General features: G+C 62.8%; 56 protein-coding genes and 1 tRNA gene (2 of these 57 cut by a window edge). 39 read left to right on the top strand and 18 right to left on the bottom strand.

The annotated features are described in order from the left end of the window. The 6 genes from phnL to phnG all read right to left on the bottom strand — a co-directional run. Positions 1-82, bottom strand: the start of a protein-coding gene (phnL, locus tag HHL25_RS14360) for a phosphonate C-P lyase system protein PhnL (RefSeq protein ID WP_169592219.1). Its footprint begins 626 nt before the window's first position; 82 of the gene's 708 nt are visible here — the first part of the coding sequence; the start codon lies at positions 80-82; its stop codon lies off the left edge, out of view. Positions 83-103: 21 nt separating this feature from the next. Beyond that, positions 104-880 (bottom strand): phosphonate C-P lyase system protein PhnK, encoded by a 777-nt coding sequence (phnK, locus tag HHL25_RS14355; RefSeq protein WP_169592216.1) that lies wholly within the window; start codon positions 878-880, stop codon positions 104-106. Continuing rightward, positions 877-1776 (bottom strand): alpha-D-ribose 1-methylphosphonate 5-phosphate C-P-lyase PhnJ, encoded by a 900-nt coding sequence (locus tag HHL25_RS14350; protein ID WP_169592213.1) that lies wholly within the window; start codon positions 1774-1776, stop codon positions 877-879. The genes phnK and HHL25_RS14350 overlap by 4 nt, the downstream gene beginning before the upstream one ends. A 142-nt stretch (positions 1777-1918) precedes the next feature. Beyond that, positions 1919-3028, bottom strand: a complete 1110-nt coding sequence (locus HHL25_RS14345; protein WP_169592210.1) for a carbon-phosphorus lyase complex subunit PhnI — start codon at positions 3026-3028, stop codon at positions 1919-1921. Between the two features lie 3 nt (positions 3029-3031). Continuing rightward, entirely contained in the window at positions 3032-3640 is a 609-nt protein-coding gene (gene phnH, locus HHL25_RS14340; RefSeq protein ID WP_169592207.1) for a phosphonate C-P lyase system protein PhnH, read from the bottom strand. Next, entirely contained in the window at positions 3640-4110 is a 471-nt protein-coding gene (gene phnG / locus HHL25_RS14335) for a phosphonate C-P lyase system protein PhnG (RefSeq protein WP_169592205.1), read from the bottom strand. Before phnG ends, phnH begins: the two co-directional genes overlap by 1 nt. Before the next feature lie 83 nt (positions 4111-4193). Here phnG and phnF point away from each other — a divergent pair, with 83 nt between their 5' ends. Continuing rightward, positions 4194-4931, top strand: coding sequence for a phosphonate metabolism transcriptional regulator PhnF (gene phnF, locus HHL25_RS14330; RefSeq protein WP_169592201.1), 738 nt, complete (start codon positions 4194-4196; stop codon positions 4929-4931). A gap of 15 nt (positions 4932-4946) precedes the next feature. Here the strand turns inward: phnF and HHL25_RS14325 are convergent, their stop codons facing one another. The 6 genes from HHL25_RS14325 to mepA form a co-directional block, all read right to left on the bottom strand. Further along, the gene (locus tag HHL25_RS14325; protein WP_169592198.1) at positions 4947-5582 is read right to left on the bottom strand and encodes a 2,3-bisphosphoglycerate-dependent phosphoglycerate mutase; all 636 of its coding nucleotides are present in this window, start codon (positions 5580-5582) and stop codon (positions 4947-4949) included. A gap of 22 nt (positions 5583-5604) precedes the next feature. Further along, entirely contained in the window at positions 5605-6429 is an 825-nt protein-coding gene (dapB, locus tag HHL25_RS14320; RefSeq protein WP_169592195.1) for a 4-hydroxy-tetrahydrodipicolinate reductase, read from the bottom strand. Positions 6430-6437: 8 nt separating this feature from the next. Further along, positions 6438-8231, bottom strand: a complete 1794-nt coding sequence (locus HHL25_RS14315) for an ABC transporter ATP-binding protein (protein WP_169592192.1) — start codon at positions 8229-8231, stop codon at positions 6438-6440. Positions 8232-8348: 117 nt separating this feature from the next. Next, a complete protein-coding gene (locus tag HHL25_RS14310; protein ID WP_169592189.1) occupies positions 8349-9371 on the bottom strand; it encodes a glucokinase in 1023 nt (340 codons plus the stop codon). A 39-nt stretch (positions 9372-9410) separates the two neighbouring features. Next, positions 9411-9791, bottom strand: coding sequence for a methylglyoxal synthase (locus HHL25_RS14305; RefSeq protein ID WP_169592186.1), 381 nt, complete (start codon positions 9789-9791; stop codon positions 9411-9413). Between the two features lie 85 nt (positions 9792-9876). Continuing rightward, positions 9877-10950, bottom strand: a complete 1074-nt coding sequence (mepA, locus tag HHL25_RS14300) for a penicillin-insensitive murein endopeptidase (protein WP_169592183.1) — start codon at positions 10948-10950, stop codon at positions 9877-9879. 187 nt (positions 10951-11137) lie between these two features. On the opposite strand from mepA, the gene HHL25_RS14295 reads away from it, so the two are divergent. From HHL25_RS14295 to HHL25_RS14255, 9 genes are all read left to right on the top strand, one after another. Then, the gene (locus HHL25_RS14295; RefSeq protein WP_169592180.1) at positions 11138-12979 is read left to right on the top strand and encodes an extracellular solute-binding protein; all 1842 of its coding nucleotides are present in this window, start codon (positions 11138-11140) and stop codon (positions 12977-12979) included. 143 nt (positions 12980-13122) lie between these two features. Then, positions 13123-14217, top strand: a complete 1095-nt coding sequence (locus tag HHL25_RS14290) for a microcin C ABC transporter permease YejB (RefSeq protein ID WP_169592177.1) — start codon at positions 13123-13125, stop codon at positions 14215-14217. A 1-nt stretch (position 14218) separates the two neighbouring features. Continuing rightward, on the top strand, positions 14219-15361 hold the full coding sequence (locus HHL25_RS14285; protein ID WP_169592174.1) for an ABC transporter permease: 1143 nt from the start codon (positions 14219-14221) through the stop codon (positions 15359-15361). Continuing rightward, positions 15358-16986, top strand: a complete 1629-nt coding sequence (locus tag HHL25_RS14280; protein ID WP_169592170.1) for an ABC transporter ATP-binding protein — start codon at positions 15358-15360, stop codon at positions 16984-16986. The genes HHL25_RS14285 and HHL25_RS14280 overlap by 4 nt, the downstream gene beginning before the upstream one ends. Positions 16987-16999: 13 nt before the next feature. After that, the gene (locus HHL25_RS14275) at positions 17000-17962 is read left to right on the top strand and encodes a 2-hydroxyacid dehydrogenase (RefSeq protein ID WP_169592167.1); all 963 of its coding nucleotides are present in this window, start codon (positions 17000-17002) and stop codon (positions 17960-17962) included. A gap of 97 nt (positions 17963-18059) precedes the next feature. Then, positions 18060-18323 carry a hypothetical protein gene (locus HHL25_RS14270; RefSeq protein ID WP_169592164.1) on the top strand — a complete coding sequence of 88 codons (264 nt, stop codon included), beginning with the start codon at positions 18060-18062 and terminating at the stop codon, positions 18321-18323. A gap of 138 nt (positions 18324-18461) precedes the next feature. Next, a complete protein-coding gene (pncB, locus tag HHL25_RS14265; RefSeq protein WP_169592161.1) occupies positions 18462-19766 on the top strand; it encodes a nicotinate phosphoribosyltransferase in 1305 nt (434 codons plus the stop codon). A gap of 128 nt (positions 19767-19894) precedes the next feature. Then, positions 19895-20365, top strand: a complete 471-nt coding sequence (locus HHL25_RS14260; protein WP_169592158.1) for an SRPBCC family protein — start codon at positions 19895-19897, stop codon at positions 20363-20365. Between the two features lie 114 nt (positions 20366-20479). Then, on the top strand, positions 20480-20638 hold the full coding sequence (locus HHL25_RS14255) for a hypothetical protein (protein WP_169592155.1): 159 nt from the start codon (positions 20480-20482) through the stop codon (positions 20636-20638). A gap of 24 nt (positions 20639-20662) precedes the next feature. On the opposite strand, the gene HHL25_RS14250 is transcribed toward HHL25_RS14255, so the two are convergent. Beyond that, positions 20663-21253, bottom strand: a complete 591-nt coding sequence (locus HHL25_RS14250) for an IMPACT family protein (protein WP_169592152.1) — start codon at positions 21251-21253, stop codon at positions 20663-20665. Positions 21254-21466: 213 nt separating this feature from the next. On the opposite strand from HHL25_RS14250, the gene hglS reads away from it, so the two are divergent. The 3 genes from hglS (at position 21467) to HHL25_RS14235 (ending at position 25649) form a co-directional block, all read left to right on the top strand. Continuing rightward, positions 21467-22867, top strand: a complete 1401-nt coding sequence (gene hglS / locus HHL25_RS14245; protein ID WP_169592149.1) for a 2-oxoadipate dioxygenase/decarboxylase HglS — start codon at positions 21467-21469, stop codon at positions 22865-22867. 10 nt (positions 22868-22877) lie between these two features. Beyond that, on the top strand, positions 22878-24299 hold the full coding sequence (locus HHL25_RS14240) for an FAD-binding oxidoreductase (RefSeq protein ID WP_169592146.1): 1422 nt from the start codon (positions 22878-22880) through the stop codon (positions 24297-24299). A gap of 117 nt (positions 24300-24416) precedes the next feature. Continuing rightward, positions 24417-25649, top strand: coding sequence for a pyridoxal phosphate-dependent aminotransferase (locus HHL25_RS14235; RefSeq protein ID WP_169592143.1), 1233 nt, complete (start codon positions 24417-24419; stop codon positions 25647-25649). Between the two features lie 102 nt (positions 25650-25751). Here HHL25_RS14235 and HHL25_RS14230 read toward each other — a convergent pair whose 3' ends face one another. Continuing rightward, positions 25752-26177, bottom strand: coding sequence for a hypothetical protein (locus HHL25_RS14230; protein ID WP_169592140.1), 426 nt, complete (start codon positions 26175-26177; stop codon positions 25752-25754). Positions 26178-26542: 365 nt separating this feature from the next. Between HHL25_RS14230 and HHL25_RS14225 the strand changes: the two genes are divergently transcribed. Together HHL25_RS14225 and HHL25_RS14220 are read left to right on the top strand one after the other, a co-directional pair. Continuing rightward, on the top strand, positions 26543-26731 hold the full coding sequence (locus HHL25_RS14225; protein ID WP_169592137.1) for a hypothetical protein: 189 nt from the start codon (positions 26543-26545) through the stop codon (positions 26729-26731). Next, positions 26700-28496 carry a RyR domain-containing protein gene (locus HHL25_RS14220; protein ID WP_169592134.1) on the top strand — a complete coding sequence of 599 codons (1797 nt, stop codon included), beginning with the start codon at positions 26700-26702 and terminating at the stop codon, positions 28494-28496. Before HHL25_RS14225 ends, HHL25_RS14220 begins: the two co-directional genes overlap by 32 nt. Positions 28497-28499: 3 nt before the next feature. Here HHL25_RS14220 and HHL25_RS14215 read toward each other — a convergent pair whose 3' ends face one another. Beyond that, positions 28500-33176: an nSTAND1 domain-containing NTPase gene (locus tag HHL25_RS14215; RefSeq protein ID WP_169592131.1), complete on the bottom strand. Its 4677-nt coding sequence runs from the start codon at positions 33174-33176 to the stop codon at positions 28500-28502. Between the two features lie 174 nt (positions 33177-33350). Here HHL25_RS14215 and HHL25_RS14210 point away from each other — a divergent pair, with 174 nt between their 5' ends. The 7 genes from HHL25_RS14210 (at position 33351) to HHL25_RS14180 (ending at position 40525) form a co-directional block, all read left to right on the top strand. Continuing rightward, positions 33351-35252: a serine/threonine-protein kinase gene (locus HHL25_RS14210; RefSeq protein ID WP_169592128.1), complete on the top strand. Its 1902-nt coding sequence runs from the start codon at positions 33351-33353 to the stop codon at positions 35250-35252. After that, a complete protein-coding gene (locus tag HHL25_RS14205; protein WP_169592124.1) occupies positions 35249-37027 on the top strand; it encodes a trypsin-like peptidase domain-containing protein in 1779 nt (592 codons plus the stop codon). The genes HHL25_RS14210 and HHL25_RS14205 overlap by 4 nt, the downstream gene beginning before the upstream one ends. 292 nt (positions 37028-37319) lie before the next feature. Beyond that, on the top strand, positions 37320-38660 hold the full coding sequence (locus HHL25_RS14200) for a hypothetical protein (protein ID WP_169592121.1): 1341 nt from the start codon (positions 37320-37322) through the stop codon (positions 38658-38660). 50 nt (positions 38661-38710) lie between these two features. Further along, positions 38711-39325 (top strand): winged helix-turn-helix domain-containing protein, encoded by a 615-nt coding sequence (locus HHL25_RS14195; RefSeq protein WP_169592118.1) that lies wholly within the window; start codon positions 38711-38713, stop codon positions 39323-39325. Positions 39326-39446: 121 nt separating this feature from the next. Then, positions 39447-39671 (top strand): hypothetical protein, encoded by a 225-nt coding sequence (locus HHL25_RS14190; RefSeq protein ID WP_169592115.1) that lies wholly within the window; start codon positions 39447-39449, stop codon positions 39669-39671. Between the two features lie 247 nt (positions 39672-39918). Beyond that, the gene (locus tag HHL25_RS14185; RefSeq protein ID WP_169592113.1) at positions 39919-40125 is read left to right on the top strand and encodes a hypothetical protein; all 207 of its coding nucleotides are present in this window, start codon (positions 39919-39921) and stop codon (positions 40123-40125) included. Continuing rightward, positions 40091-40525 carry a hypothetical protein gene (locus tag HHL25_RS14180; protein ID WP_169592111.1) on the top strand — a complete coding sequence of 145 codons (435 nt, stop codon included), beginning with the start codon at positions 40091-40093 and terminating at the stop codon, positions 40523-40525. Before HHL25_RS14185 ends, HHL25_RS14180 begins: the two co-directional genes overlap by 35 nt. 132 nt (positions 40526-40657) lie before the next feature. Here HHL25_RS14180 and HHL25_RS14175 read toward each other — a convergent pair whose 3' ends face one another. Both HHL25_RS14175 and HHL25_RS14170 read right to left on the bottom strand, forming a co-directional pair. Then, a complete protein-coding gene (locus HHL25_RS14175; RefSeq protein WP_169592108.1) occupies positions 40658-41092 on the bottom strand; it encodes a hypothetical protein in 435 nt (144 codons plus the stop codon). Continuing rightward, on the bottom strand, positions 41092-41448 hold the full coding sequence (locus HHL25_RS14170) for an Arc family DNA-binding protein (RefSeq protein WP_169592106.1): 357 nt from the start codon (positions 41446-41448) through the stop codon (positions 41092-41094). Before HHL25_RS14170 ends, HHL25_RS14175 begins: the two co-directional genes overlap by 1 nt. Before the next feature lie 88 nt (positions 41449-41536). Here HHL25_RS14170 and HHL25_RS14165 point away from each other — a divergent pair, with 88 nt between their 5' ends. From HHL25_RS14165 to HHL25_RS14135, 7 genes are all read left to right on the top strand, one after another. After that, positions 41537-41701, top strand: coding sequence for an Arc family DNA-binding protein (locus HHL25_RS14165; protein ID WP_169592103.1), 165 nt, complete (start codon positions 41537-41539; stop codon positions 41699-41701). Positions 41702-41827: 126 nt separating this feature from the next. Then, positions 41828-42688 (top strand): hypothetical protein, encoded by an 861-nt coding sequence (locus HHL25_RS14160; RefSeq protein WP_169592100.1) that lies wholly within the window; start codon positions 41828-41830, stop codon positions 42686-42688. 138 nt (positions 42689-42826) lie between these two features. Continuing rightward, positions 42827-43240: a hypothetical protein gene (locus tag HHL25_RS14155; protein ID WP_169592097.1), complete on the top strand. Its 414-nt coding sequence runs from the start codon at positions 42827-42829 to the stop codon at positions 43238-43240. A 42-nt stretch (positions 43241-43282) separates the two neighbouring features. Then, entirely contained in the window at positions 43283-43825 is a 543-nt protein-coding gene (locus tag HHL25_RS14150; RefSeq protein WP_169592094.1) for a hypothetical protein, read from the top strand. A 10-nt stretch (positions 43826-43835) separates the two neighbouring features. After that, the gene (locus HHL25_RS14145) at positions 43836-45827 is read left to right on the top strand and encodes a head maturation protease, ClpP-related (RefSeq protein WP_169592090.1); all 1992 of its coding nucleotides are present in this window, start codon (positions 43836-43838) and stop codon (positions 45825-45827) included. Positions 45828-45950: 123 nt separating this feature from the next. Then, positions 45951-46136 carry a hypothetical protein gene (locus HHL25_RS14140; protein WP_169592086.1) on the top strand — a complete coding sequence of 62 codons (186 nt, stop codon included), beginning with the start codon at positions 45951-45953 and terminating at the stop codon, positions 46134-46136. After that, positions 46133-47227, top strand: coding sequence for a tyrosine-type recombinase/integrase (locus HHL25_RS14135; RefSeq protein ID WP_169592082.1), 1095 nt, complete (start codon positions 46133-46135; stop codon positions 47225-47227). The genes HHL25_RS14140 and HHL25_RS14135 overlap by 4 nt, the downstream gene beginning before the upstream one ends. 30 nt (positions 47228-47257) lie before the next feature. Here HHL25_RS14135 and HHL25_RS14130 read toward each other — a convergent pair. Further along, positions 47258-47347, bottom strand: a tRNA-Ser gene (locus HHL25_RS14130). Positions 47348-47535: 188 nt separating this feature from the next. Here HHL25_RS14130 and HHL25_RS14125 point away from each other — a divergent pair. From HHL25_RS14125 to deoA, 10 genes are all read left to right on the top strand, one after another. Beyond that, complete coding sequence (locus HHL25_RS14125; protein ID WP_169592928.1) at positions 47536-47853, top strand: hypothetical protein; 318 nt, start codon at positions 47536-47538, stop codon at positions 47851-47853. Positions 47854-47905: 52 nt separating this feature from the next. Further along, positions 47906-48565, top strand: a complete 660-nt coding sequence (gene msrA / locus HHL25_RS14120; protein ID WP_169592078.1) for a peptide-methionine (S)-S-oxide reductase MsrA — start codon at positions 47906-47908, stop codon at positions 48563-48565. Between the two features lie 247 nt (positions 48566-48812). After that, positions 48813-49805 carry a BMP family lipoprotein gene (locus HHL25_RS14115; protein WP_169592074.1) on the top strand — a complete coding sequence of 331 codons (993 nt, stop codon included), beginning with the start codon at positions 48813-48815 and terminating at the stop codon, positions 49803-49805. A 65-nt stretch (positions 49806-49870) separates the two neighbouring features. After that, on the top strand, positions 49871-51391 hold the full coding sequence (locus HHL25_RS14110) for an ABC transporter ATP-binding protein (RefSeq protein WP_169592070.1): 1521 nt from the start codon (positions 49871-49873) through the stop codon (positions 51389-51391). A 7-nt stretch (positions 51392-51398) separates the two neighbouring features. Continuing rightward, a complete protein-coding gene (locus HHL25_RS14105; protein WP_169592067.1) occupies positions 51399-52502 on the top strand; it encodes an ABC transporter permease in 1104 nt (367 codons plus the stop codon). 11 nt (positions 52503-52513) lie between these two features. Then, positions 52514-53485 carry an ABC transporter permease gene (locus tag HHL25_RS14100; protein ID WP_169592062.1) on the top strand — a complete coding sequence of 324 codons (972 nt, stop codon included), beginning with the start codon at positions 52514-52516 and terminating at the stop codon, positions 53483-53485. 3 nt (positions 53486-53488) lie between these two features. After that, entirely contained in the window at positions 53489-53881 is a 393-nt protein-coding gene (locus HHL25_RS14095; RefSeq protein ID WP_169592059.1) for a cytidine deaminase, read from the top strand. Then, positions 53878-54687, top strand: a complete 810-nt coding sequence (locus HHL25_RS14090) for a purine-nucleoside phosphorylase (protein WP_169592054.1) — start codon at positions 53878-53880, stop codon at positions 54685-54687. The genes HHL25_RS14095 and HHL25_RS14090 overlap by 4 nt, the downstream gene beginning before the upstream one ends. Continuing rightward, positions 54680-55453 (top strand): deoxyribose-phosphate aldolase, encoded by a 774-nt coding sequence (gene deoC, locus HHL25_RS14085; RefSeq protein WP_169592050.1) that lies wholly within the window; start codon positions 54680-54682, stop codon positions 55451-55453. Before HHL25_RS14090 ends, deoC begins: the two co-directional genes overlap by 8 nt. Positions 55454-55457: 4 nt before the next feature. Then, on the top strand, positions 55458-55777 hold the beginning of the coding sequence (gene deoA, locus HHL25_RS14080) for a thymidine phosphorylase (protein WP_169592045.1). It continues 994 nt past the right edge of the window; the window shows 320 of its 1314 coding nt (coding positions 1-320); its start codon is at positions 55458-55460; the stop codon falls past the right edge of the window.

Below are 55777 nucleotides of genomic sequence, written 5' to 3'. Positions count from 1 at the left end.
ACACCACCGGGAGGCGGAGGCCGTCGCGCAGGTGCATGGTGAAGCTCTTGGAGACTTCCGAGACGACGAGGGGCGTTGCCATGGGTAATTCCTCTCCAGGCTGTCAGACTTGCAGGATCGAAGAGACGAGGAGCTGGGTGTAAGGCTCGCGCGGATCGTCGAGCACGCGATCGGTCAGCCCCTGCTCGATGACGTGGCCATCCTTCATGACCATCATCCGGTGCGACAGCAGGCGCGCCACCGCGAGGTCGTGCGTGACGACGATGGCGGAAAGCCCGAGGTCGTTGACCAGGCCGCGGACCAGGTCGAGCAGGCGCGCTTGCACCGAGACGTCGAGACCGCCGGTCGGCTCGTCCATGAAGACAAGGCGCGGGCCGGTCACCAGATTGCGGGCGATCTGCAGGCGCTGGCGCATGCCGCCGGAAAAGGCGCGCGGCTGATCGTCGATGCGGTCGGTGCTGATCTCCACCCGTTCCAGCCAGTCGCTGGCCGTGCTGCGGATATTGCCGTAGTGCCGGTTGCCGATGGCCATCAGCCGCTCGCCGACATTGGCGCCGGCCGAAACCGTCATGCGCAGGCCGTCGGCCGGGTTCTGGTGGACGAAGCCCCAGTCGGTGCGCATCAGGAACCGGCGCTCGGCCTCGCTCATGTGGTAGAGGTCGCGATAGGCTCCGTCCCGCATGTGGTATTCGACGGTCCCGGTCGTCGGCATGAGCCGGGTCGACAGGCAGTTGAGAAGCGTCGTCTTGCCCGATCCGGATTCGCCGACGATCGCCAGCACCTCGCCCGGCCAGAGCTCGAATGCGACATTGGAGCAGCCGATGCGCTTGCCGTAGAATTTGGAAAGGTCGCGGACCTTGAGAAGCGGCATATCGGTCATTCGGCGGCCTCCTTCGCGACACCCAGATGACCCACATGGCCATGCTCGCGCCGTTCTTCGCAGTGATCGGTGTCGGAGCAGACGAACATCCGTCCGCCCTTGTCGTCGAGGACGACCTCGTCGAGATAGACCTGCTCGGCACCGCAGAGTGCGCAGGGCTTGTCGAATTTCTGGATCTCGAACGGATGGTCCTCGAAATCGAGGCTGACTACTTCCGTGAAGGGCGGCACCGCATAGATGCGTTTCTCGCGACCAGCGCCGAAGAGCTGGAGCGCCTCCGACATGTGCATCTTCGGATTGTCGAACTTCGGCGTCGGCGACGGATCCATGACATAGCGTCCGGCGACCTTCACCGGATAGGCATAGGTTGTGGCAATGCGACCGTTCTTGGCGATGTCCTCGTAGAGCTTGACATGCATGAGGCCGTATTCCTCGAGCGCATGCATCTTGCGGGTTTCGGTCTCGCGGGGCTCGAGGAAGCGCAAGGGTTCCGGAATCGGCACCTGGTAGACGAGCACCTGGTTTTCCTGGAGCTTTTCCTCGGGGATGCGGTGACGTGTCTGGATGATCGTCGCCTCCCGGGTATGGGTGGTGACGGCGACATTCGCCACCTTCTGGAAGAAAGCGCGGATCGAGACGGCATTGGTGGTGTCGTCTGCCCCCTGGTCGATCACCTTCAGCACGTCGTCGGCACCGATGATCGAGGCGGTAACCTGCACGCCGCCCGTGCCCCAGCCGTAAGGCATCGGCATCTCACGGCTGGCAAACGGTACCTGATAGCCGGGAATGGCGATCGCTTTGAGGATCGCCCGGCGGATCATCCGTTTGGTCTGTTCGTCCAGATAGGCGAAATTATAGCTCGCCAGACCTGAATACTGCGAAACTTCCTGCGTCATCGGGCGTTATCCTGGATCAGAAGGGAGTGCTGGAAATGGAAATCAGTGTCATTCTCACGATCATCATCGCGGTCATGATCGCCACCACCGTCGGCAGTGCTTACTGGTTCAACGAGCAGAACCACGATTGACGGGTGCCGGGTCATTCGGCCGCCTCGGCAAGATCGCCCTGCTGGCGCTTCCGTGTCGCTTCGAACTCACCGCGCATGCGGCGAACCAGATCGAGTTCGGCCTGGAAGTCGACATAATGCGGCAGCTTGAGATGCTCGACGAAGCCTGTCGCCTGGACATTGTCCGAATGCGAGATGACGAATTCCTCGTCCTGCGCGGGCGCGACGATGTCCTCGCCGAATTCCGTGGCGCGCAGCGCCCGGTCGACCAGTGACATGGCCATCGCCTTGCGTTCGCTCTGGCCGAACACCAGTCCGTATCCCCGCGTGAACTGCGGCGGCGCCTTGGCCGATCCCTTGAACTGGTTGACCATCTGGCATTCGGTCACGCGAATGGTGCCGAGCGATACGGCAAAGCCGAGTTCAGCCACCTCTATCTCCACCTCGACCTCGCCGATCCGGATCTCGCCGACGAACGGATGCGTGCGGCCATAGCCGCGCTGGGTGGAATAGGCGAGTGCTAGCAGGAAGCCTTCGTCGCCGCGCGCCAGCGCCTGCAGTCGCGTGTCGCGCTCCATCGGAAACTCGATGGGTTCCCTCGTAATGTCGCCGGCGACGTGGTCCTCGGGCATGTCGCCGTCGGATTCGATCAGGCCCTCGCCGTCGAGGATGTCGGAGACCCGCATCACGGCTTCGCCCAGCGGTTCCTTGTGTACGGGTTCATTCACCTCGCCGTCGTCGAGCAAAGAGGTGTCGAGCAGGCGATGGGTGTAGTCGAAGGTCGGCCCGAGCAGCTGCCCGCCGGGCAGGTCCTTGTAGGTGGCCGAAACGCGGCGTTCGACCTGCATGCGGCCGGTCTCGATCGGGACCGAATAGCCGAACCGCGGCAGCGTGGTGCGATAGGCGCGCAGCAGGAAGATCGCCTCGATCATGTCGCCCCTCGCCTGCTTGACGGCAAGGGCTGCGAGCGCTCGGTCATGCAGCGAGGCTTCGGCCATCACCCGGTCGACGGCAAGCCCCAGCTGCTCGACGATCTGCTCGATCGAAAGGGCCGGCAGGGAGCGGTCCCCGCGACGCTTGTGGGCAAGCAGCCTGTGTGCATTGTCGATGGCGGCTTCCCCGCCCTTCACGGCAACATACATGGTTCAGACCTCCCTGGACGTGATCTTGCAGGTGCGCGGCAAGCCGAGCATGTGGCGTCCGGCGGTTAGGATGACGTCGACGCCGCGCGGAAAGAGGGCCCGGTTGTCGGACCATTGCCTGAGGAACATCTCGGGCAATCCCTGCGGTGCGATGCTCGCGGTGTCGCGGATGCCCGGACCTGTCAGAAGCAGCGGCGCTCCGCGATCGAGATTTGCGACTTCGAGAATGATCGTGGTCGACCTGTCCGGATATTCCTGCGTACCGGCGGCAAAGCAGCCGAAGGACGAAATCACGCTGCCGGCCTCGGCAAAGGCAAAGCGGGCCTCCGATTTCTCGCGCGTCAGCGGAGCGCCGGTGTGGAAGCCGATCCAGTCCGCGACCGTCGACTTGGCGAGCGTCGGCGTCAGCCAGACGGGCGTATCATGGTCGCAGAGCGTCAGCGCGATCGCGCCTGCAGCGGCCCCCATCGGCGCCGGTGGTTCGATCTCGGGAAGAATGGACTGGATCGTGCCCGGGCGGGCCAGGCAATCCATCATCATGCGGAAGACGCTTTGCGCCTGATGTACCGGCTCGGCGAAGCCGCCGGTGAGTGCCTCGATCTTCGGGTTCATCAGTCCTCTCCTCGTACCATGGTGAAGAAATCGACGCGGGTCGCGGCCGTTTCCTGTGCCTTGCGGCGGGCCTCGGCGGTTCGGCGGGCATCGGCCGGTTCGAGCAATTCGCGCTCGACCAGCGCGCGATGCGCCGGATCCTGCCACAGCGCAGCGAAGATCGCGGCGAGGCGGGCACGCTTGAGGTCGGCGCCCAACACATGGCCATGGCCGACGAGACCGCTGTCGAGCCGGACGGTTGCACGCGAGACGGTCGCCTCTCCGAGGTTGAACGGCGCACCGCCGCCGCCGATCCGGCCGCGCACCATCACGAGGCCGATCTCCGGCCCGCGCAGCATCTGCACCTCCGGCACGGTGTCGAGACTGTTCCAGACGCGGGTCAGATCCTCGGTCGTGGCGCGGGCCAGCAGGTCCACCACGCGTTTGCGCTCCGGTGCCGGGCTCGCGGCGATTTCTTCTCTTGCTTCCATTGTCAGGCCTCTAAATGTCTAGTAATATAGACAACCATACAAGTGACTTTATGGCTAGCAATCGGGCATGACAAGCGTGTGACATGATGGAGTTGAAATCAGTCGAAAGGCTCAAGGGCGTGGCGGTCTGGCGTCAGATCGCCGACCGGATCCGGGCGTCGATCGCCCGTGGAGACTACGATGCCAGTGGCATGGTGCCTCCCGAAACACAGCTGGCCGCGGAGTTCGGTGTCAATCGCCATACGGTTCGCAGCGCCCTGGCGGCCCTTGCCCAGGAGGGGATCGTGCGTGCCGTGCAGGGGCGCGGAACGATGATCGACCGCAAGGAAAAGTTCTCCTTTCCGATCGCAAGACGCACCCGTTTCACCGAGGGCATCGGTGATCAGGCCAAGGATCTCGAAGGGGTGCTGCTGGCCTCCGGCGTCGAGAACGCCGGTCGCGAGGTTGGCCGGTGGCTTGGAATTGCGCCGGAGGTGAAGGTCGTGCGGCTCGAAGTGGTCCGCAAGGCCGATGGGCGGCCGCTGTCGCGCTCGACGATCTGGTTTCCCGCTCTGCGTTTCGCCGGCATCGATGAGGCGTTCCGGCGTTCGGGCTCGATCACCCGGGCGCTCGGCGAGTTCGGGGTCGGCGATTACCTGCGCGCGACGACCGAGATCTCGGCCACCCATGCCGAACCCGACGATGTGGCGGAACTGGCTTTGACACCGGGCGCGATCGTTCTCGTGACGCGGGCGCTGAACACCGACATGGACGGTGTACCGATGCAATACGCGGTCACACGGTTTCCCGCTGACCGCGTCGAATTCACCATCAACAACTGACGGAGAAGGGGGGCGTCAGTGCGCGCCCGACATGTCGCCCAGGACTTCCTTCGACTTGACCGTCGAGTCCGGGTTGAGCTTGTAGACCATCGGCACGCCGGTCGCGAGGTTGAGCTTCAGGATCTCTTCCTTGGACAGGCGGTCGAGCACCATCACCAGCGCACGCAGCGAATTGCCGTGGGCGGCGACCAGCACGGCCTCGCCCCGCAGCACGCGCGGCAGGATCTCGGTCATGAAGTAGGGCCAGACGCGGGCGCCGGTATCGCGCAGGCTTTCGCCGCCGGGCGGCGGGACGTCGTAGGAACGACGCCAGACATGCACCTGCTCTTCGCCCCACTTGGCGCGGGCATCATCCTTGTTGAGACCCGAGAGGTCGCCATAGTCACGCTCGTTGAGCGCTTCGTCGCGAATGGTTTCGAGATCGGGCTGGCCGACATTGTCGAGAACGATCTGGCAGGTCCTCTGGGCACGCGAGAGTGCCGATGTGAACGCGATGTCGAACTTGATGCCGTAGTCGGCGAGCGCCTTGCCGCCGGCATTGGCTTCCTGCACGCCGAGCTCGGTCAGGCCCGGGTCCTTCCAGCCGGTGAACAGGTTCTTGAGATTCCATTCGCTCTGGCCGTGGCGCACGAGCACGAGGGTACCACTCATCGGAAAATCCTCCGCATTGATGTCAGATGGATGAAGACAACCCGAGCACGTCGAGCATCGAATAGAAACCGGGCTTCTTGTCGCGGGCCCAGAGTGCAGCCTTGACCGCGCCACGCGCGAAGATCGAGCGGTCGCCGGCGCTGTGGCTGAGCGTCACGAGTTCGCCTTCGCCGGCCAAGATCACCGAATGCTCGCCGATCACCGAACCGCCGCGCAGCGTGGCAAAACCGATCGAACCCGCCTCGCGGGCGCCGGTATGTCCGTCGCGCACCCGCACCGAGTTTTCCGCAAGGTCGATGCCGCGGCCACGGGCTGCCGCCTCGCCGAGCAGGAGTGCCGTACCGGAGGGCGCGTCGACCTTGTGCTTGTGATGCATCTCCAGGACTTCGATGTCCCATCCCGCGGCGTCGAGCGCGCGCGCCGCCTGCTGGACGAGGACCGAAAGCAGGTTGACGCCGAGGCTCATATTGCCGGACTTGACGATCCGGGCGTGTCTTGCCGCCGCCTCGATCGCCGCATCGTGTTCGGGAAGGCACCCGGTGGTGCCGATCACGTGCACGATACGCGCCTGCGCGGCAAGTCCCGCGTAGTCGGTGGAGGCCTGCGGCGAGGTGAAGTCGATCACGCCGTCGGCGTGGAGAAAGGCGGAGAGCGGATCGTCGCCGATGAGGATGCCGTTCTGTCCGAGCCCGGCGACCTCTCCCGCATCCCGGCCGATCAGGGGCGAACCCGGACGCTCCACGGCGGCATGCAGCGTCGCGCCGTCGGTGGCATCGATAATGCGGATGAGCGTCTGGCCCATGCGGCCACCGGCACCCACGACGACGAGTTTCATTGCATCCTGCATGGCGTTTCCTAGATGAAGTCGTCCGCAGCGGCTTTCGGCTGCAGTTGGTTCAGTCGAGCGTAGATGCCGTCCTGACGCTGCGCAAGGCTGTCATGCGTGCCTTCCTCGGCAATCGTGCCCGCCTGCATCACGATGATCTTGTTGGCCTTCATGATGGTCGACAGGCGATGCGCGATGACCACGACGGTGCGTCCGGTCATGGCCTTGTCGAGTGCCTTCTGTACCGCAGCCTCCGATTCCGTATCGAGGGCGGATGTCGCCTCGTCAAGCAGCAGGATCGGCGCGTTTCGGACCAGTGCGCGGGCGATCGACAGGCGCTGCCGCTGCCCGCCCGAAAGTGTCACGCCGTTCTCGCCGACCGGTGTGTCGTAGCCGAGAGGCTGGGCCTTGATGAAATCGTGTGCATAGGCAAGCCTTGCTGCCTCTTCGATCTCGGCATCGGTCGCTTCCGGCCGGCCGTAGCGGATGTTGTCGCGGATCGTGCCTTCGAAGAGGTAAGGCTGTTGCGAGACATAGGCGATGTGCTTGCGCAGCGAGGACTTTGTGACGTCCGCGATGTTCTGCCCGTCGATCAGGATTCCGCCGGCGCTGGGATCGTAGAAACGCGGGATGAGCGTGATGACCGTCGACTTGCCGGCACCGGACGGCCCGACCAGCGCGGTCGTCTTGCCGCCCTCCGCGACGAAGTCGATGCCCTTGAGCACGGCCTCATTGTTGCCATAGGCGAAGGAAACGCCGCGGAACTCGATCCTTGCCTCGCTGACGACGAGATCGGTCGCTCCGGGCTTTTCGCGCTGATGCGGCTGCATGTCGAGGATTTCGTAGATCATCCGCGCGTTGACGACGGCGCGTTCCATCTGCACCTGCAGCTTCGCAAGCCGTTTGGCCGGTTCATAGGCCATCAGCAGCGCAGTGACGAAAGAGAAGAATGCGCCCGGCAGCATGTTGCCATAGATCGACCGGAACGCGGCATAGGCAAGCACGCTGGAGATCGCGACGCCGGCAAAGGTCTCGGTGATCGGGGACGTCCGCTCGCTGAGCCTGGCAATCCGGTTCGAACGCTTCTCGGCCGCGTCGATCGTCGTGCCGATCTTGCTCTCGAGCGCGTTTTCCATCGTGAAGGCCTTGACGATCGCGATACCCTGAACCGTCTCCTGCATCGCCCCCAGCACATGGCTGTTGAAGATGATGGATTCCTTCGTCGCGCTGCGCAGCCGCTTGGAGATGTAGCGCAATGCATAAAGCAACGGCGGTGCTGCTACGAAGACGATCAGCGTCAGCATCGGGTCCTTGAAGATCATCACCCCGATCAGGGCGACGAGGCTCAGGAGGTCGCGCGCGGTCGAGGTGACGGTCAGGTTGAGGACGTCGCGGATGCCGTTGATGTTCTGACTGATCTGTGCCGCGAGGTGGGCCGAGCGCGACTCCGTGAAGTAGCCGAGCGACAGGGTCATCAGATGCGAGAAGAGGCGGCGCTGATATCGGGCGACGATGTTGTTGCCGATGTAGGAAAGCGTCACAGCCTGTCCGTACCCGGCAAAGCCGCGCAGCACGAAGGCGCCGAGGATCGATCCGCAGATCAGCCAGACGAGGTCGGCCCGCTTGTTGGCGAAGGCCTCGTTGACGACCGATTCCATGATCCATGCCGTGAAGGCGGTCGTCAGTGCCACTGTTGCAAGGCAGATGATGGCAAAGATGTAGCCCCGCACATGTTCGCGGCCGTTTTCCGCGATGATGCGCTTGAGGATCGCTGTCACGCTTGTGGAGCTGACCGGTTCGTGGTGTGTCCTGCTGGCGTTCAAATAAGGGCGTTCCCCGTGGAAATGGGCCGCGGCAGGTCCCTTTGGGCCGCGCTGGCCGCTCTATAGCCAGTCGGAACCCTTTTGGCCATAGTCATTCCGTTGCAGTCGAATCGCCAACTAGCCCCGCCAGCGCCGCCCCTCGACCGCCAAGCCGAAATTGCTCGGCGTCCGGGCGAAGGCGGCAAGGCCCGAAAGGGCGGCAAGCGGATGCGTCACGACGAAGGTCGGGATCGACCGCATCAGGGCGGAATGCGGCGCCTTGTCTTCGAAGGCGAGCCGGAATTCCGGACGCTTCAGCGCGGGGATGATCTTCTGCGAGATGCCGCCCGACAGGAAGACCCCGCCACGCGCCATGAAGATCAGGGCAAGGTCACCGGCGAGGCGTCCCAGATAGGTGACGAACAGGTTGATGGTTTCCGCCGCCTGGGGGTCGACACCCGAAAGGGCCGTGGCGGTGATGTCCGCCGGATTGGTGAATTTCGGCTCGACGCCGTCGGCGATGCAGACGGCCGTGTAGATGTTGACGATGCCGCGGCCGCAGAGCAGCTGCTCTGCCGAAATCCGTCCCTCGATCGGCGTCAGATGCGGGAAGATCGCGAAATCGCGGGCGCTGCGCGGGCCCATGTCGACATGGCCGCCTTCGCCGGGAACCGGGAACCAGGTGTGCTGGGCATGGACGAGACCGGCGACGCCGAGGCCGGTACCCGGGCCGAGCACCACGCGGGAGGCGATCGGGCTCATCGGATTGTCGCCGATTGTCTCCCGGTTTTCCTCCGAAAGCGAAGCCACCGCCAGCGCCTGGGCCTCGAAGTCGTTGACCACCATGACCTCGCTGAAGCCGAGGTCGGAGATCATCGCCTTCGGCCGAACCACCCAGTCGCAATTGGTGAGAGGGATCTCGTCGCCCTTGATCGGTCCGGCGATCGCGAGGATGGCCGAACGCGGCTGGACGGAGGTCTTGTCCAGCACTGTAGTCTGGATCGCCTCGTCGATCGTGGCGAAATCCGCCGTGTGCACGATCGGAAACTGCTTCGGCTCGGCATAGGCGTCGATCAGGATGGAAAAGCGCGCATTCGTTCCCCCGATGTCACCGATCAGGATGGGAAACGTCAGCTGGTCGTTGTCGATGGGCTTGGGCATGTCCGGTTCCGTTTCGGGCTGCGACTGTCGGAGGGCCTGTCAGTGCGCGTGCATGGTCATCAGGATTTCGGCCGTGGCGCGGTTGAGCGCCATCGGAATGTCGTAGACGGTCGCGAGCCGCATCAACGCCTTTACATCGACATCATGGGGCATGGATGTCAAAGGATCGACGAGGAAGATCAGCATGTCTACTTCGCCGGTGGCAATCAATGCCCCGATCTGCTGGTCACCGCCGAGGGGGCCGCTTTTGAGCCGCGTCACCTCGAGCTCCGGGCATGCGGCCTTGATCCTTCCGCCCGTCGTGCCCGTCGCGACGATGCGCCAGTTGGCAAGGGTCGACTGATGGCGGGCGGCGAAATCCGCCATGTCGTCCTTCTTCTGGTCATGGGCAATCAGGGCGATGCAGCGGGACGATGTCATGGGTGCCTGCCGGTTTAAATCGATTTGATTGCCTTCTAGCTCAGGACGGTCCGCTTGAAAAGCCCGCGATCGGCGCCGGCTCGGGTCAGTAGCCGGCGGGACGCGGAAGCGGTATCGGCACGATGTCCGGCAATTCCGGCGGCATCTGCGCCGAAATCGCGGGAACCGCGTCGTTCTGGGTCGCCGGTGCGGCGGCAAGCGCCGACACGAGGCCCTGATCTCCGCCGTAGGTGGCGGCCAATTCGCTGTCGGCGGCCGGTCCCTTCAGTACGGCCGTGCAGGCCTTCGGAAGGTCCGTGAGTTGCATCGGCCGTGGGGGCTTTGGCGGCGGCGCGTTCGGATCCTTCTTCGGCTTCGCCCATGGTTCGTCGGTGAACCACCATGCCAGCGACTTGTCGCAACCGTCTCCCGCAGGAACTGCAGCCTGAGGTTGGCACCCCTTGGCGCCCTGGGGACACTTGATGCGGATATGGAAATGGGCGTCGTGCCCGTAGATGGGCCTGACCTTTCCGAGTGCCGAGCGGTCGCCCGTCCAGGTGTCGCAGAGCTTCTTCTTGATCGCGGGATTGACGAAGATGCGCTCGACCTGCGGATAGCTCGCCGCCAGCATGATCAGCCTGGCATGGGCCGGCGTCCAGACCCGGTCGTCGACGGTGAGGAACTTGTTTTCCTTGAGCATGCTCGTGAAGGGCAGGTCTTCGCGCTGCTTGGCAGACAAGCGCTGGTTGGGCATCGGTGTGAGCCAGATGTCCGCGTCGAGCCCGATCTGGTGCGAGGCGTGGCCGGATAGCATCGGCCCGCCGCGCGGTTGCGACACGTCACCGATCAGGATGCCCGGCCATCCGACGCTCGGCGCATCCCGGGAAAACCGCTCGATCAGGGAGATCATCTGAGGATGGCCCCAGCGGCGGTTGCGCGAAAGCCGCATCGCCTGCCAGTTGGGCCCGTCGACCGGGATGGCGACCGCGCCGGAGATGCAGCCCTTGGCATAGGAACCGTAGGGGGCGGGTGCCGCGCGCACGGGCAGTTTCATGCCGCCGAACAGTTCCTTGGCCGGCCGGCTTTCGGCAAGCGCGCCATCGGCAACCGCGCCGATCAGGCCCGCCGCCACTGCAAGGCCCTTTGCCAGGCCTCTCCATCGTCCATGCGTCATCGTCATCCAGTCTTCCACCGCGGATAGGATCGCCCGCCTGTCCGCGGGTGATTTGCCAGAAAGATAGCCTGCAACGGGATTTTGGTGAATCCGTGTTTTCCGCCAATGCGCATCGCGGCCGTGGCGCCGTCTGTTTTTTGCCGCGGTTTTGCTTATTGTTCTCTCAATCCAGTAATTTTGTGGGGTGATTTGCATGGGGTTGTCGAGGGCGCAGGCGGGTTTGTTCCTGGCGTTTTTCCTGATTATTACCGGTCATGCGCCTGCCGCGCTTTCGGCAGACGAGCCGTTGCGTCACGGAGTGGCACTGTCGGGTGACGTGAAGTACCCCGCCGGCTTCGCCCATTTCGACTATGTGAACCCGGCCGCGCCCAAGGGTGGAGAGCTGAAGCTTGCCGCGACCGGTACCTTCGACACCTTCAATCCGATCCTCGAAAAGGGAGAGGCGGCGCCCGGGCTGAACCTGGTGTTTGACACGCTGATGAAGGATGCAGACGACGAGATCTCGACCTCCTACGGTCTGCTCGCCGAGGGCGTCTCCTATCCCGAGGACGTCTCGTCCGCGACCTTCCGGTTGCGGGCCGAGGCCAAGTGGGCGGACGGCAAATCGGTCACCCCGGAAGATGTGATCTTCAGCTTCGAGAAGTCGAAGGAACTCAATCCGCTCTACATGAGCTACTACAGGCATGTCGTCGCCGTCGAAAAGACCGGCGAACGCGACGTGACCTTCCGCTTCGACGAGAAGAACAATCATGAGCTGCCGATGATCCTCGGCCAGTTCCAGATCCTGCCCAAACATTGGTGGGAGGCGAACGGTGCCGACGGCAAGCCGCGCGACATCAACCGAACCACGCTGGAACCGGTGATGGGGTCCGGTCCCTTTCGCATCGCCGAGTTCAAGGCCGGCGCGACGGTTCGCTACGAGTTACGCGACGACTATTGGGGCAAGGATCTCAATGTGAATGTCGGGCAGAACAACTTCCGCTCGATTGGCTACACCATGTTCGGCGATCTCGACGTTCAAGTCGAAGCGTTCCGCTCGGGAAATTTCGACTACTGGATGGAGACCAAGGCGGCGCGCTGGGCGACGGCCTATGATTTTCCGGCCGTGAAGGATGGCCGGGTCAAGCGTGAGGAGCTGCCCAATCCCTTCCGCGCCACGGGTGTGATGCAGGCGCTCGTGCCCAACATGCGGCGCGAACAGTTCAAGGACCAGCGGGTCCGCGAGGCGCTGAACTACGCCTTCGATTTCGAGGAGATGAACCGCACGGTCTTCTATGGCGCCTACAAGCGCGTCGACAGCTTCTTCTTCGGCACCGAGCTTGCGTCGAAAGGCCTGCCGGAGGGGCGCGAGCTGGAAATCCTGAACGAGATCAAGGACAAGGTTCCGGCCGAAGTTTTTGAGACGCCATACGCCAATCCCGTCGGCGGCAACCCGCAGGCCCAGCGGGAAAATCTTCGCAAGGCGGTCGGCTTGCTGAAGGAGGCCGGCTACGAGATCAGGGGAGGCCGTATGGTCAACGCCAAGACCGGGGCGCCCCTCATTTTCGAGATCCTGCTGTCCAATCCGATGCTTGAGGTCGTTGCCGTTCCTTATGGCGAAGCGCTGCGCAAGATCGGCATCGAGGCCCGCGTCCGGACCGTCGACGATTCCCAGTATGCCAACCGTACCCGCAGTTTCGATTACGACATGACCTGGATCGTCTGGGCCCAGACGCTCAACCCCGGCAACGAGCAGCGCGACTTTTGGGGCTCGACCTCCGTCGATCGGCCCGGCTCGCGCAACTATGCCGGCATCGCCGATCCCGGCGTCGACGCCCTGATCGACAAGGTGATCTTTGCGAAGGGGCGTGACGAACTGGTCGCCGCGACGAAGGCATTGGACCGCGTCCTGTTGGCCCACGATTATGTCGTCCCGCTCTATTATGGCAGCACGGCGCGCATCGCCTATTGGGACAAGTTCGAACACCCGGCGGAATTGCCGACCTACGCGATCGGCTTCCCGACGGTGTGGTGGTCGAAAGCGGCCACGAAATGAGCCACGGGCTTTGCGCCCGGGCATCGAACGGATAGGAATGGGAGAGGCGAATCGGCGCCGCCGGAAGGAAATTGCGGATTGAGTGACGGAAACGGCATGACGAAGCTTCGGCATGGCATGAACCCGGCGGGAGCGGCGGACTGATGGGTGCTTATATCCTGAGGCGCCTTCTCCTGATGATCCCGACCATCGTCGGCATCATGGGCATTTCCTTCCTGGTGATCCAGTTTGCCCCCGGCGGCCCGGTCGAGCAGGTGATCGCCCAGTTGACCGGTCAGGGCGACGGGGCCGACCAGCGCCTGTCCGGCGGCGGCGACATGCTGAACCAGCAGTTCGCGGCCGACGACATGAACGCCAAATATCGTGGAGCCCAGGGGCTCGATCCGGAGCTCATCGCCAAGCTGGAAAAGCAGTTCGGCTTTGACAAGCCGCCGCTCACCCGCTTCCTCGACATGATGTGGAACTACATCCGCTTCGATTTCGGCGAGAGCTTCTTCCGCAACACCAGCGTGATCGACCTGATCGTCGAGAAGATGCCCGTCTCGATTTCGCTCGGGGTCTGGATCCTGATCTTTTCCTACGCGATCTCCATCCCGCTCGGCATCAAGAAGGCCGTCGAGGACGGATCGCCCTTCGATGTCTGGACGTCGGGCGTCATCGTCATCGGCTATGCCGTGCCGAGCTTCCTGTTCGGTATCCTGCTGATCGTGCTCTTCGCCGGCGGGTCCTTCTTTGACTGGTTCCCCTTGCGCGGCCTCGTCTCCGACAATTTCGCCGAGCTTTCCTGGTGGGAGAAGATCATCGACTACTTCTGGCACCTGACCCTGCCGCTGATCGCGCTGTCGCTCTCCGCTTTCGCCACCACGACCTTGTTGACCAAGAATTCCTTCATCGACGAGATCAAGAAGCAGTATGTGGTGACCGCGCGCGCCAAGGGACTCGGCGAGCGCCAGGTGCTCTATGGCCACGTCTTCCGCAACGCGATGCTGATCGTCATCGCCGGCATTCCCGGTGCCTTCATCTCGGCCTTCTTCACCGGTTCGCTCTTGATCGAGAACATCTTCTCGCTCGACGGCCTCGGCCGCCTCGGCTATCTCGCGGTCGTCAATCGCGACTACCCGATCGTCTTTGCCACCCTCTACATCTTCTCGCTGATGGGGCTGGTCGTCGGCCTGGTCTCCGACCTGATCTACACCTGGATCGATCCGCGCATCGACTTCGAGCGGAGGGACGTCTGACATGGCTTTGGTCGACGCTGTGCCCGCCGAATCTCCGGCAATCCGCAAACCGTGGCTGTCGCCGACGAACCGGCGGCGGCTGGAAAACTTCAAGGCCAACAGGCGTGGCTACTGGTCGTTCTGGCTCTTCCTGGTGCTGTTTGTCCTTTCGCTGTTTGCAGAGTTCATCGCGAACGACAGGCCGCTGGTCGCCTCCTACAAGGGAGAGATCCTCTTTCCCGTGGTGGTCGACTATCCGGAAGAGAAGTTCGGCGGATTTCTCGCCGTCACGGACTATCGCTCGCCCTTCATCGCTGACGAGATCAACGCCAATGGCTGGATGATCTGGCCGCCGATCCGTTACTCCTACCGCACCGTGAACTCGGAAATCCCGCATTCGGCACCGACCGCGCCCTTCTGGCTGATGGGCAAGGAGGAGCGTTGCGCCGCCTATCCGCTGAAGGCGGAAGATCCGGGATGCATCCTCGGCAACCTCAACTGGCTCGGCACCGACGACCAGGCCCGCGATGTCGCCGCGCGCATGATCTACGGTTTCCGCATCTCGGTTCTCTTCGGCCTCGTGCTGACCATTGCCTCGGCCGTGGTCGGGGTGACCGCCGGCGCCATCCAGGGCTATTTCGGCGGCTGGACCGATCTGCTGATGCAGCGCTTCATCGAGATCTGGTCGTCTATGCCGGTTCTCTACATCCTGCTGATCATCGCCGCGATCCTGCCGCCCGGCTTCTTCGTGCTGCTCGGCATCATGCTGCTCTTCTCCTGGGTGAGCTTCGTCGGCATCGTGCGTGCCGAATTCCTGCGCGCCCGTAATTTCGAATATGTCAACGCCGCCCGCGCCTTGGGCGTCGGCAGCTGGACCATCATGTTCCGCCACCTGCTGCCGAACGCCATGGTCGCCACCCTGACCTTCCTGCCCTTCATCCTGTCGGGCTCCATCACCACGCTGACCTCGCTCGATTTCCTAGGCTTCGGCATGCCCCCCGGCTCGCCGTCGCTCGGCGAGCTCATCGCCCAGGGCAAGCGCAATCTCCAGGCGCCCTGGCTCGGCCTGACCGCGTTCTTCACCATGTCGATCATGCTGTCGCTGCTGATTTTCGTCGGCGAGGCGGTGCGCGACGCTTTCGACCCGCGGAAGACCTTCCGATGAGTACACCCCTTCTCTCCGTGCGGGATCTTTCGGTTGCCTTCCACCAAGGTGGCAAGGAGACGCTCGCCGTCGATCACATCTCCTTCGACATTGCCCCCGGCGAAGTCGTCGCGCTGGTCGGCGAATCCGGCTCCGGCAAGTCGGTCTCGGCCTCCTCGATCCTCAAGCTGCTGCCCTATCCGTCGGCGAGCCATCCCTCGGGCCAGATCCTGTTCGAGGGGCGCGACCTGATGACGGCGTCCGAGCGCGACCTGCGCGCAGTTCGCGGCAACGACATCACCATGATCTTCCAGGAGCCGATGACCTCGCTCAATCCGCTCCACACGATCGAGAAGCAGATCGGCGAGATCCTTGCGCTGCATCAGGTCGTCAGTGGCGGGGCGGCCCGCGAGCGCACGCTCGAACTGTTGCGCCAGGTCGGCATCCGCGATCCGGAAAAGCGCCTGACGGCCTATCCCCACGAGCTGTCCGGCGGCCAGCGCCAGCGCGTGATGATTGCCATGGCGCTTGCCAACCGCCCCAAGCTCCTGATCGCCGACGAGCCGACGACCGCGCTCGATGTCACCGTTCAGGCCCAGATCCTCGACCTGCTGCGCCAGCTGAAGGCGGAGCACGGCATGTCGATGCTGTTCATCACCCACGACCTCGGCATCGTGCGAAAATTCGCCGACCGGGTCTGCGTCATGACCAAGGGCAAGATCGTCGAAAGCGGACCGGTGGAAACGATCTTCTCCGATCCGCAGCACGACTACACGAAGAAGCTGCTCGGCTCGGAACCGCGCGGTGAGCCGCCGCCGCTCGATCCGGCGAAGCCGATCGTCATGCAGGGCGACGACATTCGCGTCTGGTTTCCGATCAAGGCCGGCTTCCTGCGCCGGGTCGTCGATCACGTCAAGGCGGTCGACGGCGTCGACATGGTGCTGCGCGCCGGTCAGACGCTCGGTGTCGTCGGCGAGTCCGGCTCCGGCAAGACGACGCTCGGCCTGGCGCTCGCCCGGCTCATCTCGTCGATGGGGCGGATCAGCTTCATTGGCCAGGACATCGACAAGTATTCCTTCGCCGAAATGCGCCCATTGCGCGATCGGCTGCAGATCGTCTTCCAGGATCCCTTCGGTTCGCTGAGCCCGCGCATGTCGGTGGGCGAGATCATTGCCGAAGGCCTCAAGGTGCATGAAAGAGCGCTTTCCGCCGACGAGCGCGATGCGCGCGTCTGCTGGGCGCTCGACGAGGTGGGGCTCGATACGGCAACCCGCTGGCGCTACCCGCACGAGTTCTCCGGTGGTCAGCGTCAGCGCATTGCAATTGCTCGCGCAATGGTCCTTAAGCCCCGTTTCGTCATGCTCGACGAGCCGACCTCGGCGCTTGACATGACCGTCCAGGCGCAGGTCGTCGACCTGCTGCGTGACCTACAGAAGAAGCATGATCTGGCCTATCTCTTCATCAGCCACGACCTCCGGGTGGTCAAGGCGCTCGCCAACGAGGTGATCGTCATGCGCGCCGGCAAGGTCGTTGAGCAGGGGCCGGCTGCCGACATCTTCCACGCGCCCAAGGCCGACTATACCCGCGCCCTGATGGCCGCAGCCTTCAACCTCGAAGCCGTCGAAATCGGCGGCGTCAGCCAGTAACGGATCCTGAGCCATGTCCGACCGGAATGCCGTCGTCATCGACCTGAAATTCGCACGCCCGAGCGTCGTCGCGGCTCTGAAGGGCGCTTTTGCAGGTCGCACCGTCATCGACATGGCCGAGCCGGAGAATGCGGGCAGGGATCTGTCCGGCGTCTCCTATGCCGTCGTATGGAAACCCGATCCCGCGCTCTTCGAGCGTGCGGCGGATCTCAAGGTGATCTTCTCCGGTGGTGCCGGCGTCGATCAGATCCTCTCGGCCTATGAATTGCCTGACCTGCCCGTCGTGCGCTTCGTTGACCGTAGTCTGACCGATCGCATGAGCGAGTGGGTGGTGCTCCAGTGCCTGACCCATCTGCGCTGGGCGCTGCCCTATGGACGCCAGCAGCGCGTGCGCATCTGGGACGAGTTCTCGCCCCAGCCGGAGGCGCGCGACGTTACCGTCGGCGTGATGGGGCTCGGCGTGCTCGGGCAGGATGCCGTCGCCAAGCTGAAGGTCATGGGCTTCAATGTGGTCGGCTGGTCGCGCCGCAAGAAGGAGATTGCCGGCATCGAGACGTTTGATGCCGCCGGCCTCGATGCTTTCCTCGCCCGGACCGACATCCTGGTCGGCTTGTTGCCCCTGACCGAGGAAACGCGCGGCATCTTCGATGCGCGTCTCTTTGCCCGGCTTCGCCAGGGTGGTGCCCTGGGCAAGCCGGTCTTCATCAATGCCGGCCGCGGTGGCAGCCAGGTCGAGACGGATATTATTGCGGCGATCGAAGGCGGCGTGCTGGGGGCGGCCTCGCTCGACGTGTTCGAAAAGGAGCCGCTCGATGCGGCAAGTCCGCTCTGGGCACTCGAAAACGTGATCATCACGCCGCATGCCGCGGCCGCGTCCGATGTCGCGGCGCTTTTCCGCCATGTCGAGGCTCAGATGGAGCGGCTCGAATCCGGAAAGCCGCTGGAGCATGTCGTCGATCGGGCCGCCGGTTACTGAGGAACTGAGCGCTCTTCATCGGAACCTTCCGCCTTCCCTTCCGTTGACCCGCAGATGCGGCTCGGACGAGCTGCTGCGGAAAACAGGGAGAAGCCCGATGAACAGCCGATTTGACCTGCCGGATGCAACGGACCGTCGTACCCGTGGCCTGCATCCCGAACCGATGACCCCGACCGAAGCCCGGCAGGGTTTTCGAGGGCGCCCCGTTCTCGTGGTGTTGCTGGTCGGTATCCTTCTTGCCTTGATCGCCTGGATTCCGGCCGAGTGGTGGGGCAATGCGATTGCGCCGGACGATCCGTCCAACCAGCCGGTGGAAAACGTGGCACCGTCTCCGGCGGAGAATTCCAACGTCCAGCGTTGATCGCCGGCTTTGGATGTTGACCAGCTATGGACTTTGGAATGTGAATTCCGGATAAGTGACAGCTTGAAACGGCGGGGGAATGCCCGGCCATTTGAGCGGCACCAAGAATAGGCCGCGACTTGCAGGGCAGTCACTTCGATGACCAAGACCGACATCGCGACGAGAGTCTTCAATCACAGCTGGAAGCTCGATCCGATCATTCGCAGCCTCATCGATACCGACTTCTACAAGCTGCTGATGCTGCAGATGATCTGGAAGCTTTATCCGGACGTCGACGCGACCTTCACGCTGATCAACCGCACGAAGACGGTGCGGCTTGCCGAGGAGATCGACGAGGCGGAGCTTCGCGACCAGCTCGATTTCGCCCGCACCCTGCGTCTGACCAAGAAGGAGGCGATCTGGCTCGCCGGTAACACCTTCTACGGCACCAAGCAGATCTTCGAACCGGAATTTCTTGCCTGGCTCGCCAATTTTCAGCTGCCCGAATACGAGCTTTCGAAAAAGGACGGTCAGTTCAGTCTCCATTTTTACGGCAAGTGGATGGAGACGACGATGTGGGAAATCCCGGCTTTGGCGATCATCAACGAGATGCGGTCGCGCGCCGTATCCCGCTCGCTCGGCCTTTTTACGCTCGACGTGCTCTATGCCCGCGCCAAGGCCAAGATGTGGGCCAAGGTCGAACGGCTACGTGAACTCCCCGGCTTGCGGATTTCAGACTTCGGTACCCGCCGCCGTCACAGCTTTCTCTGGCAGCGCTGGTGCGTCGAGGCGTTGAAGGAAGGCATCGGGCCGGCCTTCACCGGTACGAGCAACGTGCTCCTGGCCATGGATTCCGACCTCGAAGCCGTTGGCACCAATGCGCACGAACTGCCCATGGTCACGGCTGCCCTTGCCCGCAACGACCAGGAACTCGCCGAGGCCTCCTACAAGGTCCTGGCCGACTGGAAGCGTCTCTATGGCGGCAACCTGCTGATCGTGTTGCCGGATACATTCGGCACGGCCGCCTTCCTGCGCAATGCGCCGGAATGGGTGGCCGACTGGACGGGTTTCCGCCCAGACAGCGCGCCGCCGATCGAGGGCGGCGAGAAGATCATCGCCTGGTGGGAAAAGATGGGTCGCGATCCGAGGCAGAAGTTGCTGATTTTCTCCGACGGGCTCGATGTCGATGCGATCATTGACACCTACCGGCATTTCGAGGGGCGGGTGCGCATGAGCTTCGGCTGGGGCACCAACCTTACCAATGATTTCGCCGGCTGCGCGCCGCGCGAAATCGAGGGCCTGAAGCCGATTTCGCTGGTCTGCAAGGTGAGCGAGGCGAACGGCCGGCCGGCGGTGAAGCTCTCCGACAATCCGAAGAAGGCCACCGGCGATCCGGCCGAGGTCGATCGCTACCTCAAATTCTTCGGCACCGAGGACCGCGTCGAACAGGCCGTCTTCGTCTGAGTGCCGCGCCCTTCGCAAGCGTCCCTTGCGATCCGCGTGCCGCTCTGTAAGCTGTTCGTCAGATAGCTGTCGATCAGCCCGGGGAGGGGCCGTGCGGCAGCCGATACGCACCGGGGAGGAACGACATCATGGACATGAGTGGCAGCGAGCGGATCGAGGCGCCGGTCGAGACGGTGTGGCAGGCATTGAACGATCCGGAGATCCTGAGACAAGCGATCCCCGGCTGCGAGAGCCTGGAGAAGACATCCGACACGAACATGACCGCGAAGGTCGTCTTGAAGATCGGTCCGATCAAGGCGAAGTTCGAGGGCGCCGTCGAGCTGCAGAACCTCAATCCGCCGCATTCCTACACGATTGCCGGTGAAGGCAAGGGTGGCCTCGCCGGCTTCGCCAAGGGCGGCGCGGACGTCTCTCTTGCCGCCGACGGTGCGGATGCGACGATCCTGACCTATACGGTCAAGGCCGAGGTCGGCGGCAAGATCGCCCAGCTCGGCTCGCGACTGATCGACTCGACCTCGAAGAAACTCGCGGGCGAGTTCTTCTCGAAGTTCGGCGAAATCGTCGCCGGTGGGGCCGGCGACGATGCTGCCGCCTCTTGAGGCTTGAGGGGTTTTGGCCCCTTGTCTTTTTTATGACAGCCCGGCGCAAGCCAAGGCGCGTCTAACTGCCCCGGAAGACGCAAGCCGAATCGGCACCATGAGGGGACTGATACGATGACCAATGAACCGGATCACTTTTTCGAGCAGCAGGATGCAGCGATCAAGCATCTGATCGTCGAGAACAAGGGTGACGAGCTCACCGATATTCTGGTGGCGGCGCTGAGCGACGTCCTTGATCTTCTTCGCGACGAAACGGTCGACACCATTCACTGAGCGCCGTGTCGGTGCCGAGCCGGCTCAACGGTCCTCGATCTTGATCTGGGCCCGGCCACTGGTGATGTCGGTTACCAGCCGCGCCATGCCGGCGGCCGATGCCTCCGGCAGCGCCACCGTCAGGATTGCACCGCTATCCGTAAAATCCTCGTTCCTGACCAGAAGGTCGGGAATGGCGCCGAGCCTCGCCTTCACCAAAGCGAGGTCGGAAAAGCCCGCCGTGATCCGCGCATCGATACGGGCAATCACCTCGATCTTTTCGGCGGCCCGGAGGCACGCCGCAGCGGTTCCGCCATAGGCGCGCATCAGCCCGCCGCTCCCGAGCAAGATACCGCCGAACCAGCGCGTGACCACGACCGCCACATTGTCGAGCCCCTGTCCGTCGATGGCCTGCAGGATCGGCTTTCCCGCCGTGCCGCTGGGTTCGCCGTCGTCGCTGAAGCGATAGGCCTGGCCGATCCGCCATGCCCAGCAATTGTGGTTGGCGGCCGGATCGCCGGCGGCGGCAATGAAAGCTTTGGCGGCGTCTTCGTTTTCCACCGGCGCAACATGCGCGATGAACCGGCTCTTCTTGATGTCCTGGCTGAAGCTCTCTGTGCGGGCGAGGGTGAACATGCGCAACTCTCCTGGCAATCCTCATAACGACTCGTTTGCGGGCTCGCCAGCGGGAGCGTCACAAATTCAGTTCATGCAAAATAACCCGTCAAGTCGGAAAGTCATTCCGTCGAATCATGAACTCATTGATAAACGTCAGCATCTATTGCAGTGCAAAAAGGCTATCGGTCCGGTCATCGAATTCTCCACCTGCCGTTCTTAGGGATGCCTGTGATGACCAAGACCACCTTTGTCTCGAGCGACGAAATCCGCTCGATGTTCTCCGCCGCCATGTCCGCCATGTACCGCGCCGAGGTTCCCGCCTACGGCACGCTGATGGACCTGGTCGCCCGCGTGAACCAGGAAACGCTCGATGCCGATCCGAAACTGCGCGAGCGCCTCGAAGACACCGACAGTCTCGACCGCATTTCGGAAGAGCGCCATGGCGCCATACGCCTCGGCACGCCGGCGGAACTGGCCATGATGCGCCGCGTCTTCGCGGTGATGGGCATGTTCCCGGTCGGCTATTACGATCTTTCAACGGCAGGCGTTCCGGTCCATTCGACCGCTTTTCGCCCGGTCGGCGACGCAAGCCTCAAGAAGAACCCGTTCCGCGTCTTCACCTCTCTGCTGCGTCTTGATCTGATTGCCGATCAGACCCTTCGTGCCGAGGCAGAAGCCACGCTCTCGACCCGCCGGATCTTCACGGAAGGCGCCGTCGAGCTGACCGAAAAGGCCGAACGGCAGGGTGGCCTCGACCGCGCGGATGCGGCGCGCTTCGTGTCCGAGGCGCTCGAAACCTTCCGCTGGCACGACAAGGCGCGCGTCAGCGCGGACATGTATGCGCGGCTTCATGCCGCCCACCGCCTGATCGCCGATGTCGTCTCGTTCAAGGGGCCGCACATCAATCACCTCACCCCCCGCACTCTCGACATCGATCTTGTCCAGGCCCGCATGCCGGAATACGGCATTTCGCCGAAGGCCGTGGTCGAAGGCCCGCCGACACGCAAATGCGCGATCCTGCTGCGCCAGACCTCCTTCAAGGCGCTCAACGAGCCCGTCCTGTTCGAAGGTGAGGATGATAGCTGGAAGGAAGGCTCCCACACCGCCCGTTTCGGCGAGATCGAACAGCGCGGCATCGCGCTGACCCCCAAGGGCCGCGCCCTCTACGACGATCTCCTCAATGCATCGCGCAAGATCGTCCGCCCGGCCGCCGACGGTTCGAATGCCGCGGAATACGAGAAGGCGCTCGTCGAAGCCTTCGTTCCGTTCCCCGACAGCTGGGAAGCGATCCGCGCCGAAGGGCTCGGCTACTTCGCCTATTCACTGACCGCCAAGGGCCGCAAGTCCAAGGCGGATCCGCAGGCGAGCCTTGATGACCTGATTGCCGAAGGCCTCGTCCAGTTCGATCCGATCGTCTACGAAGACTTCCTGCCGGTCAGCGCCGCAGGCATCTTCCAGTCCAATCTCGGTGACGACGCAACGCAGGAATTCGTCGCCAGCCCGAACCAGCAGCGTTTCGAACTTGACCTTGGCGCCAAGGTGCTGAACGAATTCGAACACTATGCCTGCATCGAGCAGGCATCGATCGCCGATTGCCGACAGATGCTTTCGGCCGTCCAGGCAGCGGAGTGAAGCAGACGAAATGATCGAACAGGAGCACATCCTGGCGCTGGTGGACATGCTCGGCGACAAGGGTGTCGTTCGGGATGCCGGTGCCATGGTGGCCTATCAGACGGGAGCCCGCTATGACGAAGGTCTGGCGGGCCTCGTGCTGAGACCGGCAACGACGGCGGAGGTCTCCGCAGCGGTCGCCTATTGTGTCCGCAACGGACTGGCCCTCATCCCGCAATCGGGAAATACCGGCCTCGTTTCCGGCTCGACGCCGGATGGATCCGGCAGCGAAGTGGTCCTCAGCCTCGATCGCCTGACGCAGCGCTTCGATCTCGACCTCGACAACCGCTCGCTGGCGGTCGATGCGGGTTTTCGCCTGTCCGACGTCAATCAGCGCCTCGAAGCCCACGGACTGTTCTTCCCGATCGATCTCGGCGCCGACCCGCGGCTCGGCGGCATGCTGTCGACCAACACCGGCGGTTCGCGTTTCCTGAAATACGGCGACGTCCGGCGCAACACGCTCGGCATCAAGGTCGTTCTGGCGGACGAGGCTGGCACAGTCCTCGACCTCGATTGCGATCTTCGCAAGAATAATACCGGCGTCGACTGGAAGCAGATTTTCATCGGCACGGCCGGTTCGTTCGGCATCATCACCGAATGCGTGCTGAACCTCGAGGCCCTGCCGAAACAGGTGGCGACCGCCTATCTGGTGCCGGCAAGCGGTGCCCATGTCATGCCGCTGCTGCGGGCGATGGAAGAGCGCCTCGGCGCCTACCTCTCGGCCTTTGAGGGCATGTCGCGGAACGCCGTCGCCGCCGCGCTCGATCATGTCCCCTCGCTGCGCAATCCTTTCCAGGGCGGTGTCGTCCCGGACTACGTGATCCTCTGCGAGATTTCCCGCACCTGGGAACCCCGCGAGGGTGAGCAGACGCTGGATGCGGTCCTGGAAACCGTTCTCGGCGAAATCTGGGAAAGCGCCGAGGCGCCGCTTGCCGATGCCTTCGTCGGACCGGCCCACGAGATGTGGGCACTGCGCCACGCATTGTCGGAGGGCGTCAAGCATTCCGGCCGGCTGATCGCCTTCGACCTTTCCTTCCGCCGCGGCGACATCATGGCCTTCTGCGATCGCATGAAGGCGGAGATGCCATCGGTATTCCCCGAGGTGACCACCTGCGATTTCGGCCATATCGGCGACGGCGGCGTGCACTTCAACCTCGTGGTGCCGAAGGATTCGTCCGCCGCAAGGGACAAGGCGTTTGAAAAGCGGCTGCGCGACTGGGTCTTCGAAATTGCCGTCCGCGATTTCGGTGGCAGCTTCAGCGCCGAACACGCGATCGGCCGCAAGAACCAGAATTACTACGACCTCTACACGGATGCGAAGATCAAGGCGCTCGCGGCGGGGCTGAAGGCGATCACCTCGCCGGCGGCTCTCGGCGCAGTTCGTTTTGGCTAGGGGAATGCGAGGAAAGGCATGAAACGGTTTTTCGCCGGGAATTGCTTGCGAGCAGGACGATAGAGGCGAGCCGCTCTCCATCGGGGAGCGATACGAGAAGAACAGGAGAGGATGGTCATGAACATCAATAGCAAGACTGAAGAGGCCGCATTCCGGCCCGCCGCGCGGATCTCCTCGATCGGCGTTTCGGAAATCCTGAAGATCGGCGCCAAGGCTCAGGCCCTGAAGCGCGAAGGCCGGCCGGTCATCATCCTCGGCGCCGGCGAGCCGGATTTCGACACGCCGGAGCATATCAAGGAGGCCGCGTGGAAGGCCATGCAGGCCGGACAGACGAAGTACACCGCGCTGGACGGTACGCCGGAGCTCAAGGCAGCAATCCGCGAGAAGTTCAAGCGCGAGAACGCGGTCGACTACGCCCTCGACGAGATCACGGTTGCCACCGGCGCCAAGCAGATCCTGTTCAACGCGATGATGGCGACGCTCGGCCCCGGCGACGAGGTCATCATCCCGACGCCCTACTGGACCTCCTATTCCGACATCGTCCAGATCGCCGAGGCGACACCGGTACTGATCGCCTGCAGCGCCGAAGCCGGCTTCCGCCTGAAGGCGGAACAGCTCGAGGCGGCGATCACCCCGAACACGCGCTGGGTCATTCTCAACTCGCCGTCCAATCCGTCAGGCGCCGGCTATCGTGCCGAGGATTACCGCCCGCTGCTCGACGTGCTGCTGCGCCATCCGCAGGTCTGGCTCCTCGTCGACGACATGTACGAGCACATCGTCTATGACGGCTTCGAATTCGTCACGCCCGCCGCTCTCGAGCCGCGGCTGAAGGATCGCATCCTGACCGTCAACGGCGTTTCCAAGGCCTATGCGATGACCGGTTGGCGCATCGGCTATGCCGGCGGTCCGCGCGATCTCATCAAGGCCATGGCCGTGGTGCAGAGCCAGGCGACCTCCTGCCCGTCTTCGATCAGCCAGGCGGCCTCCGTCGCCGCCCTCAACGGCCCGCAGGACTTCCTCGCCGAGCGCAAGGCGAGCTTCAAACATCGTCGGGACCTGGTGGTGGCCGGCCTGAACGCGATCGAAGGTCTGGACTGCCGGGTACCGGAAGGCGCCTTCTACACCTTCTCCGGCTGCGCGGGCGTGCTCGGCAAGACGACCCCTTCGGGCAAGGTCCTCGAAACCGATGCGGACTTCTGCGCCTACCTGCTCGAGGACGCGAATGTCGCCGTCGTCCCCGGCTCCGCCTTTGGCCTCTCGCCCTTCTTCCGCATCTCCTATGCGAGTGCTGAATCGGAACTCCGGGAAGCGCTTTCCCGCATCGCGGATGCCTGCGCCAGGCTCCAGTGACATCTGCCTTCCGGCCCCATGCCTGGGGCCGGGTTAGGGACGGATCCTCCTCTTGCACCCGTCACGCCGGCAGCGCCCTGCCGGCGTGACGCCGCCGTCTTCTCAATTGTCGAAGAAGAAGACGATCCGGCTTGCACGGCCTTCATGCAGACGATGAAGGTCGTCGAAGAAGTCGGGACCCAGGAATTCCCGATAGGTTGTCGGCATTCCTGAAGTGTCCGTCTGGGCGATCTGGTCATAGTCGAAGGACGAGAGTTCCTCGACCAGAAGCCAGGACGCCGAATGCGCGTCGGCTGTCCATTCGTCGTAATAGGCTTGCGCCTCCTTGCTGGCATCGCCGGGCCATCCGCGCGGCATCGCGATCGGCCTTATGTCCGTATCGTTGCGGACGTCGGCAAGGAAACTGAAGACGGCATAGGGGCCGGCTCCGAAGGGTTCGCCGAGCCCCCCGCCGAACCACTGATCGACAATTCGTACATAGCCTTGCGCTCGCTTGATCTCGGCCACGCAGTGAATGTCACATCCCATCACAAATCTCCCGCTGCAAGGTCCTCAAGTTCAGGCGCAGACGTGCTGACGATCTCTAGGCCTAGTACTGATCGTGAATGATACAGTTGTTCGATCGTGAGGTATTGGATAAATACATAGCCGAAGAGACCTTATCGGAGTAAGCGACGCGTGAAAGCAAGAAGTCTATTCGTTGCCGTTGCTGCTTTCCTCGCGCCGCTCTGTGCCCAAGCGGAAGACAGGTTCCGGAATTCACCGATCTCTTCGGCAAGAACTTTACGGACTGCTGGTGGAGCACGACGGCCGCATGCGCTGGCCGGGCGAAGCCGCTCACGCCGTTCACGGCCGCGTTGACGCGCGGTGATCCGGAACAGGTGGAAGAATGAATGACGGTGTTTTGGCTTATTGCGGGCAGTCGAATTCAGCGCGCCCGCCCGGTCAACGCCGTCCCATATTGGAAGCGGGCGATCACCTGGGATGGAGTTGAATTTGAAGCTGCAGAAGAAAATTGGAGCGGCAGCAAGGCTGCTGAAGTCGCGTGGCTTGGCGATTGCCGCAATCTTCGTTCTATTTAGCGGACTTGTCGGTTTCCTCGTCGAGAACATGCGTGACGGAATTCAGCCGACCGATGGTGCCGCTGCTGCGAAGCTCGCGGTCCATAGTTTCATCCAGACATTGAAGCTCTTCTCTCTCGATCTGTCGTCGCGGCCGCTTGCCGAAAACTGGTTCCTGGTCGTCGCCCGTTTTGTCGGAGCAACGGTTGCCGTGGTCGCCGTCTGGCGGACGATCGCTTCGCTTTTCGGCCGCGAGTTTGCGGTCTGGCGTGCCTCGTTCCTGTCCGGCCACACCGCGGTTCTGGGTCATGGTCAGCGCAATGCGCATTTCGCCCGTTCGGCTCGCACCGCCGATGATCGCAGCGCCAGCATCATCCTGGACCACGACCGCAGCGCGATGGCCCATATGGCGACGGCGCAACGGGCCGTTCTGCTGGAAGCTGACCTCAATCACTCCGAGGCAATCGCGCCGGCCCGCGTGGAAAAGGCAAGGCTCGTCCTGATCGGCTCAGGGTCGGACGAGCGAAATCTTGCCTTGGCTCAGGCAGTCTTGCGCCGCCGCGCCGCCGCGGAGGCGCGCGACGGCCGCATCGTGTTGACGATCGATGATCCGGCCATGGCCGAGACCCTGGCACGTCAACCGGCGATCGCGCAGCCCGGCCGCGGCGACGAACTGGCGATCTTCAACGCGGATGCGCTGGCGGCACGCCTCCTGCTGGCACGAACGCCATTTTCGGACCTGGCCCTCGCGGCCGGCCAGTCGCATGTTCATCTCCTGTTTGCGGGATTCTCATCGGCGGCGCTGGAGGTACTGCTGCATTACCTTCGTCTCTCGCCCTGTGCCGGTCTCGGCCCGAGCCGTATAAGCGTGTTGACCGGAAATGCCGAGGCCGCCCGGGAGACCATACTGGCCCGCGTTCCGAACCTCGCCTTGGCCCTCGAGGATGGACTTGCTGCCTCCGATCCCGCGGCAAATGTACCACTCGCATGGGCGACCCGGCTCCGCATCGTCGCGGCCGATCCCTCCGTGCTGTCCTGGGATGCGGCGCTGCTGGACCGTCTGGCGGAATGGGGACCGTTCACGGCGACGATCTTTGCCTCGCAGAATGTGTTGAATGACGCGCGTCTGGCGCTTGCCCTGAATACCCCGGGAAATAGGGGAGCGGGCCTTGCGGTGCCCTTCTTCGTTCGCATGGACAAACGCTCCAGCCTCGAAACACTGTTTCGCCGCCTGCCGGGCCGGATGGGAAAAGACGGTTCGGCCTGTGCCCGGCTATCAGAGGCAGTAACGCCCGGTGAAGCGATCGAGCCCTTTGGCCTGTTCGAGGATATCTGCAATCTGGACGCCATCTTCGGCGCTCGGGAGGCTCTGGCGCGGCGGCTTCACGAGACCTATCGCCTGAAGAACTTCGGGGAAGGGGCGTCGGCTGATCTTCCTGCGCTCGCGCCTTGGGAGCGGCTTGCCGAAACCTGGCGCATCGCCAGCCGCCGCTCAGCTGACTATCTGCCGGTCAAACGTCTGAGTGCCGGTCTGGCGGCGTGGCGTGACGTGACGGACGGACCCGCCCTGCCGCCGGAAATAGTGGAAGATCCCGGGCGGCTTGAGGCGCTGGCTCGTCTCGAGCATGATTCCTGGCGCATCGACCGGGAACTGAACGGATGGCGTTTCGCAGAGCGCCGCGACGACGATCGGCTGCTCCATCCGCATCTGGTGGGCTACGATGCGCTGCCGGACGACGTGAAGGACTATGATCGTGAGATGGTGCGTGCCCTGACTCGTCGCTGAGGGTCAGGGTTTCGGTTCGGCGGCAATCATTGCATCGATCTCGCCGATCCAACCCTTCTTGTCTTCCGCGAGCAATCCGCTTTGCTCAAGCTCTGCGAGAACTGCACGGGCGTCTGTGAGTGCGTCAAGGCGCGGGACCCCGGTTATCGCTTCCGCGTGATTGTAGAGGGCTCTGACCAGTTCGAGTCTGGGTCCGGCTTCGCCCGGATCGCCGTGTTCGCTCAAGATCCGGGCGTGGCCGACGGCATCGGCGAAATACGCGGCCGCCGCCGTCTTGTCGCCTTTCTGCGTGGCCGCTGCGCCGGCATAGAGATCGCTGACCAGAATGTCGCGCCGGTAGACGTCGTTTTCGGGGGCGGCGGCGCTCAGCTTCGTGGCGATCTCGCGGCCGGAAACAAAAAGCGTCAGCGCGTCGGCGAAACGACCCTGTGCAAGCAGATGTTCGGCCAGCTTGTCTCCGCGCTGGGCCGAAAGCCGCTGCACCTCCGCATCCGACGGCATCAGTGACGCACGCTTCTGCGCTGCCGCGAGGCTCTGCCGCAACAGGCGCTCCCGTTCGGCGGCATCATCGGTCGCCTCGGCCAGTTGCCCCGAGACTTCGGCCATGTCCAACAGGCGATCCGGATTGTCAGGCTTCAGGGAAAGCACTTTATCGATGATATCGCGCCGCAAGGCCAGTGCGGTGGCCTTTTCCTCGGGATCCTCACCGGCAAGCGTCAGGAACTCCTTCGACGCTTCGAGGGCGAGATCCGTATTGGCGGCGTCGGCCGGATTGCGGATGAGCATATCGAAGCTCAGTTGGGTGGCCTCCTGTAGGTTGGCGAGGGCGGCCGGATGCCGGCCGGCCGCCTCTCCGGCCTTGTATTGAAGCGCCAGACCACGAACCAGGTCGCTCTGCCGGTCAAGATCCGCGGGCGCTTCCGAAAGCAGTTGGCGGGAGATGGAAACGCTCTCCGACGCGTGGGTTGCGGCTGCTTCCGGAGCGTTGGAAAGGCGTTCTGCTTCCCCCAGCTTGTCGAGGATCACGGTCAGGTCGCGCTGGTCGCTGCTCTTCCCGCTTGCGGCAATGGATCGCGCAAGGGACAGCGCCTCCTCCAAGAATTGCACGGCGTCCTTCGGCTGCCCGAGCGCGATCTTCGCGTCGCCGGCCTTCACCAGGCGAGTGAGCAGGCGGATGCGATAGTCCGGCGTGTCCGGCGAAGCTGCGGTTAACGAACGCGCCGACTGGATGGCGGCGATGTGGCGGCGAAGTGCCTCTTCCGGCTTGGCTTGCCGCTCTGCCAGGTTGCCGAGGCGCATCTCGACCGTGTTCAGCGTTTCCAGCATCCGGATATTGTGCGGGTCGCTCTCCACGAGCGCCTTCCGGATGGCAAGCGCCTCCTCGAGCAATTCCCTGGCCTCGGTGGTCTGCCCGCCCTCCAGCGCCACGTCTGCTAGCCGCATCGTACCGATGGCCAGTTGATTGCGATAGTCGAGATTGGCGGGATCGGTCGCGCTCAACGCGCGCGCCATGCTGACAATCTCCTCATAGGCCCGCCTGGCCTCGTCGAGCCGTTTGTCGAACAGGGCGTAGTTGCCCTGACGCTCCAGCGCGTTGGCCAGGTGCTCCTGCCATGTCGCATTGCTCGGATCCGATGCGATCATCTGGCGGGCGAGACGCAGCGCTTCTTCGATGATCGCCGCGGCATCGGCGCGACGATCCGCATCGGCCAGGGCGTCGGCCTCCATATTGAGCGCCGAAAACAGTGTGCTGGCATAATCGGCATTGCCGGGGTCGGACTGGGTGAGCTGACGCGACAGCTGCAATGCTTCCTCGATCCGAGCGCGCGCTGCGTCGGGATCGCCAAGGCCATTTTCGATCTCGGCGATCGTTTGCAGAGAAGAGGCGATGTCGCGGTTCCATCGGTCGTCGGGATAGGATGCCGCAAGCTTCCGCCTGATGGCGAGCGCTTCCTCGGCGGCTGCCAGCGCGCCCTTGAAGTCGCCGCTACCGGTCTTCAGGCTGGTGAAGCGGTCGATGCTGATCGCCAGATCCGGCCCGGCGACCGCCTCATCCAGTACGCTCACAAGGGCTCGCGACGCAGCGATGCTGCGCTCGTAGAGCGCTTCGGCGCCCGCGCGGTCACCCTGCTTCAGCACCAGGTCGCCCAGACGCTCCAGGTTTACCGAAAGATTGCGCTGCCAGGTGGCGTCCGCCGGATTGCTCGCCGTTGCGCTCTCCGCCAGTGCGAGTGCTTCACGATAGAGCGCTTCCGCCGTCTCGCCGTTGCCGCCGGCAGCCTGGGAATCGCCGTTGACGACCAGCATGCGCCAGCGCGTGACGGCAAACCGATCGGATGCGCCCGCTTGTGCTTCGAGGGCATCGACGGTCTCCTGCACGCGACCAAGAATCCGGAGGCGGTTTTCGATCGTCATTCCGGTCACGTTGCGCAGTCCGTCGGCGATGTCGCTGACCACCCCGTCGAGCGTCGAGACTGCAAGGCCAAAATTTCTCTCGGACTGCTGATAGGAGACGAAGGCCGCGACGGAGAGGCCGGCGAAGCCTGCAACGGCGGTCATGAGGCCGATAGCCCCCAGCCGCGCGCGCAGGCGCGAGCGCCCGATCAGCGACGTGGCGGCGGGAGAAAGCTCGTCGCCATATTCCCGTTTCAGGCGCACCGTCTCCGCGAGCAGCACGGGATCGCGGATGACGCCGGAGAAGCGGCCGCCATTCCGGAGGAAGCGCGCCAATGCCTCGTTGAGTTCGGTGTTCACGCGAAAGAAGAAGGCATTGTCCTCGACAGCCTTTGCGGCCTCGGGCCATATCGTGAGAAGGCGCTGATGCGAAAGCCGAAACGCCGGCTGGCCCGTCGTCGTACGGCATTCGACGATGAGACGGGCCGCAGTGAGCGCGCCGGCAAGTTCGGCGAGCGGCGGATCGTTCGCGACCAGGCTCGCCGGCGCCTCGGTCAGGCTGAATGCCGTTTCGCCGTCGCTCGTGCCAGGCGAACGCTGGACGAGAAGCCGCAACAGTTTTGGAAGCTTCGATCGCGCAGCGGCGTCCAGGCCGGCAAGCGCCTGGTCTGCGACGGCCGCGACCGCGCCCGCGATGCCGTTCATCGCCTCGTAGGACGCGATCGTCAGGGTCGTGTGGCCGTCTACTTCGCGTCGATCGACGAACAATCGTTCGAGCGCAAACTGCAGCAGGGGAAGCATGTCCGGTCGATCGAAATCGGCAAGCAGCTTTTCGTCCAGGCGTTGGCCGGATGCCGGATCCTGCTCGAACACCAGCCCTGCCGCAGCCGCGGGCCGGCGCACGATCTCCGCGAGTTCCGCAGTGCCAGGGCTGGCCAGCTCGAGCATCGCGCCCTGCTGTCGGAGTGCCGAAAGCGTCGCATCGTTCAGCACCTGTTCGTAGAGACCAGCCCGAAGGCTGGCGGCGACTGCAACCCGGCCACCTGTGGCCAGCACCCGCAGGAGCTCGGTGAAACGGTCGCGATCGGCGTCGCTGACGGCGCCGGAAAACAGATCGTCGAGCTGGTCGACCACCAGCAGCAGGCGGATCCGGGCGGGCCGGGTGAAATCATCGCGCGCCGAGAGCTGCCGTTCCGCGGCCTCGAGCGCGGCCTCGATCGCGCTGGCCGCCGCCAGGCCGCCGGCTGCCAGAAGCGCCGTCAGTGACTGCGGATTGGCAAAGGCGCCAACGGCGAGCTCCGGCAGGGTGCACGGCTGGTCGGCCGTACTGGCCGTTCCTGCATCCGGTTCGCCTCTGTTGCCGGAGAGCGCCAGCGCCAAGGCCTCGAAAGGCGATGCGCCTTCGGATGGCTTCATGACGGCGACCCGCCATTCGTCGGCGTTTCCTATGTCAGCTTGCAGGATGGTCGGAACGAGGCCCGCCCTCAGCAGCGACGACTTGCCCGAACCGCTGGGACCGAGAACCACGAGGAAGGCTGGCCGGCTATCGTCTGCGTCGCACAGCGAGGCGATCATCGACAACGCTCTTTCCGTCTCCCTGCTGCGGCCGAAGAAGACATCGCGATGTGCAAAGTCAAAGACGTCAAGACCACGAAACGGCGACCCCTTCACCGCGATCGGCCAGGTGATCCGCTCGTCGCCGCGCACATGGTCGGCCACCCATTTCTCGAGCAGCGCCTCGATGCGGGCCTCGAACGCATCGGTGGAGGAATAGGTGTCGATGGCAAAGCGGAATTCGCCGGTCTCCGTGAAGAAGTAGCGCCGGACGAAGGCCTCGAGCCGGTGCCATTGTTCGGTGACCTGTTCGGCATCGCGCGCACCCAGACTGATGCGGGGTGGCTCCGCATCGCGAAGCACATAGACATCCGGGCCCTCGTCCCGAGACAGCAGGCGCGCTGCGATCGAGGACAGAATTTCGTAAGCCGTACCCGACGGATAGCGTTCGCCGTTGAACGGCGGCATGTCCGGCATGCGGGGGAAGTCCTCCGGAAGCGGAGAGCCCAGGCGGTGCTTCAGCACGCCGATCACGATATCGCAGTCCCGCGCCTCGCGGATCTGCGTCTGGAAGGTCTGGTGTGCCTTGTAGAAGTCGTCCTCCCAGCGAACGATCTCGAAACGCAGGATCGACTGATATCGACTGTTCAGTCGCGCCGCGGCGCGGGAAACGCGATTGCGTTCATGCATGGCATCGGAAGGGGAGGAAATGAAGACACGGATCGTGCGCATGTAGTAGCGGCCGGACTTTCGATGCGGGACGGATGTAAAGGTGGAGCTAGATGGAAGAATAGAGACAAAAATATACCGCTGACAACTTGTTGACGCGAAAATACTGTGATTGATATTGGCGTGTTCTGCATCGGCCGGCCTGGCCGGGCGGGATCATGCAGAGGGGTGGGATCGATGAACCGTCAGGGGGACGGCCAGACGGGCTCGGAAGCACGAGCCCGCAGTCTTCTGGTGCGCCTGGACGACTTTGAGGATGCAGGGGGCATTGCCGATGAGGCTGACCACCTGCTGCAGGCCCCCCCGTTACCGGTCGTCGCGGAGATCCTGTCTCGCCTGGCCCGCGGCCTCGCGCTCCACAGGCTTGATCGCACGGAGGCCGCACTGCGCGACCTGCACTGGGCGGCGCTTCGGTCCGAGTTGGAGAGCCGATCAGACCTTGTCATCCGCGCCAATGCGGCGATCGCAAGCCTGCATGCCTGGCGGGGGCGCTTCGATGAGGCACTGACCCATCTGGCGCTCGCTCTCGCAGAGGCGGCGTCCTGCGAAGACCGGGCCGCGGTTGCGGGGCTTTGCGGAGACTGCGGCCGAATCCATCTGGAGGCCGGTCAGGCAGGGGCCGCCCGTGCATTTTTCCGGAAACAGGCGAAGCTCCTCGACGCCTCGGCCTCCCCGCGCGACCACTTGCGCTGTCGCCTGGGGCTCATCGAGACCGAGATCGAAAGCGGTGCCCTTGAAGAGGCCCAGGCCCTTATTTCCGAGTTGACGGATGCGGACACCGGTGGGTCTCCCTATCTCGCCTTTCGTGTCGCGAAGGCAAGGGCGCGTCTCGCCTTCGAACGCGGACGGAACGCCGAAGCCCGTCAGATCGCGACAGACGCGATTGCCCGTATCGAACCCGCGCCGGGAAGTTACGAGGTGATCATGCTGGAGGCGATCGTTGCCTCGGCCGACGCGCGTGACGGCCGGGCTGCCGCCGAGCCGGTCCTCGCGCGCCTTGCGGATCTCCTTTCGGAACGACGGCTCATCGCCCCCGCGATTGATCTGCGCCTGGAGCAGGCGCGGTTGCTGGCCGATCTTTCGCGCGAGGGCGAAGCGCTTGCCGCGGTGGGCAAGGCGCTCGCTGCCGCTGTCGCGTCCGGTTCGGTTGCCCTGGAGCGCAAGGTCAGGGAGACCCTGGCGCTCATCGGCCCCGCTTCGGGTCTCGGCATCGATACCCGGCGTGACGCCGCGATGTTAGCCGCGGAAGGCTACATCCTGATCGAGCGGCTGGGGCGCGGTGGCTTCGCCACGGTCTTCCGGGCCTTCGATCTCGTCCGAGGACGAGAAGTGGCGCTGAAGCGTTTTCACCTTCCGGATCACTACGATCAGGACATGCGGCGATCGGCGATCGAGACCGCCCGCGCGGAACTGGATGCGACCCAAGGCTTCCATCATCCCGGCGTCGCGCGCGCACTGGCCTTCGCCATCGACCGCGACGGTTCGCCCTATTTGGCGCAGGAACTGGTCGAGGGCGACAGTGTCGCCGACTTGGTTGCCGCGCAATCCCTGGCGCTCCGGGAGGGTATGCTGCTCGTAGGGCGCATCGCCCAGGTGCTGTCGGCCCTCCACGGTTACGGCCTCGTCCACCGCGACTTGAAGCCCGCCAATATTCTCTGTCGATCAACTGGAGAGCCGGTTCTTGTCGATTTCGGCCTTGCCACGCTCGCGGGAATGCAGGGTATCCTCGGCGGAACCGAGGCTTATGCCGCGCCAGAGCAGCAGCAGGGTGAACCGGCCGGCCCGGCTGCCGATTGCTTCGCGCTTGGCGTCATGGCGGTGGAAATCCTGACCGGCATGCGCCCCGCAGGTCTTGAGGATCGGGTGCGTCTCTGGCCCTTCGGCCAGCACGATCCCTTGGGGCCGGCGGTCGCCCAGCGTCTCGTCGAACGCGGCGTCGACCTCGCCATCCGTGATCTTCTCGGCGCGCTTCTGTCCCCCGACCCGTCGGAAAGGCCGGCAGCCGAAGCGGTCGCACAGTCCTTCATGGCTGCTGCGGCAACACCCACTCCCAACAGCAAAGCAGGATCTCCTTCATGACCCTTAGGATCGAGATTGTCAGCGGCCCCGGCGCGGGAACGGTTCATATCTTCGAAGACGATGTCGACGTCGTCGAGATCGGACGCGACACCGCGCACTGTCGCGTGACCTTTCCGGCGGACTTCACCAGCGTCGGGCGCCGGCATGTCGCCATCCGCAACAGCGGTGGGCACTACGGGCTGGAAACCAACCTGCGCAATCCGGTGCTGATCGACGGGCGCGAGCCTTTCGACGGCGAACCGCTGGAGGGTGTGCATGTCTTGCAGCTGGGCGAGGGCGGACCTTCGCTGAAAGTCACGACGAGCATCGACAGCGCGCTGCCGGAAACACGCATCGGCACGGCCATGCTTTCCCCCTCCCAGGAAACCCGTCGATCGGCCGGACGTCTGCGCCTGGCGCTCTGGGCGACCCTGGTTCTGGTCTTCGTTCTCGCCGGCTTCGGCGGCTGGCTCTATGTCGAGCGCGAGCGGGAAAGCCGCCAGGTCGCGGAATTGGTGGCCAAGCTCGAAAAGGTGGAGAACACCGAGGTCATCGCCCCTTCGGTTCTGCGTGATGTGGCCAAGTCCGTCTATCTGGTCCTGATGCTGTCGCCGGACAGCTCGGAAACACCTGTCGGCACGGCCTGGGTTTATGATGGTGGCGTGCTCGCCACCAACGCCCATGTGGCGGCCGCCTTCAATCAACGGACTCCTGGCGACACCATGATCGTGCGTTCGTCCGTCTCGCCCTACAACACCCTCCGTGTAGAGACCGTGGCTGTCCATCCGGACTATGAGCGCTTCACCCAGGCATGGGAGAAGTTCAAGCCGTTCCGGTCCGTGGGCGGTGATGTCGAGGTGCTCGATGCGCCGGGCGAGGGGTATGACGTGGCACTGCTCTACATAGAGCCGGGCAGCGATCTCGGGCCTCCACTGACGGTCGCCGATGCATCCGAAATCGACGCCCTGCAGGCCGGTGATGCCGTCGCCTATGCCGGCTTCCCCATGGAAAAGCTTGCATCCGGCGGCACCAACCCGGTCGCCCCCGTTCCACAGATCCAGTTGGGAAATGTTACGGCGCTGAGCGACTATTTTCTTCTCCCGGTCATTCCGGCGGAACGCTATCTGATCCAGCACTCGATCCCCGCGACGGGCGGGGCGAGCGGCAGCCCGATGGTCAATCGCAAGGGCCATGTCGTCGGCCTGATTTCCGGGATCAACATCATCCAGACCGAAGACGGTGCGCGTGCGCCGAACGCGGTCAATATCAACTTCGCCCAGCGGGCCGATCTTCTGGTCGAATTGCCGGATGGGCCGTCGGCCGAACGTCATGCGCTGCGGGAACTCGCCTGGAACATGGGTTTCTCGACCTACAAGGATCCGATGGAAGCGATCCCGCAAAAGGTGCTGAGCGAGTGGCTGGCCGCCAATCCCGATGCCAAGGCCGGTGACGTGAAGCCGGTCATGGAGGAGGAACTCGTCCTTCCGTTCGACGAGGGTGAGGAGATCTTCTTTCGCCGCTTCGGCGATGCGCTGGTCGAGCCCGGACGTTACCTGATCCTCGCGCTTTCTCCGAGCCGCAGCGATATCGACTTGTCCATCTTCTCCGGAGAGGAGGAAGAGGCGAGCGACAAGGCCCTCGACTGGTATCCGAGCCTCATCGCGACCAAGGAAGATTCCTCGCCGCTCGACGTCATCCTGTCCTCCGGCGCGCAGGAGGAGGCACCCGACGCGATGATCCGCATCTGGCGCATGCCACTCGCCGCGGAAGACGCAGCGTCGACTGGCGACGGTTAGGCGCCGGATCATGCGAGGGTCAGGGTGAGGGCTGTCGGGGAGCCCAGGACAAACAGTCCTGCGCCTTCGGGCCGCTTTCCAAGCGAGCCAAACCATGCCGTGACGCCGCAGCTCAAGAGCGAAGCGGGTACGATTTCTTCCGAAGCGTCAGTGATTTGCAAGGATATGGCGGACAGGGAGGTTCTGTTGACCGCCTTATTTGCCAAAGACTTAGCCCTCCTAACCGTCACTTTCTGGCTATTGAAATCGTTGGAAAAATCGACGCCTCTCCCAACCTGATCGAGGTGCTGTCATGAGCATCCGGATCATGTCGATGGTATGGAGCAAGGCGCCCGTTCAAGGCGGCGAACTTCTCCTGTTGCAGGCCCTCGCGGACAACGCCGACGATCGCGGCACGGCCTATCCCGGCATCCCATATCTGGCCACCAAGGCGCGGATGAGCGAGCGAAACACACAGCGCTGCCTTCGCGCGCTGGAGCGCTCCGGCCTGATCAGGATCATGCCGAACGCAGGACCGAGCGGAACGAACAAGTACAAGATTGACGTCGAAAAGCTGGACGCTTTCCCGGATCTCTTTGCACAGTGCGACGCGCTCAAAAGGGGTGACAAATTGGCACCCCCGACAAATTGTCACCGGGTGACAAATCCGGCGGAAGGGGTGACAAATTCGGCGCCAGGGGGTGACGTGGGCGTCACCCTAACCGTCATAGAACCATCAAAGGAACCTCTCAGTGCGCATGCGCGCACACGAGAGAGCGATTCCCGAAATATTTCTGAAGAAAATGTTTTCGACGGAAACGGTTCTGAAAAAAGGTCCCAGACGCGGACCATTTCTGAAACCGTCGATGGCGACGACAGTTCTCGCGAGGCGAGCAAGTCTGATCAGAGAGCCTTCCGGCGTCTCGTCAAAAACTGGCCCGGCTTCGAAGGGCTGTCACTCTCCAAGGCCGAACGTGAATGGTTCGCTCTGAGCGAGGAGGAGCGAACCGCAGCAGCCGGGAAGCGCGACGCATGGATCTCGATGCTCCGAAGGAATGGCAAGGATCACACACCAGTGCCGTCGACCTATCTCCGGGAAAGGCTCTGGGAGAGCGTGCCAGACGAGGCCGATGCTTCCACCTGCAAGGTGGCCGCACCTTTCGGCAAAGCGTGGATGGTCGGCGTCCTTGCCGAGCTGAGCAAGCCTCACGCGCCACTGCCTCCTGCGCCCGCCTTTCTGGCGAAGCAGATCGAGCAGGGAACGGCGATCGGCATGAGCGAGCAGCGCAACCGTCTGGCGCTCTATGGGTGGCCGAAAGTGAACTTCATGTTCCACCAGGCGCTGGAGGGCAAAGGCTCAACAGTGGCGGCCGAGCTGTCGGCGACACTGCCGGAGATGGAAGCCCTCGCCGTCGACTCCGCCGCCTTCCACGAATGGCAAATCCACTTCACTGAGAAGGGGTGGCCATGGCTGAAGCTGCCGAGCGCTGTGAAGTACGTCTGGTTTCCGAAGGGAGGGCCGACCGAGGTGGCGAATTTAGCCACCACCCCCACCCCCCTTGCGGGTCCTTCCCAGGCACCCACCCCAAGCGGGCCGGGACGACCCCGCGCCTCCGCTAGTGACAGCCCAAAAAATGCTGACCTGACGACCTGACTAAATACCTGACAACATTACACTACCTGACAAAGATCGGCAAGGTGAACATGAGTGAGATAGAACCGGAAGGCCTTTGGGTGACGATCGCCGAACTGGCACGCCTCAAGGGCATCTCACGCCAGTCGGCTTCCGAGCGGGTCGACCGCCTCGAGCACAGCGGTCATCTGACGACCAGGCGGCAAGGTCGGTCCCGGCTCGTCGAGCTGGCCAGCTATGACCACGCAATCGGTCGGGCTGGAGATGCGGCGCGGGAGATCGGCACGGAGATGCGTCGCGGCTCATCGACCACAGCTCCGACAGCAGCCCTACGGGACGCTCAGACCGACCGCGCTCACTACGACGCGAAGTTGAAGGCGCTCGACTTCGCGGAGCGCACTCGGCAGGTCGTCCCGGTCAAGGGAGACCACGGCCTCGAAACGGCGCTGATCAAGGTCAGCGAAACGATAATCCGCGACATAGGCGCGCCGATGTCCTGGATATCCGAGGTCCACGAAGCCGCGCTGAAGGGAGAGCCGCAGCTCCGCCGCGTCCTTCAGGAGAAGGTGCGCGGGCTCCGGGCCGACGTCGCAAAACACCTGCTGGCGATCGCTGCAGAAGCCGCCACGGCTGAAGAGGCCGGAATCGAAATCGACATCCACTTCGAAGAGAGGATCACCCCATGACAACGACAACCACCAGGCTATCGCGCCGCTACGAGGTTCCGGGCATGGAGCCGTTCGACACGATCGTTCTGCGGGAACCGACCTTCGGCGATCTTTACGTTGCGGTGCGACGGCCGAGCAGATGGCGAAGCTTGGCGGACAGATCAAGGACATGGCAACCGAGATCCCGGTGTCGATCGACGAGATCGACACCGCCTTCGATCGTGGCGCCGCCGCCGCCGGCATTCCCCTCGACGAGCTGAAGGACCTCGCGAAGCTGCACGCACGCGGGCCGATGCAGCTTATGCCCAGGCGACGCGGCAGGTCGGCGACGGTCGGTCGGCCAGCCGGATCTTGGCATAGGTAGGCAGCTTTGCAGGTGGCAATTTGACCACCATTGAGTTGATTGATGCCGGTGCCCACAATTCGTTCATAAATTTTTGAGACGATTTTTCCTCGGGCAAGCTTCGAACACTATGATGTGCATGAAGTTGTATTTACGTGCTGGTCAAATTCGTGAGCAGCAAATTCGCCTCATCAAAAGTGGCTATTGCGGGCAGAGTCCCTATATGCCACTTATGAAAAAAACAAAAAGCAGGACAGGAGGTTCTGTAATGAGCAACACAGTCAGGATTGATCGTCATGCGTTCCGTAAGGGTGTGGAAGATCTGATGACGCTCGCGCCGCTTCGCGCCGCTGTCAGTGGTGCGTTCGTTACGGAAAAGCGGTCTGACAAAACCACGGTGGTCTCGCAATCGAAGCGCGAATCTGCGACAACTGCGCATCATGGTCGAAATTCTACCGCCGAAAAAAACAGATGACGGAAATGAGGGTGGATCCCAGAATGGGAACCACCTTCTGATCAATCATTTGCATTATTATGCGAATGACCTAGCCGAGCTACGAAAGCTCGCGGAAGTTGATCCAGACCTAGCGAAAGCTGTCGTGGCGCAACGCGATGAAGAAAACAAGCGTATCGTCGGCAGTTATAACCTGGGCCTCGTGCTCGCGGCACTGCTTCTGGCCGTAACGCTGGCCGCCCTGACCTCCCTCATTATCTTCGCTGGCATCGTGGCAACGCTCGTTTGTGCGGTGGGGCTCCTGAGTTGCGCGCTGTTCATGCGCGTCATTCTCACCGGAGAGTGGTCGGACACATCTTGGCTCGGGAAAGTGATCAACTACTTGGTCAAGCTGCTGGGTGGAAGCACCGACGAGACCTAGTGTCAGCGCTCTGGCAACCGCGGAGATTCCGCAGTCGGTGGATCAAATTGACCACGTCAGAACTGGGGAAATTCCCCAGTTGCCGTTTCTGGCTTCCGGAAAGTTAGAGGTTATCGGCACCCAGAAATGGGGCTATCGTGGATCTGTTTCGGTCCATGGGTAAGCGTGTACTGGCTTGTACTCAGCGTTGCACTCTGGACACTTGTATATGATCATCCCTTTAAAGCGAGTAAGGCGATACAGCCGACTGGAATTCTGTTCGCATCGAGGGCAGAACGGCACTCCCTTTGGTTTTCCGCTTTCGTGGGTTTCATATCTGAACCCGTCGACTTCGACCAACTTGGTGCGCAGCTCGAACTTGGCCCGCAGTTCGTGTATCTCCTGATCCTTCTCGCGTAGAGCCATCTGCGCGTCAGATAGCGCCATTTTGACATCGGCGAGGGATGAGTAGAGCTCGGCCATTTTCGCCTTGTACTCTGCCGTGTCGAGGCCCTTGTCGATCTCGCGTAAATCCTTGACCAGACCGATTGCCTGGCCTGCTATTGCCAGTGCTGCCGCGATGTCCATCAGTCTCGCCCCTCCTTGGCCACGCGATCTGCTGCTCTCGGTCGCTCGCGCTCGCGGCTGCGCTGGATCTCGTCGAATTGCTTGCGCAGCTCCTCGGGCGATCCGCCGACGTCGGCACGGAAGAGGAAGACGTATTCGGCCAGAAGCCTTTCCAGGCGCCCGCGCTCTTCACGAAGGTCCGCCAGCAGGTCGGTGCTTGGCATGCCTTCTGCGGTGCCGTCGATCGAGGCCTGAAGGCGGGCTAATATCTCAGCGTTCATCGAGCGATTGTTGCGCGCTGCCGCGGTTTCAATCGCGTCCTTGATCTCCGGCGTCATCCGGAGCTTGAACTGTGGATCTGTCTGTTTTGGCGGCATAGGCCATGGATGCACCATTTAGGTACTTGACGCAATCGGACCTATAAGGTACCTACCAAAAATGAACCTAATAGGTACATGGTGGGCCATGAAACAGTTCAAGCTGACGATACCAACTGAGATCAAGGAATGGCTCGCCGACAGGGCGGAGCGGAATCTCCGCTCGCAGAGCGCTGAGATCATCCTGGCATTGCGCGAGAAGATGGAACGCGAGGCGACCGCGCGTGGCAGCGAGAATATCTGCAAAGCCTAGCGGGGATATCGGGGAAATCTAGGGCCCGATCCATTCCAGAAATCAGATCTTAGCCGTTGCCCCTGAAAGCGCAGGCCGGGGCAGGGCGGAGCCTTGCCTGCGATTTCCACAAAAGGAGTGACTGACATGATTGCCAAGAAAATCGAAGAGAGCAACGAGGCCGGTTCGATCTTGGGCGCTGCGGCACGCTTGATGGGGGCCGTCACTGAGCGGCCGCACGGAGATACCGCCAACGATCTGCTGGCGGCGATCAGTGCCTATTATGAGGGTATGGAAGCGTTCAATCAAAATGATCTCATCGACAATGATGAGATCCAGGCACTTGCTGCCGTCACCTACGAACCACCGACTGAGGCATTGCAGCAATGGTCTGTACCCGCTCGCAACCATGAAGAAGCTGTTGCAGCGCTGAGGCTGGCCACAGTGGAGTTAGATCGGGGTGATGATTCAGTTGTCGAGCCAATGGTGAAGGCCGCTTTTCATTTCTTCGACGGCAAGCAAGCGGCCCAACAGCAAGCCCCGAGCATCTTATCGCTGGAGCCATCCGCGGACTTCGATTTTGCATTGAAGGCCCTATCGTACCTGGAGACGAGGAAAGACGAGGCTTGGTCACAAATCTGCGTTTATGAAAATGAGTGCCACGACGGCCGCTTTCGAGGCGATTTCGAGGGGTGGAAAGAATGGGCGAAAAGTACTCCTCACCCATTCCTTCAATGGCAGTATGAGACGCTAAGCGATCTGGCGATTGCCTTGGAAAAATTCGTCTGTGCCCGCGAGAGCCAATCTGTCGGCGACCTGGTGGCGAAAATGCAGCTCAATGCCTTGTGGATAAGGGATGATATGGGCGAGGTCATCGAAAATTATTCGGAAGAATCTTGCCTCTTGATCAAGAGCATCCTGCCGCTGGTTGAGCGGCTGACCGCGAACAAGGCAGAAGGGGCTGCGAAGGGGAGGGCACCGCTAACGGACGCCGCGAGAAAGCCCTGAGCGCCTAGCGGCGATATCGGGGAAACCTCACACCTCGACGACCAATGAACATCAGATTTCAGCCGATGCCCCTCGAAAACGCAGGTCGGGGCAGGGGCGAAGCCTTGTCTGCAAACAACCGACACAAGGAGAACGAACATGACGCAGTACAACATCAGCGACGTCGCCATTGCGATCAAAGAAGGCGAGAAGGTCGACGACCTTTCACCAATCTACTGGGCATGCAGGGAGAGCGCCGGAATTGCCAGCATGATGGCGCTGAGCCTGAACGACATGATTGAGGGGTGTGTCGGCGAGCCTCAGGTCAGCGAACGCCTTCGGGATCTGGAGCAGGCAGCAAACCTGATGCGGAAGCGCCTCGACGCGGTGCTGGATGCAATCGACCATGCGGAGATGCGGGTGCGGGCCAGCATTGAAGCTATGGAGGCCCCGGCTGCCGACCTGGCACGCGTTGCCGAGGCGATGCAGGCGGCGGAGGGGAAAGCGCCTAGCGACCGAGGGCAGAGAACATCGCGAATTTCTGGGCGTATTGACACCCACATACATCAATGAGATTATGGGTGTAAATACCGCCACACTTTAGAGGATTCTCTGATGTACAACCGCAAGCAACTTTGCCTCCTTGCTGGGATGGATCTCGACGCGTTCAAACAGGCGCAACGCGTCGACCCGAAGACTGGTCTGGATGATTTGCCCTTCCTGTCGCATGACGGCTACGGCGATGATCAGGGCGACGCCGGGCGAAAGACCTACGCACGCTACACCGCCAATGATGTCTTGCTGGTGGCCTGCGCTGTTCAGCTCGCCGCAGGTGGTGGATACGTCAGTAAGGCCATGAGCTTCGCCAACGCCTCGAAAATCATGAGCAACCAGCGGGCGGATGCGCGGGCTGCGGTAGTTCGCACCTGGGAGACCCGGAAGCTGCACTTCGTTGGCTACGCGGCGATGCATGATCTCGGCGGTGCCAACGTTTGCGGGACGCTGTCGCAGATCGAGGATCGGCTTCAGCTCACTGATGAGCATGATTTCGAAAAGCTCTACCTCATCGCTCCTGCGGTCGTCGTTCGCTCGATCGAGAAGCGGGCGAATGAGCACTCGATCGAGTGGCATAAATCCGCTGTTGTTGGTCCGGTCTGAGGGTTCACCCATGAACCAGCTCATCAAGAACGGCGAACTTCATCTGTATGGCACGGTCGGCGGCGACCTGTCCTGGGATGAAGATGGCATCAAGACCACGGGCTTCACCGATGAGCAGGTGATCGATGCGCTGGGCGAGATGCAGGGCGACGTCGCAGTGAGGCTCAATTCAGGCGGTGGCATCGCCTTTCAAGGCATCGCCATCTACAACGCGCTGCGCGAGCACTCGGGCAAGGTGACGGTCTACGTTGACGCCCTCGCTGCCTCTGCTGCGTCGGTCATCGCAATGGCAGGCGACCGCGTGGTGATGCGCGCGGGCGCGCTCATGATGATCCACAACCCCGGCACCATCACAATCGGCACCGCTGAGGATCATCGGAAATCCATTCAGGCGCTGGAGCAGATCGCAGAAGCTGCAGCAGACATCTACGCAGGGAAGAGCGGCGCAAGCCGCCGAGAGATCCTGCGGATGATGCAGGACGAAAGCTGGCTTCGCGGGGCTGCTGCGAAGTCGCTCGGCTTTGCCGACGAGATCGACGAGGGCGGGGAAGAAATGGCCGCGCCTGCCTTCAAGTATTCGCTTTTCAAGAATGCCCCTCCCGAACTGCTGACGGCGGTCGGGCGTGGTCGCGGCCCCGTTTCCACCCAGCCGGAAAAGCCGGCGGCACGAAAGGAACCTGTTATGACACAGCAGTCTATCGCAAAGGATGCGACCAACGAAATCTTCGCTCGCTGCCGTTCGGCAAAGCTCAGCATGGACGAGACGGAGAAGGTTATCGCCGAGGCCAAGGGCGACTCCGACAAGGCCCGCGACATCATCATCAATATGCTCGCCGATCGGAGCGGCCCTGAGATCATCGGCCATCTGCCGAGCGCGGCGCTCAGTGGCGCGACGCGCAGCCCGCAGATCGAGAAGCAGATCGAAGATGCGATGGTCATCCAGATGGGCGGCCGTATCGACGCTGGTGGCGAGAACCCCTTCATCGGCCGCTCTGTCATGGAAAACGTCCGCGCCTACCATGACAGTCTGGGGATCTCTACGCGGGGTATGAGCGACCTGGCGGTCGCCGATATGGTGATGGGTGTCAGCCGCCTCGGCGGCGTCGGCTCTCGGATGACGGGAGGGATGCACGCCACCTCGGACTTCCCGAGCTTGATGGGCAGCGCCCTCTATCGGTTCATCTCTCAGCGTTTCGGCCAGTACGCGTCGCCGCTGAAGCAGATGTCTATCAAGCGCAACCTCGCTGACTTCCGAAAGCACAACTACATTCGTCCTGGCGAGTCGCCGGAGCTCGAAGAAGTCATCGAGGGCGGTGATGTGAAGTACGGCACACTTGAGGAGGAGGCCAACGGCCTGACGCTCAAGACCTACGCGAAGATCTTCGCCATCAGTCGTCAGGCTCTGATCAACGACGATCTCTCCGCACTGGCGAGCGCTGCTGTCGTCTTCGCGGACGGGGCCCGGAAGCTCGAAAACAAGAAGTTCTGGGAGCTGCTATCGGCAAACAGCCTCGCCGGGGCGACTATGGATGACGGCCTGCCATTCTTCCACGCGGACCATGGGAACATCCACACCACGGGTGCCGCTATCTCAGTCGAGTCTCTGACTATCGCTCGGCAGGGAATGCGGCTCCAGAAGGATGTCAACAAGACGGGCAACGCGGGTGTCACGCCTGCGATCATTCTGGTTGGTCCGAAGCAGGAAACCGCCGCGGAGCAGTTGGTGGCGCAGATCACCGCCGCGAAGGCATCCGACGCGAACCCCTTTGCCGGCAAGCTCACCGTCGCGGTCGAGAACCAGTACGAGGGCACGGACTGGTGGCTGTTCGCCGATCCACAGGACGTTCCTGCCTTCCAGCACGGTTATCTTGGTGGCGCGGAAGGCCCGCAGCTCCAGCAGCGTGACGGCTGGAACACCCTCGGCGTCGAGTATCGGTGCGTTCTCGACTTCGGCTGCGCGCCGTTCGAGTACCGCGCTGGCTACAAGATGAAGGGCTTATAGGAGGAAGAATTCGGCCAGCAAAGGAGCGCGCTGGCCGATAGTCGCCTGTCATGAGCAGGCGCAGCGGCGGTGCCCGGGACTGATCTCCGACGGGCATCGCCATTTTCTTCTAGTGAGGCGACCATGGCCAAGACATCAACGTTCAAGCAGATCGACGCGAAGCGTCTTTTGGCAGCGGCATTGAGCGCTGGTTTTGAGACGGCGACCGTTGTCATTCACCCCGACGGCCGCATCGAGGTTTCGGCATCAATTGCCGATCAGCAAGATTCGAGACCCGCAAACACCTGGGACGAGGTCCTTCGCAGATGAAGCCCAAGCGCCGCAACGGACTGCCGAAGTATTGCTCGCTGGTGATCGATCGGCACAAAAAACGGCGCATCAGGTTCCGGACGCGTGGCGTCGACACCTACCTTCCGTTCCCTCCTGTCGGAGCCGAATTCGAGAAGGCTTATGCGGCAGCTCTCGCTGGCGTAACAGAGTGGCGGGCCAACATCGGCGTGCTCAGAACGCGCGCGGGTTCATTTGATGCCTTGGCGGTCTCCTATTATCGCTCGCCTGCCTTCCAGGGACTTCGTGACAGCACCAAACAGACTTACCGCCGCATCATCGAGAATTTTCGGGAAGAGCATGGCTCTCGATTGTTGCGGGATCTCAGGCGAGAGCACGTCAAGGCACTGATCGGCGACATGGCGGATCGGCCTCAAGCGGCCAATCGGCTCCTCTCCTTACTGAAAATCATGCTCGAGCATGCCCTGGACAACGGCTGGATTGCCGTCAATCCGGCGAGCGGGGTCAAGGGGTTTTCCAAGAAGACGAAGGGCTTCCATACGTGGACGGACGGGGAGATTGCCGCTTACGAGCTGCGGCACCCTGAGGGAACGAAAGCGCATCTGGCGCTCACGCTTCTGCTCTACACAGCCCAGCGCCGCAGCGACGTGGTCGTGATGGGCTGGGAGAAGATCAAGGGTAGATACATCGAGGTCAAGCAGGTGAAGACCGACGCGGAACTGGATCTGTTCATGCTTCCAGCCCTCACCGACGCGATCCGTGGACTTCCCCGAGATAAACCGACCTTCCTCACCACCGACTTTGGAAAACCATTCACGCCTGCCGGCTTCGGCAACTGGTTCCGTGATCGCTGCAACGAGGCTGGGCTTGCTCACTGTTCGGCTCACGGGCTTCGCAAAGCTGCGGCGCGACGGATGGCTGAGGGCGGAATGAGTGGTGACATCATCAAGGCGGTGACGGGGCACACGGACCTGAAACAGGTCTCAGTCTACACAGCCGCAGCAAATCAAGCGGCGCTGGCAGAGAAGGGGCTCAAGGCCATCGCCGGGAAGAAAAAGCGAACGAATTCTGACCAACCTTTGCGAAAAGTTGGACAATCGAAAGGTGAATAAGATGAAAAATCAACATCTTGTTGAATTGAATGGCGGACAGGGAGGGATTCGAACCCTCGGTACGCTTTCACGTACACACGCGTTCCAGGCGTGCGCCTTAAACCACTCGGCCACCTGTCCGTAAGATCCGAAGCCTCTGTCGTCGAAGCGGTCGGTCGGGCGCGATATATAACGAGGATTTCCGCCCGATCAACCGAAATCTGACGGTTTTTTGACTTGTCCGCGCAAAAGCCTATCTATTACCTGTGTCTGTGGGGCCGAACGGTCGGTCGCGGCGTCTCGGCAATGGAAGTGCGGTGAAGTAAATGGTGCGGTTCGTGTTCCGTCTGGCGAGTTTTGCGGCGCTGTGCCTCGGCGTCATTGCCGCGACGATGGATTCGATCGCCTCCGTCTCTGCGTCCCAGTATGTACTCACGACGTTTCGCTATGCCTGGATGAAGGTCGAGCCGGCATCGCTGGTGTCCTTTCGCGCGCTTGTCGAGGAGCGTCTCGGAGCCGTTGCCTGGCAGGTTCTCGATCGTTGGTTCTTTCCGCAGCCGGCTTTTGCCGTCTTCCTGATCGCCGCCCTGCTGCTCTGGATGATCGGTTACCGGAAGCCGTCGCCTGCCGGACGTTTTGCCGCCTGAGCCCCGGTTGCCGCAATCAGCCGTCCTGCCGGACCTTTCCTAGGAGATTGTGATGTTCCTGATCGACATGTTCAACAAGAAGACGACGATGCCGACGCCGGAAACGGCGCTTCCGGGCCGCAATGAGGAAATGCCGACCGCCGAAATCCATTTCGTCTCCGGACGACCGCTGAAAGGTCCTTATCCGGAAGGCCTGCGCACCGTCTATCTCGGCATGGGCTGTTTCTGGGGTGCCGAGCGGCTGCTCTGGAACACGCCCGGGGTCTATGTCACCGCCGCCGGCTATCAGGGCGGCTTCACGCCCAATCCGACCTACCAGGAAACGGTCACGGGACTGACCGGCCATACCGAGGTCGTGAAGGTGGTCTACGATCCGAGCATCCTCACCCTTGAGGCGCTTCTGAAGGTCTTCTTCGAGGCCCATGATCCGACCCAGGGCATGCGCCAGGGCAACGATATCGGTACGACCTACCGGTCTGCCATTTATGCGGAAGATGCCGATGATATCGATGTCGCCATCCGCGTTCGCGACGCCTTCCAGGAGGCGCTGATCGCCTCCGGACGCAAGATGAAGGTCACGACGGAGATCGCTCCGGCCGCGCCGTTCTACTACGCCGAGGACTATCACCAGCAATACCTGGCGAAGAATCCGAACGGTTATTGCGGCCTGCGCGGAACCGGCGTTTCCTGCCCGCTTCCGGCTGCCGTCTGAACCTCGGCTGCCGAATCGCTTGGCATAAAGCCCCTTGATCTGACTAGTTTTTCGGCGCCTGCGCCGGAAAATTCGTGGGTTCGACTATTCTTTACCAGTTGAAAAAAATCTGGTGAATTTTTCGAAAAGCCATGCAAGGATGCGTCCAGCCAGGCCCTTGAGGAAGGGGTCGGTGGTTCCGCCTCGTGCGTGTCAAAGCGCTTGCGGTAAGACCCAATAAGATCAATAGCAACAACAGGGCTGTAAAATGAAGAAAACCCTTTTGAGTCTCTTTGCCTTGGCCGCCATGTCGGCAACGGCGCTCGCCGCCGACGTCAAGCCGGCGCTCGTCTACGGCACGGGCGGCAAGTTCGACAAGTCGTTCAACGAGGCAGCCTATGCGGGCGCCGAGAAGTTCAAGGCCGAAACCGGCATCGACTATCGCGATTTCGAGCCGACCGGTGACACGCAGGGCGAACAGGCGATCCGCAACTTCGCCTCCAAGGGTTACAACCCGGTCGTTGCCGTTTCCTTCGCCTGGACCTCGGCCATCGAGAAGGTCGCTGCCGAGTTCCCGGATACCAAGTTCGTCATCGTCGACGCCGTCGTCGACCTGCCGAACGTCCGTTCGGTCGTCTACAAGGAAGAGGAAGGTTCCTACCTCGTCGGCGTGCTCGCAGGTCTCGCCTCCAAGAGCGGCAAGGTCGGCTTCGTCGGCGGCATGGACATTCCGCTGATCCGCAAGTTCGAATGCGGCTACGAGCAGGGCGCCCGCGCTGCCAAGGCTGACATCGAGGTGTTCCAGAACATGACCGGCACCACCGGTGCTGCGTGGAACGACCCGGTCCGTGGTGGCGAACTCACCAAGAACCAGATCGACCAGGGCGCGGACGTCATCTACGCGGCAGCCGGTGCGACCGGTCTCGGCGTTCTGCAGACTGCTGCCGACAACGGCAAGCTGTCGATCGGCGTCGATTCGAACCAAAACCACCTGCATCCGGGTTCGGTTCTGACCTCGATGGTCAAGCGCGTCGACCTCGCCGTCTACAACGCCTATGCCGATGCCAAGGGTGACAAGTTCACCGCCGGCACCCAGGCTCTCGGCGTCAAGGAAGACGGCGTCGCCTACGCCCTCGACGACAACAATGCCAAGCTCATCACCGACGACATGAAGGCAGCGGTCGAAAAGGCCAAGGCCGACATCATTGCCGGCACGATCAAGGTCCACGATTACATGTCGGACAATTCCTGCCCGAAGTGATCTGATGCGGGCGCAAGGCGGCTGATCAGCCCGCCTTGCGCCCTTTCCATGTCTGGGGGACCGGAATGAGTGAAAAGAGCCTGGCGCCGGCGATCGAGCTGGTCGGCATCGACAAGAAGTTCGGTGCGGTACACGCCAACAAGAATATCAACCTGACCGTTGCCAAGGGTTCGATCCACGGCATCATCGGTGAAAATGGCGCCGGCAAATCGACGCTCATGTCGATCCTCTACGGTTTCTACCACGCCGACAGCGGCGAGATCCGTATCGACGGAAAAGCCGTGAACATTCGTGACAGCCAGTCTGCGATTGCCGCGGGCATCGGCATGGTCCACCAGCATTTCATGCTGGTCGAGAATTTCACCGTGCTCGAAAACCTGATGCTCGGCGCTGAAGGCGGCCCGATGCTCGGCAAGGGCACGGATGCGGCGCGCAGCGCCCTGAAGAAGCTTGAGGACGACTACGAACTCGAAGTCGACCCCGACGCCGTCGTCGAGGAGCTTCCGGTCGGCCTGCAGCAGCGCGTCGAGATCCTGAAGGCCATGTATCGCGGCGCCGAGATCCTGATCCTCGACGAGCCGACGGGCGTTCTGACACCGGCCGAGGCCGATCACCTGTTCAAGATCCTGCGCGTGCTCCGCGACCAGGGCAAGACCGTCATCCTGATCACCCATAAGCTGCGTGAGATCATGGCGATCACCGACACCGTGTCCGTGATGCGCCGCGGCGAGATCGTCGCCACCCGCAGGACGGCCGAGACGACCGTCGAGGAACTGGCCGAGCTGATGGTCGGGCGCCGCGTGCTGCTGCATGTCGAGAAGGGAAGTGCGACGCCGGGCGAGATCTATCTCTCCGTCCGCAACCTCACCGTCAAGGATCATCGCGGCGTCGTCATGGTCGACAACGTGTCCTTCGACGTTCGGGCGGGGGAAATCGTCGGCATAGCGGGCGTCGCCGGCAACGGCCAGAGCGAGCTTCTCGAGGCGATCACCGGCATCCGCAAACCGGCTTCCGGCGAGATTCTGGTCAACGGCCAGCCCGTTGCCGGTCTCAACCCCGCCGAGCTGCGTTCGCTTGGGCTCGCCCATATCCCCGAGGATCGCCACCATATGGGCCTCGTGCTTTCTCTCGAGGAAAGCGAGAATGCGATCCTCGGCTATCATCGGGACGAACGCTACGGTAAGGGCATGTTCCTCAAGCCCGATGCGGTGCGCAAGGCGGCGGTCGATGAAATCGAGAAATATGACATCCGACCGCCGAACCCGCGGCTGAAGACCGCCAATTTCTCCGGCGGCAACCAGCAGAAGATCGTCGTTGCCCGTGAGATCGAGCGCGATCCGAAACTGCTGATCGTCGGCCAACCGACCCGCGGCGTCGACATCGGCGCCATCGAATTCATTCATCGCCGGATCGTCGAGACGCGCGACGCCGGCAAGGCCGTGCTGCTGGTCTCCGTCGAGCTCGACGAGATCCGCTCGCTGTCTGATCGCATCCTGGTGATGTTTGCCGGCAAGATCGTCGGCGAGAAGGGCCCGGAAACCGGTGAACAGACCCTTGGCCTGATGATGGCCGGTATTGCCGCGTGAGGATTTGATGAGCACCGCATCCGTACCGCTCCCCAACTGGATCAACTATGCGCTTCTGCCGCTGGTGAACCTCATCCTCGCCTTCCTCGTCTCCGGTCTCGTCGTCTGGGTCATCGGCGAGAGCCCCTATGAGGCGCTGAAGCTCATGCTTCAGGGCGCGCTGGGTCGGGGCGAAGGCATCGGCTTCACGCTCTATTACGCGACCAACTTCATCTTCGCCGGCCTGTCGGTGGCCGTCGCCTACCATGCGGGTCTGTTCAACATCGGTTCCGAAGGGCAGGCCTATGTCGGCGGCCTGGGGGCTGCCCTGGTGGCGCTTGCGCTCGATCATTACGTCCCGTGGTATGTGACCATGCCCTTTGCGGTCATCGGCGCCGCGATCTTCGGCGCCGCCTGGGCACTGATCCCCGCCTGGCTGCAGGCCAAGCGCGGCAGCCACATCGTCATCACCACGATCATGTTCAACTTCATCGGCGCGGCCCTGATGGTCTATCTGTTGGTGAACGTGCTGATCGTGCCGGGCAAGATGGCGCCCGAGACCCGGACCTTCCTGCCCGGCGGCCAGCTGCCGAAGCTCGACTGGCTGATGGCCATGTTCGGCATGAAGCTCGGCCCGGCGCCGTTCAACGTGTCCTTCCTGATCGCGCTCGTGATGTGCGTCGTCGTCTGGGTTTTGATCTGGCGCACCAAGCTTGGCTATGAGATGCGCACGCTCGGCCTGTCGCGTTCGGCCGCCGCCTATGCCGGCATTCCCTATGTGAAGATCGTCATCGTCACCATGCTGATTTCCGGCGGTCTCGCCGGGATGATGGCGCTCAATCCGGTGATGGGCGCGTCCGCCCGCCTGCAGGTCGAATTCGTCGGCGGCGCCGGCTTCGTCGGCATTGCCGTGTCGCTGATGGGGCGCAATCATCCGATCGGCATCGTGCTCGCCTCGATCCTGTTCGGTGTGCTCTATCAGGGCGGTGCTGAACTGTCCTTCGACATGCCGAACATCACCCGCGACATGATCGTCGTCATCCAGGGGCTGGTGATCCTGTTTGCCGGCGCGCTCGAATACATGTTCCGGCCGGCGATCGTCAGGATCTACCAGCAATTCGTGAAAGCTTGAGGATCACGCCCATGGACTTTCTGGACATCGTCGTCAGCATTCTCGGATCCACCATCCGCCTGTCGATCCCGCTGATCTTCACGGCCCTTGCCGGCCTCTTCTCTGAACGTGCCGGTGTCTTCGACATCGGGCTCGAAGGCAAGATGCTGGCTGCCGCCTTTGCGGCTGCGACCGCTGCCTATCTCACCGGTTCCGCCTGGATCGGCCTTGCCTCCGGTATCGGCGTCTCGCTGGCCTTCTCGCTGGTGCACGGCTTCGCTTCCATCACCAACCGCGGCAACCAGATCGTCTCTGGCGTCGCGATCAACTTCGTTGCCGCCGGCCTGACGGCGGTTCTCGGCCAGGCCTGGTTCCGCCAGGGCGGCCGCACGCCGCAGCTAACGGGCGATGCGCGCTTCTCGCCGATCACCCTTCCGGGGGCGGACATGATGCGCGACGTGCCGGTCATCGGGCCGATCTACGCGAACGTCATCTCCGGCAACAACATCCTGACCTATCTCGCCTTCCTCGCGGTTCCGGCGTCGTGGTGGGTGCTCTACCGCACGCGCTTCGGCCTGCGCCTGCGCGCCGTGGGCGAAAACCCGGGCGCCGTCGATACTGCCGGCATCTCGGTCGTGTGGCTTCGCTATCGCGCCGTTCTGGTCGCCGGCTTCCTCTGCGGCTTTTCCGGCACCTATCTGGCGATCGCCCAGTCCGCCGCCTTCATCAACAACATGTCGGCCGGCAAGGGTTACATAGCGCTCGCCGCCCTGATCTTCGCCAAGTGGAAGCCGGTCCCGGTCCTGCTTGCCTGCCTGCTCTTCGGCTTTCTCGATGCCCTTGCGAATTTCATGCAGGGCAAGTCGGTTCCGCTGATCGGCGAGGTCCCGGTGCAGATCTTCCAGGCGCTGCCCTATGTGCTGACCTGCATCCTGCTTGCCGGCCTGATCGGCGCCGCCAATCCGCCGAAGGCCGGTGGTGTCCCCTACGTGAAGGAGCGTTGAGCGATGTCCCATGATCTGTTCGAGGCGGCGCGCGACGCCATGAAGTTCGCCCATGCGCCCTATTCGAAATTTCCGGTCGGCGCGGCGATCCGCGCCGATGACGGCAGGATCTATACGGGCGCCAATATCGAGAACCTGTCCTTCCCGCAGGGCTGGTGTGCCGAACCGACGGCGATCGGCTGCATGATTATGGGCGGCGGAAAAAAGATCGTCGAGATTGCGGTCATCGCCGAGAAGATGGTGCTCTGCCCGCCGTGTGGCGGCTGCCGACAGAAGATCTCCGAATTCGCCGGACCCGACACCCGCATCTACCTCTGCGACGAGGTCGGCGTGAAGAAGACCATGACGATGAACGAGCTCCTGCCGTTTTCCTTCGACACGGACATCCTCGGATGAAGGCCGCGATCGACTTCATCATCGACCGGTTGAACGGCCTGGTGCCCCGTCATGGTATCGTGCTCGGCTCCGGCCTCGGCTCGCTGGTCGACGAGGTGAGCGATCCGATCCGCATCTCCTATCGCGACCTGCCGGGTTTTCCGCTGAGTGGTGTGTCGGGTCATGCCGGCGAACTGGTGGCCGGCCATCTGGGACGCGTCCCGGTCATCATGCTGGCGGGCCGCATCCATTACTACGAACACGGCGACCCGAATGCCATGCGCCTGCCGATCGAGGTGCTGATGGGGCTGGGCGTCCAGTCGCTGGTCCTCACCAATTCGGCCGGCTCATTGCGGGAGGATTTGCCCCCCGGTTCGGTCATGCAGATCACCGACCACATCAACTTCTCCGGCAAGAACCCGCTGATCGGCGAGGAAAGCGACCGTCGCTTCGTCGGCATGACCTCGGCCTATGACGCCGATCTTGCGGCCGCCATGCAGAAGGCGGCGAAGGACGAGGGCATCCCGCTCGCAAGCGGTGTCTACATGTGGTTCTCCGGCCCGAGCTTCGAGACGCCGGCGGAAATCCGCATGGCCCGCATTCTCGGCGCGGATGCGGTAGGCATGTCGACCGTGCCGGAAGTCATTCTTGCGCGCTTTTTTGGGCTGCGCGTCGCGGCCGCATCGGTTATTACCAATTACGGAGCCGGCATGACGGGGGCGGAACTCAGTCATGAAGAGACCAAGGACATGGCTCCCATCGGTGGTAAACGACTTGCCGCCATCCTCAAGAGGATGATCGCGGGCGGAGGTACGGATCTTGGATAACCACGAATTGCGGGCGACCGCGGCCCGGGCGCTTGCCCTCGTCGATCTCACAAACCTAAAGGACGATTGCACGCCGGGGCAGATCGATGCGCTCTACGAAAAGGCGGTGACACCGTTCGGCACCACGGCCGCCATCTGCATTTGGCCGCGCTTCATTGCCCGCGCCCGCACGCTTCTGGGGCCTGAAAGCCCGGTCCGCATCGCGACCGTCGTCAACTTTCCCTCCGGCGACCTCAAGGTCGAGGATGTTCTGGCGGAGACGCGGGAAGCGATCGCCGACGGCGCCGACGAGATCGACCTCGTCATCCCTTACCGCGCGCTGCTGGCCGGAGACGAGGCCGCTGTGACGGCCATGGTCACCGCCGTGCGCGAGGCCTGTGCCGAGCCTGTCCTGCTCAAGACCATTCTCGAGACCGGCGAACTCAGGGACATCGCGCTCATCCGCCGGGCGTCCGAGCTGGCGATTGCCGCCGGCGCCGATTTCATCAAGACGTCCACAGGCAAGGTTGCGGTCAACGCCACGCTAGAGGCCGCCGATATCATGCTCCAGGCGATCCGCGATAGCCGCAAGAAGGTCGGTTTCAAACCCGCCGGCGGCATCTCCTCGGTCGCTGATGCCGCGCTCTACCTCCGGCTTGCCGATACCATCATGGGCGAAGACTGGGTCATGCCGTCCACCTTCCGGTTCGGCGCATCCGGCCTGCTCGACGACATTCTGTCCGTCCTCGGCGGCGGACGTTCGGTTGCCGCCAATTCGGGATACTGAGACCATGCTGCCCCAGGAAATCATCCGCCGCAAACGCGATGGCGGCACACTGACCCGTGACGAGATCGCCGGCTTCATCGAAGGTCTGAGCAAGGAGACGATCTCCGAGGGCCAGGTCGCCGCCTTCGCGATGGCCGTCTTCTTTCAGGGCATGACGCCGGAAGAGATCGTCGCCCTGACGGTGGCCATGCGTGATTCCGGCGAGGTCCTTTCATGGTCCGGCGTAGGCAAGCCGATTGCCGACAAGCATTCGACCGGTGGCGTTGGCGACAACGTCTCGCTGATGCTGGCGCCGATCGTGGCGGCCTGCGGCCTCGCCGTGCC

It is taken from the genome of Rhizobium terricola, assembly GCF_012927355.1.
Taxonomy (GTDB): domain Bacteria; phylum Pseudomonadota; class Alphaproteobacteria; order Rhizobiales; family Rhizobiaceae; genus Allorhizobium; species Allorhizobium terricola.
Note: the sequence above shows the minus strand (reverse complement) of the source record. Positions and strands in the feature narration are given on the sequence as shown.

Bases quoted from the DNA above. Each gene is read 5' to 3' on its own strand.
- HHL25_RS14185 (WP_169592113.1), top strand. From the start codon at position 39,919: ATGAGCAACACAGTCAGGATTGATCGTCATGCGTTCCGTAAGGGTGTG.
- HHL25_RS14240 (WP_169592146.1), top strand. From the start codon at position 22,878: ATGATCGAACAGGAGCACATCCTGGCGCTGGTGGACATGCTCGGCGAC.
- phnG (WP_169592205.1), bottom strand. From the start codon at position 4,110: ATGGAAGCAAGAGAAGAAATCGCCGCGAGCCCGGCACCGGAGCGCAAA.
- HHL25_RS14180 (WP_169592111.1), top strand. From the start codon at position 40,091: ATGGTCGAAATTCTACCGCCGAAAAAAACAGATGACGGAAATGAGGGT.
- phnF (WP_169592201.1), top strand. From the start codon at position 4,194: ATGATGGAGTTGAAATCAGTCGAAAGGCTCAAGGGCGTGGCGGTCTGG.
- HHL25_RS14150 (WP_169592094.1), top strand. From the start codon at position 43,283: ATGTACAACCGCAAGCAACTTTGCCTCCTTGCTGGGATGGATCTCGAC.
- HHL25_RS14135 (WP_169592082.1), top strand. From the start codon at position 46,133: ATGAAGCCCAAGCGCCGCAACGGACTGCCGAAGTATTGCTCGCTGGTG.
- pncB (WP_169592161.1), top strand. From the start codon at position 18,462: ATGACCAAGACCGACATCGCGACGAGAGTCTTCAATCACAGCTGGAAG.
- HHL25_RS14190 (WP_169592115.1), top strand. From the start codon at position 39,447: ATGGCGAAGCTTGGCGGACAGATCAAGGACATGGCAACCGAGATCCCG.
- HHL25_RS14290 (WP_169592177.1), top strand. From the start codon at position 13,123: ATGGGTGCTTATATCCTGAGGCGCCTTCTCCTGATGATCCCGACCATC.
- HHL25_RS14110 (WP_169592070.1), top strand. From the start codon at position 49,871: ATGAGTGAAAAGAGCCTGGCGCCGGCGATCGAGCTGGTCGGCATCGAC.
- HHL25_RS14195 (WP_169592118.1), top strand. From the start codon at position 38,711: ATGAGTGAGATAGAACCGGAAGGCCTTTGGGTGACGATCGCCGAACTG.
- HHL25_RS14175 (WP_169592108.1), bottom strand. From the start codon at position 41,092: ATGGACATCGCGGCAGCACTGGCAATAGCAGGCCAGGCAATCGGTCTG.
- HHL25_RS14095 (WP_169592059.1), top strand. From the start codon at position 53,489: ATGTCCCATGATCTGTTCGAGGCGGCGCGCGACGCCATGAAGTTCGCC.
- HHL25_RS14210 (WP_169592128.1), top strand. From the start codon at position 33,351: ATGAACCGTCAGGGGGACGGCCAGACGGGCTCGGAAGCACGAGCCCGC.
- HHL25_RS14215 (WP_169592131.1), bottom strand. From the start codon at position 33,176: ATGCGCACGATCCGTGTCTTCATTTCCTCCCCTTCCGATGCCATGCAT.
- HHL25_RS14090 (WP_169592054.1), top strand. From the start codon at position 53,878: ATGAAGGCCGCGATCGACTTCATCATCGACCGGTTGAACGGCCTGGTG.
- HHL25_RS14275 (WP_169592167.1), top strand. From the start codon at position 17,000: ATGTCCGACCGGAATGCCGTCGTCATCGACCTGAAATTCGCACGCCCG.
- HHL25_RS14345 (WP_169592210.1), bottom strand. From the start codon at position 3,028: ATGTATGTTGCCGTGAAGGGCGGGGAAGCCGCCATCGACAATGCACAC.
- HHL25_RS14295 (WP_169592180.1), top strand. From the start codon at position 11,138: ATGGGGTTGTCGAGGGCGCAGGCGGGTTTGTTCCTGGCGTTTTTCCTG.
- HHL25_RS14285 (WP_169592174.1), top strand. From the start codon at position 14,219: ATGGCTTTGGTCGACGCTGTGCCCGCCGAATCTCCGGCAATCCGCAAA.
- HHL25_RS14310 (WP_169592189.1), bottom strand. From the start codon at position 9,371: ATGCCCAAGCCCATCGACAACGACCAGCTGACGTTTCCCATCCTGATC.
- HHL25_RS14225 (WP_169592137.1), top strand. From the start codon at position 26,543: ATGACGGTGTTTTGGCTTATTGCGGGCAGTCGAATTCAGCGCGCCCGC.
- dapB (WP_169592195.1), bottom strand. From the start codon at position 6,429: ATGCAGGATGCAATGAAACTCGTCGTCGTGGGTGCCGGTGGCCGCATG.
- HHL25_RS14350 (WP_169592213.1), bottom strand. From the start codon at position 1,776: ATGACGCAGGAAGTTTCGCAGTATTCAGGTCTGGCGAGCTATAATTTC.
- HHL25_RS14160 (WP_169592100.1), top strand. From the start codon at position 41,828: ATGATTGCCAAGAAAATCGAAGAGAGCAACGAGGCCGGTTCGATCTTG.
- HHL25_RS14100 (WP_169592062.1), top strand. From the start codon at position 52,514: ATGGACTTTCTGGACATCGTCGTCAGCATTCTCGGATCCACCATCCGC.
- HHL25_RS14230 (WP_169592140.1), bottom strand. From the start codon at position 26,177: ATGGGATGTGACATTCACTGCGTGGCCGAGATCAAGCGAGCGCAAGGC.
- HHL25_RS14115 (WP_169592074.1), top strand. From the start codon at position 48,813: ATGAAGAAAACCCTTTTGAGTCTCTTTGCCTTGGCCGCCATGTCGGCA.
- HHL25_RS14170 (WP_169592106.1), bottom strand. From the start codon at position 41,448: ATGCCGCCAAAACAGACAGATCCACAGTTCAAGCTCCGGATGACGCCG.
- HHL25_RS14255 (WP_169592155.1), top strand. From the start codon at position 20,480: ATGACCAATGAACCGGATCACTTTTTCGAGCAGCAGGATGCAGCGATC.
- hglS (WP_169592149.1), top strand. From the start codon at position 21,467: ATGACCAAGACCACCTTTGTCTCGAGCGACGAAATCCGCTCGATGTTC.
- HHL25_RS14270 (WP_169592164.1), top strand. From the start codon at position 18,060: ATGAACAGCCGATTTGACCTGCCGGATGCAACGGACCGTCGTACCCGT.
- HHL25_RS14165 (WP_169592103.1), top strand. From the start codon at position 41,537: ATGAAACAGTTCAAGCTGACGATACCAACTGAGATCAAGGAATGGCTC.
- HHL25_RS14145 (WP_169592090.1), top strand. From the start codon at position 43,836: ATGAACCAGCTCATCAAGAACGGCGAACTTCATCTGTATGGCACGGTC.
- msrA (WP_169592078.1), top strand. From the start codon at position 47,906: ATGTTCCTGATCGACATGTTCAACAAGAAGACGACGATGCCGACGCCG.
- HHL25_RS14250 (WP_169592152.1), bottom strand. From the start codon at position 21,253: ATGTTCACCCTCGCCCGCACAGAGAGCTTCAGCCAGGACATCAAGAAG.
- HHL25_RS14155 (WP_169592097.1), top strand. From the start codon at position 42,827: ATGACGCAGTACAACATCAGCGACGTCGCCATTGCGATCAAAGAAGGC.
- mepA (WP_169592183.1), bottom strand. From the start codon at position 10,950: ATGACGATGACGCATGGACGATGGAGAGGCCTGGCAAAGGGCCTTGCA.
- phnK (WP_169592216.1), bottom strand. From the start codon at position 880: ATGACCGATATGCCGCTTCTCAAGGTCCGCGACCTTTCCAAATTCTAC.
- HHL25_RS14235 (WP_169592143.1), top strand. From the start codon at position 24,417: ATGAACATCAATAGCAAGACTGAAGAGGCCGCATTCCGGCCCGCCGCG.
- HHL25_RS14205 (WP_169592124.1), top strand. From the start codon at position 35,249: ATGACCCTTAGGATCGAGATTGTCAGCGGCCCCGGCGCGGGAACGGTT.
- phnH (WP_169592207.1), bottom strand. From the start codon at position 3,640: ATGAACCCGAAGATCGAGGCACTCACCGGCGGCTTCGCCGAGCCGGTA.
- HHL25_RS14260 (WP_169592158.1), top strand. From the start codon at position 19,895: ATGGACATGAGTGGCAGCGAGCGGATCGAGGCGCCGGTCGAGACGGTG.
- HHL25_RS14305 (WP_169592186.1), bottom strand. From the start codon at position 9,791: ATGACATCGTCCCGCTGCATCGCCCTGATTGCCCATGACCAGAAGAAG.
- HHL25_RS14325 (WP_169592198.1), bottom strand. From the start codon at position 5,582: ATGAGTGGTACCCTCGTGCTCGTGCGCCACGGCCAGAGCGAATGGAAT.
- HHL25_RS14140 (WP_169592086.1), top strand. From the start codon at position 45,951: ATGGCCAAGACATCAACGTTCAAGCAGATCGACGCGAAGCGTCTTTTG.
- HHL25_RS14200 (WP_169592121.1), top strand. From the start codon at position 37,320: ATGAGCATCCGGATCATGTCGATGGTATGGAGCAAGGCGCCCGTTCAA.
- HHL25_RS14105 (WP_169592067.1), top strand. From the start codon at position 51,399: ATGAGCACCGCATCCGTACCGCTCCCCAACTGGATCAACTATGCGCTT.
- HHL25_RS14280 (WP_169592170.1), top strand. From the start codon at position 15,358: ATGAGTACACCCCTTCTCTCCGTGCGGGATCTTTCGGTTGCCTTCCAC.